General features: G+C 72.4%; 50 protein-coding genes, 2 tRNA genes and 1 pseudogene. 7 read left to right on the forward strand and 46 right to left on the reverse strand.

Annotated features, from left to right (window positions below):
- Nucleotides 1-181: 181 nt before the first annotated feature.
- From era to AC069R_RS29550, 3 genes are all read right to left on the reverse strand, one after another.
- Nucleotides 182-1,135, reverse strand: coding sequence for a GTPase Era (gene era / locus AC069R_RS29540; RefSeq protein ID WP_397986020.1), 954 nt, complete (start codon nt 1,133-1,135; stop codon nt 182-184).
- Between the two features lie 112 nt (nt 1,136-1,247).
- A complete protein-coding gene (locus tag AC069R_RS29545) occupies nt 1,248-1,601 on the reverse strand; it encodes a cytidine deaminase (RefSeq protein WP_478769818.1) in 354 nt (117 codons plus the stop codon).
- Nucleotides 1,602-1,629: 28 nt separating this feature from the next.
- On the reverse strand, nt 1,630-2,451 hold the full coding sequence (locus tag AC069R_RS29550) for a helix-turn-helix transcriptional regulator (RefSeq protein ID WP_478769819.1): 822 nt from the start codon (nt 2,449-2,451) through the stop codon (nt 1,630-1,632).
- Nucleotides 2,452-2,606: 155 nt separating this feature from the next.
- Between AC069R_RS29550 and AC069R_RS29555 the strand changes: the two genes are divergently transcribed.
- Nucleotides 2,607-4,025 (forward strand): MFS transporter, encoded by a 1,419-nt coding sequence (locus AC069R_RS29555; protein WP_478769820.1) that lies wholly within the window; start codon nt 2,607-2,609, stop codon nt 4,023-4,025.
- A 2-nt stretch (nt 4,026-4,027) separates the two neighbouring features.
- Here the strand turns inward: AC069R_RS29555 and AC069R_RS29560 are convergent, their stop codons facing one another.
- The 16 genes from AC069R_RS29560 to hrcA all read right to left on the reverse strand — a co-directional run bounded on the left by AC069R_RS29560 (nt 4,028) and on the right by hrcA (nt 22,184).
- Nucleotides 4,028-5,047: a S66 family peptidase gene (locus tag AC069R_RS29560; RefSeq protein WP_478769821.1), complete on the reverse strand. Its 1,020-nt coding sequence runs from the start codon at nt 5,045-5,047 to the stop codon at nt 4,028-4,030.
- A gap of 68 nt (nt 5,048-5,115) precedes the next feature.
- Nucleotides 5,116-5,475 carry an MmcQ/YjbR family DNA-binding protein gene (locus AC069R_RS29565; protein ID WP_478769822.1) on the reverse strand — a complete coding sequence of 120 codons (360 nt, stop codon included), beginning with the start codon at nt 5,473-5,475 and terminating at the stop codon, nt 5,116-5,118.
- Nucleotides 5,472-6,758, reverse strand: coding sequence for a hemolysin family protein (locus AC069R_RS29570; RefSeq protein WP_478769823.1), 1,287 nt, complete (start codon nt 6,756-6,758; stop codon nt 5,472-5,474). The genes AC069R_RS29565 and AC069R_RS29570 overlap by 4 nt, the downstream gene beginning before the upstream one ends.
- Before the next feature lie 8 nt (nt 6,759-6,766).
- Nucleotides 6,767-7,264, reverse strand: a complete 498-nt coding sequence (gene ybeY, locus AC069R_RS29575) for an rRNA maturation RNase YbeY (protein WP_397986014.1) — start codon at nt 7,262-7,264, stop codon at nt 6,767-6,769.
- A gap of 12 nt (nt 7,265-7,276) precedes the next feature.
- Nucleotides 7,277-9,433, reverse strand: coding sequence for a PhoH family protein (locus AC069R_RS29580; protein WP_478769824.1), 2,157 nt, complete (start codon nt 9,431-9,433; stop codon nt 7,277-7,279).
- A 157-nt stretch (nt 9,434-9,590) separates the two neighbouring features.
- A complete protein-coding gene (locus AC069R_RS29585; RefSeq protein WP_478769825.1) occupies nt 9,591-10,733 on the reverse strand; it encodes a carbohydrate kinase family protein in 1,143 nt (380 codons plus the stop codon).
- 276 nt (nt 10,734-11,009) lie between these two features.
- On the reverse strand, nt 11,010-11,999 hold the full coding sequence (locus tag AC069R_RS29590) for an adenosine deaminase (protein ID WP_478769826.1): 990 nt from the start codon (nt 11,997-11,999) through the stop codon (nt 11,010-11,012).
- A gap of 20 nt (nt 12,000-12,019) precedes the next feature.
- Nucleotides 12,020-12,925, reverse strand: coding sequence for a ribonuclease Z (locus AC069R_RS29595; protein ID WP_397986010.1), 906 nt, complete (start codon nt 12,923-12,925; stop codon nt 12,020-12,022).
- Between the two features lie 6 nt (nt 12,926-12,931).
- Nucleotides 12,932-13,285 (reverse strand): histidine triad nucleotide-binding protein, encoded by a 354-nt coding sequence (locus tag AC069R_RS29600; RefSeq protein ID WP_478769827.1) that lies wholly within the window; start codon nt 13,283-13,285, stop codon nt 12,932-12,934.
- A gap of 130 nt (nt 13,286-13,415) precedes the next feature.
- The gene (locus tag AC069R_RS29605) at nt 13,416-16,625 is read right to left on the reverse strand and encodes a S41 family peptidase (protein ID WP_478769828.1); all 3,210 of its coding nucleotides are present in this window, start codon (nt 16,623-16,625) and stop codon (nt 13,416-13,418) included.
- 45 nt (nt 16,626-16,670) lie between these two features.
- On the reverse strand, nt 16,671-17,195 hold the full coding sequence (locus AC069R_RS29610; RefSeq protein ID WP_478769829.1) for a hypothetical protein: 525 nt from the start codon (nt 17,193-17,195) through the stop codon (nt 16,671-16,673).
- A 135-nt stretch (nt 17,196-17,330) separates the two neighbouring features.
- A complete protein-coding gene (locus tag AC069R_RS29615; RefSeq protein ID WP_478769830.1) occupies nt 17,331-17,723 on the reverse strand; it encodes a VOC family protein in 393 nt (130 codons plus the stop codon).
- Between the two features lie 18 nt (nt 17,724-17,741).
- Nucleotides 17,742-18,488: a 16S rRNA (uracil(1498)-N(3))-methyltransferase gene (locus AC069R_RS29620; RefSeq protein WP_478769831.1), complete on the reverse strand. Its 747-nt coding sequence runs from the start codon at nt 18,486-18,488 to the stop codon at nt 17,742-17,744.
- The gene (locus AC069R_RS29625) at nt 18,485-19,600 is read right to left on the reverse strand and encodes a nitronate monooxygenase (protein WP_478769832.1); all 1,116 of its coding nucleotides are present in this window, start codon (nt 19,598-19,600) and stop codon (nt 18,485-18,487) included. Before AC069R_RS29625 ends, AC069R_RS29620 begins: the two co-directional genes overlap by 4 nt.
- 430 nt (nt 19,601-20,030) lie before the next feature.
- Nucleotides 20,031-21,167, reverse strand: a complete 1,137-nt coding sequence (gene dnaJ, locus AC069R_RS29630; RefSeq protein WP_397986004.1) for a molecular chaperone DnaJ — start codon at nt 21,165-21,167, stop codon at nt 20,031-20,033.
- Entirely contained in the window at nt 21,168-22,184 is a 1,017-nt protein-coding gene (gene hrcA / locus AC069R_RS29635) for a heat-inducible transcriptional repressor HrcA (protein ID WP_111582045.1), read from the reverse strand. It lies immediately after the preceding gene.
- Nucleotides 22,185-22,357: 173 nt separating this feature from the next.
- On the opposite strand from hrcA, the gene AC069R_RS29640 reads away from it, so the two are divergent.
- The gene (locus AC069R_RS29640; protein WP_478769833.1) at nt 22,358-23,080 is read left to right on the forward strand and encodes an MBL fold metallo-hydrolase; all 723 of its coding nucleotides are present in this window, start codon (nt 22,358-22,360) and stop codon (nt 23,078-23,080) included.
- Between the two features lie 68 nt (nt 23,081-23,148).
- Nucleotides 23,149-24,018, forward strand: a complete 870-nt coding sequence (locus tag AC069R_RS29645) for a DUF3097 domain-containing protein (protein WP_478769834.1) — start codon at nt 23,149-23,151, stop codon at nt 24,016-24,018.
- On the opposite strand, the pseudogene AC069R_RS29650 reads toward AC069R_RS29645, so the two are convergent.
- Together AC069R_RS29650 and hemW are read right to left on the reverse strand one after the other, a co-directional pair.
- Nucleotides 23,996-24,573: pseudogene (locus AC069R_RS29650) on the reverse strand (Uma2 family endonuclease). The gene AC069R_RS29645 and the pseudogene AC069R_RS29650 overlap by 23 nt on opposite strands.
- A 100-nt stretch (nt 24,574-24,673) precedes the next feature.
- Nucleotides 24,674-25,906, reverse strand: a complete 1,233-nt coding sequence (gene hemW, locus AC069R_RS29655; protein WP_478769835.1) for a radical SAM family heme chaperone HemW — start codon at nt 25,904-25,906, stop codon at nt 24,674-24,676.
- 113 nt (nt 25,907-26,019) lie between these two features.
- Here hemW and AC069R_RS29660 point away from each other — a divergent pair, with 113 nt between their 5' ends.
- Nucleotides 26,020-26,808: a tetratricopeptide repeat protein gene (locus AC069R_RS29660; protein WP_478769836.1), complete on the forward strand. Its 789-nt coding sequence runs from the start codon at nt 26,020-26,022 to the stop codon at nt 26,806-26,808.
- Between the two features lie 50 nt (nt 26,809-26,858).
- On the opposite strand, the gene AC069R_RS29665 is transcribed toward AC069R_RS29660, so the two are convergent.
- From AC069R_RS29665 to lepA, 3 genes are all read right to left on the reverse strand, one after another.
- On the reverse strand, nt 26,859-28,649 hold the full coding sequence (locus AC069R_RS29665) for a SpoIIE family protein phosphatase (protein WP_478769853.1): 1,791 nt from the start codon (nt 28,647-28,649) through the stop codon (nt 26,859-26,861).
- 149 nt (nt 28,650-28,798) lie between these two features.
- Nucleotides 28,799-30,676: an AMP-dependent synthetase/ligase gene (locus tag AC069R_RS29670; protein ID WP_478769837.1), complete on the reverse strand. Its 1,878-nt coding sequence runs from the start codon at nt 30,674-30,676 to the stop codon at nt 28,799-28,801.
- A gap of 290 nt (nt 30,677-30,966) precedes the next feature.
- Entirely contained in the window at nt 30,967-32,841 is a 1,875-nt protein-coding gene (lepA, locus tag AC069R_RS29675; protein WP_397985998.1) for a translation elongation factor 4, read from the reverse strand.
- Between the two features lie 226 nt (nt 32,842-33,067).
- On the opposite strand from lepA, the gene rpsT reads away from it, so the two are divergent.
- Nucleotides 33,068-33,334: a 30S ribosomal protein S20 gene (rpsT, locus tag AC069R_RS29680; RefSeq protein ID WP_478769838.1), complete on the forward strand. Its 267-nt coding sequence runs from the start codon at nt 33,068-33,070 to the stop codon at nt 33,332-33,334.
- Between the two features lie 305 nt (nt 33,335-33,639).
- Here rpsT and holA read toward each other — a convergent pair whose 3' ends face one another.
- From holA to AC069R_RS29695, 3 genes are all read right to left on the reverse strand, one after another.
- Nucleotides 33,640-34,629, reverse strand: coding sequence for a DNA polymerase III subunit delta (holA, locus tag AC069R_RS29685; protein WP_478769839.1), 990 nt, complete (start codon nt 34,627-34,629; stop codon nt 33,640-33,642).
- Nucleotides 34,630-34,692: 63 nt separating this feature from the next.
- Nucleotides 34,693-34,938 carry a hypothetical protein gene (locus tag AC069R_RS29690; RefSeq protein ID WP_471058786.1) on the reverse strand — a complete coding sequence of 82 codons (246 nt, stop codon included), beginning with the start codon at nt 34,936-34,938 and terminating at the stop codon, nt 34,693-34,695.
- A gap of 41 nt (nt 34,939-34,979) precedes the next feature.
- Nucleotides 34,980-35,870, reverse strand: coding sequence for a YceI family protein (locus tag AC069R_RS29695; protein WP_478769854.1), 891 nt, complete (start codon nt 35,868-35,870; stop codon nt 34,980-34,982).
- A gap of 254 nt (nt 35,871-36,124) precedes the next feature.
- Between AC069R_RS29695 and AC069R_RS29700 the strand changes: the two genes are divergently transcribed.
- Nucleotides 36,125-36,679 carry a DUF3761 domain-containing protein gene (locus AC069R_RS29700; protein WP_478769840.1) on the forward strand — a complete coding sequence of 185 codons (555 nt, stop codon included), beginning with the start codon at nt 36,125-36,127 and terminating at the stop codon, nt 36,677-36,679.
- Here AC069R_RS29700 and AC069R_RS29705 read toward each other — a convergent pair.
- From AC069R_RS29705 to AC069R_RS29770, 14 genes are all read right to left on the reverse strand, one after another.
- Complete coding sequence (locus AC069R_RS29705) at nt 36,676-39,393, reverse strand: ComEC/Rec2 family competence protein (protein WP_478769841.1); 2,718 nt, start codon at nt 39,391-39,393, stop codon at nt 36,676-36,678. The two genes, AC069R_RS29700 and AC069R_RS29705, sit on opposite strands and share 4 nt — an antisense overlap.
- Nucleotides 39,390-40,331, reverse strand: coding sequence for a ComEA family DNA-binding protein (locus tag AC069R_RS29710; protein WP_478769842.1), 942 nt, complete (start codon nt 40,329-40,331; stop codon nt 39,390-39,392). Before AC069R_RS29710 ends, AC069R_RS29705 begins: the two co-directional genes overlap by 4 nt.
- Before the next feature lie 262 nt (nt 40,332-40,593).
- Nucleotides 40,594-41,439 (reverse strand): DegV family protein, encoded by an 846-nt coding sequence (locus AC069R_RS29715; protein ID WP_478769843.1) that lies wholly within the window; start codon nt 41,437-41,439, stop codon nt 40,594-40,596.
- Between the two features lie 103 nt (nt 41,440-41,542).
- The gene (locus tag AC069R_RS29720) at nt 41,543-42,199 is read right to left on the reverse strand and encodes a hypothetical protein (protein WP_478769844.1); all 657 of its coding nucleotides are present in this window, start codon (nt 42,197-42,199) and stop codon (nt 41,543-41,545) included.
- 128 nt (nt 42,200-42,327) lie between these two features.
- The gene (gene leuS / locus AC069R_RS29725) at nt 42,328-45,201 is read right to left on the reverse strand and encodes a leucine--tRNA ligase (protein WP_478769845.1); all 2,874 of its coding nucleotides are present in this window, start codon (nt 45,199-45,201) and stop codon (nt 42,328-42,330) included.
- 249 nt (nt 45,202-45,450) lie between these two features.
- Nucleotides 45,451-45,523 (reverse strand) — tRNA-Ala (locus AC069R_RS29730).
- Nucleotides 45,524-45,648: 125 nt separating this feature from the next.
- Nucleotides 45,649-45,882, reverse strand: a complete 234-nt coding sequence (locus tag AC069R_RS29735) for a hypothetical protein (protein WP_037655034.1) — start codon at nt 45,880-45,882, stop codon at nt 45,649-45,651.
- Between the two features lie 134 nt (nt 45,883-46,016).
- Nucleotides 46,017-46,089: transfer RNA gene (locus AC069R_RS29740), tRNA-Ala, on the reverse strand.
- Nucleotides 46,090-46,185: 96 nt separating this feature from the next.
- Nucleotides 46,186-46,854: a histidine phosphatase family protein gene (locus tag AC069R_RS29745; protein WP_397985988.1), complete on the reverse strand. Its 669-nt coding sequence runs from the start codon at nt 46,852-46,854 to the stop codon at nt 46,186-46,188.
- A complete protein-coding gene (gene rsfS, locus AC069R_RS29750; protein WP_397985987.1) occupies nt 46,854-47,297 on the reverse strand; it encodes a ribosome silencing factor in 444 nt (147 codons plus the stop codon). The genes AC069R_RS29745 and rsfS overlap by 1 nt, the downstream gene beginning before the upstream one ends.
- A gap of 120 nt (nt 47,298-47,417) precedes the next feature.
- Nucleotides 47,418-49,202, reverse strand: a complete 1,785-nt coding sequence (locus AC069R_RS29755; protein ID WP_478769846.1) for an LCP family protein — start codon at nt 49,200-49,202, stop codon at nt 47,418-47,420.
- Between the two features lie 16 nt (nt 49,203-49,218).
- Entirely contained in the window at nt 49,219-49,920 is a 702-nt protein-coding gene (gene nadD / locus AC069R_RS29760) for a nicotinate-nucleotide adenylyltransferase (protein ID WP_478769847.1), read from the reverse strand.
- Between the two features lie 56 nt (nt 49,921-49,976).
- Nucleotides 49,977-50,132: a hypothetical protein gene (locus AC069R_RS29765; RefSeq protein WP_366669998.1), complete on the reverse strand. Its 156-nt coding sequence runs from the start codon at nt 50,130-50,132 to the stop codon at nt 49,977-49,979.
- A 131-nt stretch (nt 50,133-50,263) separates the two neighbouring features.
- The gene (locus AC069R_RS29770) at nt 50,264-50,428 is read right to left on the reverse strand and encodes a hypothetical protein (RefSeq protein ID WP_397985984.1); all 165 of its coding nucleotides are present in this window, start codon (nt 50,426-50,428) and stop codon (nt 50,264-50,266) included.
- A 99-nt stretch (nt 50,429-50,527) separates the two neighbouring features.
- Here AC069R_RS29770 and AC069R_RS29775 point away from each other — a divergent pair, with 99 nt between their 5' ends.
- Nucleotides 50,528-51,607: a M48 family metallopeptidase gene (locus tag AC069R_RS29775; RefSeq protein ID WP_478769848.1), complete on the forward strand. Its 1,080-nt coding sequence runs from the start codon at nt 50,528-50,530 to the stop codon at nt 51,605-51,607.
- Between the two features lie 6 nt (nt 51,608-51,613).
- Here the strand turns inward: AC069R_RS29775 and AC069R_RS29780 are convergent, their stop codons facing one another.
- The 5 genes from AC069R_RS29780 to proB all read right to left on the reverse strand — a co-directional run bounded on the left by AC069R_RS29780 (nt 51,614) and on the right by proB (nt 56,433).
- Nucleotides 51,614-52,678: an SCO2583 family membrane protein gene (locus AC069R_RS29780; protein WP_478769849.1), complete on the reverse strand. Its 1,065-nt coding sequence runs from the start codon at nt 52,676-52,678 to the stop codon at nt 51,614-51,616.
- 80 nt (nt 52,679-52,758) lie between these two features.
- A complete protein-coding gene (locus AC069R_RS29785; protein WP_478769850.1) occupies nt 52,759-53,304 on the reverse strand; it encodes an SCO2584 family spore wall biosynthesis protein in 546 nt (181 codons plus the stop codon).
- An 84-nt stretch (nt 53,305-53,388) separates the two neighbouring features.
- Nucleotides 53,389-54,675 (reverse strand): glutamate-5-semialdehyde dehydrogenase, encoded by a 1,287-nt coding sequence (locus tag AC069R_RS29790; RefSeq protein ID WP_478769851.1) that lies wholly within the window; start codon nt 54,673-54,675, stop codon nt 53,389-53,391.
- 93 nt (nt 54,676-54,768) lie between these two features.
- Nucleotides 54,769-55,194, reverse strand: coding sequence for a hypothetical protein (locus tag AC069R_RS29795; RefSeq protein ID WP_397985979.1), 426 nt, complete (start codon nt 55,192-55,194; stop codon nt 54,769-54,771).
- Nucleotides 55,195-55,326: 132 nt separating this feature from the next.
- Nucleotides 55,327-56,433, reverse strand: a complete 1,107-nt coding sequence (proB, locus tag AC069R_RS29800; protein WP_478769855.1) for a glutamate 5-kinase — start codon at nt 56,431-56,433, stop codon at nt 55,327-55,329.
- Nucleotides 56,434-56,613: the final 180 nt, after the last annotated feature.

The following is a 56,613-nucleotide window of genomic DNA, read 5'->3' on the forward strand; positions in this document are numbered from 1 at the left end:
CGCCTGGCTGCACACCTACAATCACCACCGCGGACACACCGCGCTCGCAGGTAAACCACCCGCCAGCCGCGTCCCCAACCTCACGGGGCAATACAACTAGGGCCGTGTCGTCCGGATCACGCCGGGGTACGACGGCACCCACCCGGCCGGCGGTTCCGGATGGGTGGGTGGGAGAAGAGCGTCAGAAGCCGAGCTTGCGGAGCTGCTTCGGGTCGCGCTGCCAGTCCTTCGCCACCTTGACGTGCAGGTCCAGGAAGACCGGCGTGCCCAGCAGCGCCTCGATCTGCTTGCGGGACTTGATGCCGACCTCCTTGAGCCGCTTGCCCTTCGGGCCGATGATGATGCCCTTCTGGCTGGGCCGCTCGATGTAGACGTTGGCGTGGATGTCGAGCAGCGGACGCTCCGCCGGCCGGTCCTCGCGCGGCAGCATCTCCTCCACGACCACCGCGATGGAGTGCGGCAGCTCGTCCCGCACGCCCTCCAGCGCCGCCTCGCGGATCAGCTCGGCGACCATCACCTGCTCGGGCTCGTCCGTGAGGTCGCCCTCGGGGTAGAGCGCGGGGCCCTCGGGCAGCAGCGGCACCAGCAGGTCGGCCAGCAGCTCCACCTGCTTGTCCCCGACCGCCGACACCGGCACGATCTCCGCCCACTCGAAGCCCAGCTCCTTGCCGAGCTGGTCGATGGCGATCAGCTGCTCGGCGAGGGTCTTGGAGTCCACGAGGTCGGTCTTGGTGACGACGGCGACCTTGGGCGTCTTCTTGATCCCGGCCAGTTCCTTCGCGATGAACCGGTCGCCGGGCCCCAGCTTCTGGTCGGCCGGCAGACAGAAGCCGATCACGTCGACCTCGGCCCACGTCGTGCGCACGACGTCGTTCAGCCGCTCGCCCAGCAGGGTGCGCGGCTTGTGCAGTCCGGGGGTGTCGACCAGGATCAGCTGGGCGTCCGGCCGGTGCACGATGCCCCGCACCGTGTGCCGCGTGGTCTGCGGCCGGTTCGAGGTGATCGCCACCTTCTGCCCGACCAGAGCGTTCGTGAGGGTGGACTTGCCCGCGTTGGGGCGGCCCACGAAGCAGGCGAAGCCGGCGCGGTGGACGGTTTCCGCCGGCTGCTCGGATGACTGGGTGCGAACGCTCATGCCGTTCATTGTCCCTGATCCCGAAGCCCCGCCGTACCGCGAACCGACGGTGACGCACCGTCGCCACCACGTCACGGAAACGTACCCGCGCCACCCCGTCTCCTTGCGGCGGTCAGCCCGCGGTGACGGTCGTACGGACCGTGCCGTCCGCCCCCGCGAGCAGCACCGGCGTGTCCGCGCCCCCGAGGTCGGCCACCGCGGCCAGGTCCTCGGCCGGCACCGACTCCGCCTCGCTCACCACCGCGGCCGCCTCCAGCGACCCCGCCCCGGACGCCACCGCCATGGCCACGGCGGTGCGCAGCGCGCTGAGCTTCAGCGAGGCCAGGTCCACCGTCCCGGCGACATAGGTGCGCCCGGTGTCGTCCCGTACGGCCGCGCCCTCGGGCACCTGGTTGCGGGCCCGCGCGGAACGGGCCAGGGTCACGATCTTGCGGTCCTCGGGGTCAAGCGCGCTGCTCTCCGTCATGCCCCGAGCATACGAAGCCGTGCGGCGCTCACCCCGCGACGGGGTACATCGCGCCCCGCCGGCCCTCCGGGGAGGCCAGCCACTCCAGCTTCTCCGCGGTGTTCGCCTCGTCCAGCGGAGTGTGCAGCACGATCATCAGATCGGGTCGGGCGGGGACCTTCAGCACCGTCGACTCCACCACCAGCAGCCCCGCCAGCGGATGCGCCAGCTCCTTGCGCACCTGCCCCTGGTCCTCGATGTCCCGCTCGGCCCACAGAGCCGTGAACTCCTCGCTGGCGGTGCTCACTTCGGCGAGCACCTCCCGGAAGCCCTCGTCGTCGGGGCGCGCCGCGCACGCGGCCCGGAACTGCGCCACGACCGTGCGCGCGTTGCGCTCCCAGCTGTGGCTGCGCTCGCGGTACAGCGGGTCGGTGAAGAAGTCGATCAGGCAGTTCTGGGTGATGCCGGGGCGCATGCCGAGCACGATCGCGGCCGCGTCGTTGTACTGCACGCAGTTGTAGTAGAGGTCCATGATGTGCGCCGGGTACGGCATCCAGGTGTCGATGAGCCGCCGCAGCCCGTCGCACATGTCCGTCCTGCCGGGCACCACCTGCGGCGCCGGCGGGTTCAGCCCGGCCAGCAGATACAGGTGCCGCCGCTCGGCGTCGCTGAGCCGCAGCACCCGCGCGACCGCGTCCAGCACCTGCGGGGACACGGAGATCTCCCGCCCCTGCTCCAGCCACTGGTACCAGGAGGCGCCCACCCCGGCGAGCACGGCCACCTCCTCCCGGCGCAGTCCGGGCGTACGGCGCCTGCCGCCCCCGGCGGGCAGCCCGGCCTCCTCGGGACTGACCCGAGCGCGCCGGCTCATCAGGAACTCCCGCAGTTCGTCACGCCGATGACTGCGCGTCGCCTCAGCAGCGGGCACGTGCTGTCCTCCCCCGTCGGTCCCTCGTGTCTGGTGGTGCCACCACCACCATAAGTTCCGACTCCCCACCCGTATTCCGTTCGCCCGAAGCTCTTTCCATGGCGATCGACACCACCACCCAGACCTCCCCCGCAGCGGTCACCGCGGCGCCCGGCATCCCCCGGCTGTCGACGCGTGACAAGCTCGTCCTGTTCGTGCTGTGCGCGGCCCAGTTCATGGTCGCGCTGGACTTCTCCGTGCTGAACGTGGCGCTGCCCGCCCTCGGCCGCGACCTCGGCATGAGCCAGTCCGCGCTCCAGTGGGCCGTCACCGCGTTCGCACTGCCCTCCGGCGGCTTCCTGCTGCTGTTCGGCCGCGCCGGCGACCTGTTCGGGCGCCGCAGACTGTTCCTGGCCGGCCTGGCCCTGTTCGGCGCGGCCTCGCTGCTGTCCACCCTCGCCTGGGACCCGGCCTCGTTCCTCGCCGGGCGCGCCCTCCAGGGGCTCGGCGCGGCGGCGATCGTACCGACCGGCATGTCCCTGCTGACCACCACCTTCCCGGAGGGGCCGGCCCGCGACCGCGCCCTCGGCATCTCCGGCACCCTGCTGTCGCTGGGCTTCACCATCGGCATGGTCGCGGGCGGCACCCTCACCGACACCTTCGGCTGGCGCTCCACGATGGCCCTGCTGACCCTGTTCGCGCTGATCGTGCTGCCACTGGCGCCGGGCCTGCTGCCGGAGTCGCGCACCCCGGACCGCCCGCGCCTGGACGTGCCCGGCGCCATCACCGTCACCACCGGACTGCTGTCCCTGATCTACGCCCTGTCCACCGCCGCCGACCACGGCTTCGGCCGCGCCGACGTCATCGCCGCGCTGGCCGCGGGGCTGGTGCTGCTGACCGCGTTCGTGCTGGTGGAGTCCCGCTCGGCGGCGCCCCTGGTCTCCCTGCCGATGCTGCGCCGGCGCACGGTGGCGTGGGGCAACATCGGCGGTCTGGTCACCTTCTCGATGATGTCCACGATCATCTTCGTGCTGACCCTGTACCTCCAGGAGATCCTGGGCCTGTCCGCCTTCGAGACCGGTCTGGTCTTCGGCTTCCAGGGCCTGCTGTCGGTCGTCGCCGGCACCCTCGCCCCGAAGGTCATCGGCCGCCTCGGCGCCCGCCGCACCCTGGTCGGCTCGCTGACCGGCCAGGGCGCGCTCACCGCGAGCCTGCTCCTGCTGGGCACCCACGGCTGGTCGGTGTGGCTCGCCACGGCCGCGGTGGCCCTGGCCAGCATGTGCCATCTGGGCGCGATCATCTCGTACGGCCTGACGGTCACCTCCGGTGTGCCGGACGAGGAGCAGGGGCTGGCCACCGGACTGGTGACCTCCACCCAGCAGGTCGGCATCACGGTCGGCATCCCGCTGCTGGGCGTGCTCGCCACCACCTCCGGCTCCCTGCTGACCGGCGTGCACACGGTGATCGCCCTGGACACGGCGATCGTGCTCGGCGCCGCCCTCCTGATCGGGCTGGGCCTGCGCCGCTCCAGGGCCTGACCTCAGTCCAGCGTCTGGACGATCCCGCTTCGCGCGGCCGTGTGCACCACACGGCCGCGCGCGCCGTTGACCAACGGGAGGTACGGCGCGACATGCCCGCACTCGACATCGGCGAGGATGGGCACGCCCAGCGGCCCGAGGGCGTCGAGGACGGCCGCGTCCTGGGTGAGGGTCGGGGTGCCGGGGGCGCGGGTGCGGCCGACGAGGACGGCGGCGGCGCGGTCGAAGAACCCGGCGAGGCGCATGCCGTGCAGCTGGCGGGCGATGACGAACGCATCGTCCTCGCCGGCCTCGACGTAGACGAGCAGCGGCTCGTCGCCCGCGAAGCGCGTGGTGTCGAGGTAGGGGCTCCCGGCGAGCGGGCCGACGGTCTCGACGCAGCCGCCGATCAGCCGCCCCTCGACGTCCAGGTCGCCCTCGCCGTCGAGCCGCCGCCAGCCGCCCCTTCCGTCCAGGGGCAGTTCTCGCATTGTGGGGTCGCCGGCCCAGTCGGGGCGGCCCCCGGTGTGGTGCCGGCCGGGCGGTGTCTGGGTGAACGGCTCGCCCTGGGGCGCGGCCACGATGTCCAGCCAGGACAGCAGCCCCTCGGGCGTCCGGTACGGGGTCTCCATGAGGCAGTTGCCGTGCACGGTCGCCACTCCGGTCAGCAGGGTCAGCGGGGCGAGCACGGTCGACATGTCCGAGTAGCCGACGAGCCAGGTGGGTTCGGCCCGGCGGATCGCCTCGAAGTCCAGGTGGGGCATCAGGTCGATGGCCGTCTCGCCGCCCCACGGGGGGACGACGGCGCGGATGGCGGGGTCGGTGAGCATCCGGGTCAGCTCGGCGGCGCGTTCGGCGGCCGGGGCGCTGATGTGGGTGGTGCCGTCCATGCACCGGCCGACGACCACCTCGTAGCCGTACGACTCGACCTTCCTGATCGCGGCGTCGAGACGCGGCCGGAGCCTTTCGGCCACTCCGCTGGACGGAGAGGTCACACCGATACGGTCACCGGGGCGCAGGGGGCGCGGGTAGCGGATGGTCATACGCCGCATGGTTTCCGGTAACAAGCGCCCCCGGCAACGGAATTAGGGCCGCCGGTCGGAGCCGGTCCTCAGGGCCGGTCGAGCCGTAGCCGATCGGTCCTCGGCAGCCCCGCGACGACGAGGTCGTACGAGTCCTCGATCAGTTCGCGCACCAGCCGGTCCGGCAGTGGGCCGTCGGCGGTGACGGTGTTCCAGTGCCGCTTGTTCATGTGCCAGCCGGGGACGATCAGGCCCTCGTGGTCGGCGCGCAGCCGTACCGCGTCCTCCGGGTCGCACTTGAGGTTGACCGTCAGGGGCCGCGCGGCCAGGTCCGTCAGGGCGAACATCTTGCCCAGCACCTTGAAGACCGAGGTCCGCGAGTCGAACGGGAAGTCCTCCACGGCCGCGTTGAAGGACAGGCAGAAGGCGCGCAGCTCCTTCGGGGTCACTCGGGCTTCTCCTCGGCCGTGGGTTCGACCAGCACCGTGACGATCTTGTTCCGGCGGCCGGCGGAGGACTCCGCGGTGAGCTTCAGCCGCCGCTCGTCGGGGAGTTCGACCTCGGCGGACGCGCCCGCGATGGGGACGCGGCCGAGGGCCTTGGCGAGCAGTCCGCCGACGGTCTCCACGTCCTCGTCGTCGTACTCCTCCAGGCCGTACAGCTCGCCGAGGTCGGTGATGTCCAGGCGGGCGGTGACCCGGAAGCGGCCCCCGCCCAGGTCCACCACGGGCGGCAGCTCGCGGTCGTACTCGTCGGTGATCTCGCCGACGATCTCCTCCAGGATGTCCTCGATGGTGACGATGCCCGCGGTGCCGCCGTACTCGTCGATGACGACGGCGACGTGGTTGCGCTCCTTCTGCATCTCGCGCAGCAGGTCGCCCGCGTTCTTGGTGTCGGGCACGAAGACCGCCGGGCGCATGGCCGTGGAGACCAGGTCGCTCTCCGCGTCCCGGCTGATGTGCGTCTTGCGGACCAGGTCCTTGAGGTACACGATCCCGACGATGTCGTCCTCGCTCTCCCCGGTGACCGGTATCCGGGAGAACCCGGAGCGCAGGGCGAGGGTGAGGGCCTGCCGGATGGTCTTGAAGCGCTCGATGGTGATCAGGTCGGTGCGCGGCACCATCACCTCGCGCACCAGGGTGTCGCCCAGCTCGAAGACGGAGTGCACCATGCGGCGCTCCTCGTCCTCGATCAGCGACTCCTTCTCGGCGAGGTCGACCAGCGCGCGCAGCTCCGCCTCGGAGGCGAACGGGCCGTGCCGGAAGCCCTTGCCGGGGGTGAGCGCGTTGCCGATGAGGATCAGCAGCGAGGGGATCGGGCCCATGATCCGGGCCAGCGGCACCAGGACGTACGCGGCCACGGTCGCGGTGTTCAGCGGGTGCTGGCGGCCGATGGTGCGCGGGGAGACCCCGACGGCGACGTACGACACCAGGACCATCACCGCGATGGCGACCAGCAGCGCCTGCCAGGTGACCGGGAAGGACTCCAGGCAGGCGTAGGTGACCAGGGCCGCGGCGGCCATCTCGCAGGCGACGCGGACCAGCAGGGCCACATTGAGGTAGCGGGTGGGGTCGGCGGCGATCTGCGCCAGCTTCTCGCCGCCGCGCCGCCCGGACTTCACGGCCTCCTCGGCCCGGAAGCTGGAGACACGGGCGAGGCCCGCCTCCGCGCAGGCGGCGAGCCAAGCGACGACGACCAGCGCGATCGCGCCGATCACGATCTGCGGGGACATCCGGCCGCTTACGAGACGGTCGGCGCCGGAGACGGCCCGGTCAGCCCGCGCTCGGCCCGCCAGCCGTCCACGATGGCGGCCTGCAGCCCGAACATCTCGGCCTTCTCGTCCGGCTCCTCGTGGTCGTAGCCGAGCAGGTGCAGCACGCCGTGGACGGTGAGCAGTTGCAGCTCCTCGTCCATGGAGTGCTGCGTCGGGGCCTCGGCGCCCTGCTTGGCGGCGACCTCCGGGCACAGCACGATGTCGCCGAGCAGGCCCTGCGGGGGCTCGTCGTCGTCCTTGCCCGGCGGACGCAGCTCGTCCATCGGGAAGGACATGACATCGGTGGGTCCGGGCAGGTCCATCCACTGGATGTGCAGCTGCTCCATGGCGTCCTCGTCCACGACGATCACGGAGAGCTCGGAGAGCGGGTGGATGCGCATCCGCGCGAGCGCATAGCGGGCGATGTCGAGGATCGCCTGCTCGTCGACCTCGGTGCCGGATTCGTTGTTGACGTCGATCGACATGCTCGTGCCGGTCTACTTCCCCTTGGTGCCCTTGGCGCCCGGTCGGTGGCCGCCCTGGTGGGAGCCGTTCTCGGTGCCGTTCTTGCTGTCGTACTTCTCGTACGCGTCGACAATACGGCCCACCAGCTTGTGCCGTACGACATCGTGCGACGTCAGCCGGGAGAAGTGCACGTCCTCGACGCCCTCCAGGATCTCCTGGACCTGGCGCAGACCCGACTTCTGCCCGTTCGGCAGGTCGACCTGCGTCACATCGCCCGTGATCACGATCTTCGAGTCGAAGCCGAGCCGGGTGAGGAACATCTTCATCTGCTCGGGGCTCGTGTTCTGGGCCTCGTCCAGGATGATGAACGCGTCGTTGAGCGTGTTGTGCGTCAGCAAGTGGTCCTGGGTGACATAGAGGGAGTCCTCGGCCGCGACCTGGATGCAGACGCATTCCTCCCTCCCCGCGGGCTCGATGCTGTCGATGAAGCGCATCGGGCGTCCCCCGCCTCCGGCAGCCTGGTACCTGTCGCGCTTACGGGCGAGACGGAAGGGCTCGATGTCCTGCGGGAGACGGATGTCGATGACGTGGGCGTCGTGGCGGTACACGACGTCACGGCCGTTCACCCGGCCCGGCTCGCGTCCTTCGGCGGGCCTGCGACGCGTGTACGCGACACCGCCCAGTGACTGGACGAGAGCGATCACATCGTCACGCAGCATGATCGAAGTCGTCGTGTACTGGATCCGGCAGGTCCGGTCCTTCTGCGCGACCGGCCCGCCGTCTGAGTCGAGCAACCCCTGGAGGACGGCTAGCCGTACCCCGGCCGAGTTCTGCAGGTAGACGTCGGGGATGAACTTGGTGTGCGACCGGGAGCCGAGCAGGTCCAGCCGCCGCAGGATCCCCGTGACCGGGCTTTCCAGGGTCACGATGTCTCCCCTGGCCTTGACCCGGTTCAGAACGTAGTCAGGGCCGCCCCGATGCCGCACCGTGACACCGGGAAGCGCCGACTCCAAAGCCACCACCAGCTCCGGGTCCTCCGTCGTGAAGGAAGGCGTCGTCGAACCGGTCAGGCACCCATCGCCCAGCAGCAGGCCCAGAGCGTACGGGTCCATGGGAACCTGGCGTTCCGGGAAGCACACCGGAGCGGTGAGCATCGGCAGCTCGTACCGACGCGCGTGCGCGGCCCGCAGATTACCGATCATCTCGCGGGTCTCCAGCACCCGCCATGGCTTGCCGCGGCGCTTGTCGTCGCGCGTCCTGACCGTCCACAGGTGCTCGCCGCAGCAGAGGGTCCAGGAGCCGTCCTGGGCCGTGACGCGATAGATGTCCTTCTCGCCCTGCGGGTAGACGCCCAGGACCGGCGTCGGCTCGCCGTTGGAACCGATCACCAGGTCGCCGACCCGGAGGTCACCGATGGGACGCCAGCCATCCGGGGTGAGGACGTTGGTGAAGGTCGGCTGCGCCCGCCCGCGCATGTAGGCCAGCGGGGCGACCTCGATGGTTCCGGCGGCCATCAGCTTGGGGATGGAGTCCGGGTCGAGCATGTCGTGCAGCGCGTCGTACAGCGGGCGCAGGTAGGGGTCGATCTTCTCGTAGAGGGTGCCGGGCAGGAAGCCCAGCCGCTCGCCGGCCTCGACCGCGGGGCGGGTCAGGATGATCCGGTTGACCTGCTTGGACTGGAGGGCCTGGACGGCCTTGGCCATGGCCAGGTAGGTCTTGCCGGTGCCGGCGGGGCCGATGCCGAAGACGACCGTGTGCTTGTCGATGGCGTCGACATAGCGCTTCTGGTTGAGGGTCTTGGGGCGGATGGTGCGACCGCGCGAGGACAGGATGTTCTGCGTCAGCACCTCGGCCGGGGTCTCCGAGCCTTCGCCCGTACCGTTGTCGCTCGCCTTGAGCATGGCGATCGAGCGCTCCACTGCGTCCTCCGTCATCGGCTGCCCGGTGCGGAGCACCAGCATCATCTCGTCGAACACGCGTGAGATCAGGGCGACGTCCACCGGATCCCCGACCGTGCTGATCTCATTGCCCCGGACATGGATGTCGGCCGCCGGGAAGGCCCTCTCGATCACGCGCAGGAGGGAGTCGCCGGAACCCAGAACGGTCACCATGGGGTGCTGGGCGGGGACGGTGAGCTGTGCTCTCGCCTGCTCCTGCGCGGGGGTGTGAGCTGTGGGTGTCTGTGTCATGGGCCGGCGCGAAGGCCTTGCGCTTCCTCCTGATCACGACCGCACAACCAAGGGCGGCCTCGTCGCTGTCCAGAGTACGCCGGACGGCTCAGAAGCCTGTAGGACTTTTCCCCCGGCCGGGCGGCGCGCCCCCGCCCGCCCCGGCCCGCCCCGCCCGTCAGCCGGGGCCCCGGAAGCCGATCGTGGGCACGGCCCGGCGCAGCGGCCACGGCCGGTCCAGCTCCTCCGGGACCAGCCGGTCGAGGAAGGCGTACCGCTCCAGCGCCATCGGGTCCTGGGCCGGCAGCGACTGGACCCGCCGCCACCAGGCGCCGATCTCCGACCAGCCCGGCGCCGACAGGGACCCGCCGAACTCCTGCACCGACAGCGCGGCCGTGAGCCCCGCGAAGGCCAGCCGGTCGGCCAGCGGCCAGCCCGCGAGCGACCCGGTCACGAAGCCGGCCACGAAGACGTCCCCCGCGCCCGTGGGGTCCAGCGCCTCCACCGCGATCGCCGGGACCTCCGCCGCCTCGCCGGTACGGCGGTCCACCGCGTACGCGCCCTCCGAGCCCAGCGTCACCACCGCCACCGGCACGTACTCGGTGAGCGCGTGCGCGGCCAGCCGCGGGCAGTCGGCGCCGGTGTACCGCTTCGCCTCCTCCGCGTTGGGCAGGAACGCCTCGCAGTGTTCGAGGTCGGGCAGCCCGGCGAGATCCCAGGCGCCGGTCTCGTCCCAGCCCACGTCGGCGAAGATCCGGGCCCCGCCGCGCGCGGCCTGGGCGATCCAGGGGGCGCGGCGGCCCGGCGTGAGGGAGGCGACGGCGGCCCGTGCGCGCGGCGGGCAGTCGGGGGCCGGTTCCTCGGGCGGCGGCTCGTGCCCGTGCGAGACCATCGTCCGCTCGCCCTCGTACGCCATGGACACGGTCACCGGCGAGTGCCAGCCGGGCACCGTCCGGGAGGGCGTGAGGTCGATCCCCTCGCCCTGTTCGAGGGCGTCCCAGCAGTACTCCCCGTAGTGGTCGTCCCCGAACGCCGCCGCGAGCGAGGTGCGCAGTCCGAGCCGGGCCAGCGCGCTGGCCATGTTGGCGACCCCGCCGGGGCTTGAGCCCATGCCGCGCGCCCAGGACTCGGTGCCGCGCACGGGGGCGGAGTCCAGGCCGGTGAAGATGATGTCGAGGAAGACGGTGCCCGTGAGATAGACGTCCCAGGGCGGGTCGCCGGGGGCGCGCAGCGCGGCGAGCGGATCGACCTGGGCCTGGCGGTGGCCCGCCGGGGTGAGGTGCTCGGGTTCCTCTCCGATGAGGGTGTGCGACGAGGTCACGGTGCGCTCCCTGGTGTGCTGGATCTGGCCAGTGTGCACCACCGCGCGCGCAGCGCACGGGCATACGGGCGGGCCCGCGCGCAGCGAAAGAGCCCCACCCCCGCACACGGCGGGACGGGGCTCTGCCTGGAGCGCCGGGCAGGCCTTGCACCTGCATCTCCCCGCAGGAAGCGGGGCGTCTTTCCTTGGACCACCAACGCACTGTCCGGCTACCGGAGTTCCGGCGTCCTCGACATGATCAATCATAGCCCATGCCGGGGCCGGGTCCGGACACCCTCAGAACACGTACGCGTCCACCTCGGCCAGATACCGGGCGCGGCGCTCCTCGTCGTCCTCCAGGAAGGAGGCGAGGAAGGAGTTGCGGGCCAGTTCGCGCAGCCGTTCCCCGGTCAGCCCCAGACTCTCGCGTACCGCCTGGAAGTTGTCCTCGGCGTAACCGCCGAAGTAGGCCGGGTCGTCGGAGTTGACCGTGCACAGCAGCCCCGCGTCCAGCATGGCCGGCAGCGGGTGGTCGGCCAGGGTGTCCACCGTGCGCAGCCGGACGTTGGACAGCGGGCACAGGGTGAGCGGGATGCGCTCGCGCACCAGCCGCTCCACCAGGGCGGGGTCCTCCATGCAGCGCAGTCCGTGGTCGACGCGCTCGACGCCGAGCAGGTCCAGGGACTCGGTGATGTACTCCGGCGGCCCCTCCTCGCCGGCGTGCGCCACCCGGCGCAGCCCCAGCGCGGCGGCGGTCTCGTACACCTCGCGGAACTTCACCGGCGGGTGCCCGACCTCGGCGGAGTCCAGGCCGATGCCGGTGATCCGGTCGAGGTACGGCCGCGCGGCCTCCAGGGTCTCCAGCGCGAAGTCGGCGGACTCGTCGCGCAGGAAGCACAGGATGAGCCGGGTGGAGACGCCGTGGTTCTCCTCGCTGCGGCCGAGCGCCCGCCACAGCCCCTCCACGACGGTGCCCATGTCCAGGCCCCGCGCCAGGTGGGCCTGCGGGTCGAAGAAGATCTCCGCGTGCCGCACGCCCTGCGCCGCGGCGCGGGTCAGATAGGCGTTGGCCAGGTCCTCGAAGTCCCGCTCGGTCCGCAGGACGGTCATCAGCTCGTAGTACAGGTTCAGAAAGGACTGGAGGTCCTTGAACCGGTACGCCTCGCGCAGCTCGTCCGTGTCGGCGTAGCGCAGCTTCACGCCGTTGCGGGCGGCCAGCTCGAAGGCCAGCTCCGGCTCCAGGGTGCCTTCGATGTGGAGGTGCAGTTCTGCTTTGGGGAGGGGCATCAAAGCATCGTACGGCGCACTTACCGTCGTTTCGGAACCGGCACTCGCTGGAGGTCGTACGCCACGGTCAGCTCACCCGTGAAGCCCGCGGCCCGCGCCTGCCGCTCGAACTCCGCTGGGTCCGGGTACCGCTGGCTGAAGTGGGTGAGCACGAGGTGCCGTACCCCCGCGTCCCGCGCGACCGCTCCGGCCTGCCCGGCCGTCAAGTGGCCGTGCTCCACGGCCAGTTCCTCGTCCTCGTCCAGGAAGGTGGACTCGATGACCAGCAGGTCGCAGCCCTCGGCGAGCGCGTGCACACCCGCGCAGAGCCGGGTGTCCATGACGAACGCGAACCGCTGTCCGCGCCGCACCTCGCTGACCTCCGCCAGCGTCACGTCCCCGAGCCGGCCCTCGCGCTGGAGCACGCCCACGTCCGGCCCCCCGATCCCGTGCGCGGCCAGCCGCTCGGGCAGCATCCGGCGGCCGTCGGGCTCGGTCAGCCGGTACCCGTACGACTCCACCGGGTGCGAGAGCCTGCGGGCCTCCAGGGTGTACGACGGGGTCACCGCGAGGGTGCCGTCGGCGGTCACCGGGACCTCGGTGACGCCGACGGTCTCCCGGTAGGCGGTGGCGTACCGCAGCCGGTCGAAGAAGCGCTGCCCGGAGGCCGGGTAGTGCGCGGTGATCCGGTGCGGCACCCGGTCCAGGTTGATGCGCTGGATGACCCCGGCGAGGCCGAGGCTGTGATCGCCGTGGAAGTGGGTGACGCAGAGCCGGTTCAGGTCGTGCGCGGCGACCCCGGCGCGCAGCATCTGCCGCTGGGTGCCCTCGCCGGGGTCGAACAGGATGCCCTCGCCGTCCCAGCGCAGCAGGTAGCCGTTGTGGTTGCGGTGCCGGGTCGGGACCTGGCTCGCGGTGCCGAGGACGACGAGTTCACGGACGGACATGGCGGGTTATCCAGGCGGCCACTGAAGACCGCGGCCGCCGAGCACGTGCCCGTGGGCGTGCCAGACGGTCTGGCCGGCGCCGGCGCCGGTGTTGAAGACGACGCGGTAGCTGTCGAGCTTTTCCTCCTCGGCCACCGCCCGGGTCTCGCGCAGCACGTCCGCGGCGATCTCGGGGGCGCCGGCGGCGAGCGTGGCGATGTCCCGGTAATGGGCCTTGGGGATCACCAGGACGTGCGTGGGGGCCTGGGGGTTGATGTCCCGGAAGGCGACGGTGGTCTCCGTCTCGCGGACGACGGTGGCCGGGATGTGGCCCGCGACGATTTTGCAGAACAGGCAGTCGTCCTGCGGTTCTCCAGCCATTTCGCGTGCGCTCGCTTTCGCCGGGAGGTCGGGTTCGGGGGGATCATCGTAGTCGGTCGGGTGCGGGTGGTTCGTGGTTGGTCGCGACCCATGCGGCGGGGCCGCGGATCGGCACGGCCCCGCGCCCCTTTCAGGTCGGCAGGGCGGGCGGGGTCTTCGCGGGAGCGGACTCCAGCGACTCCAGTGCCAGCCTGATCGCCTCGTCCAGTTGGGGATCGCGGCCGGCGGCCCAGTCCTGGGGAGTCTGTACGACCTCCACGTCCGGGTCGACGCCGTGGTTCTCCACGGTCCAGCCGGGGCCGTCCAGCCACATGGCGTACTTGGGCTGGGTGACCAGGGTGCCGTCGACCAGCCGGTAGCGGCTGTCGATGCCGATGACGCCGCCCCAGGTGCGGGTGCCGACGACGGGGCCGATGCCGAGGGCCTTGATGGCGGCGTTCACGATGTCGCCGTCGGAGCCGGAGAACTCGTTGGCGACGGCGACGACGGGGCCGCGCGGGGCGTACATGGGGTAGCTGAACGCGCGGCCCCCGCGCGGGAGGTCCCAGCCGACGATGCGGCGGGCCAGTATCTCCACGACGAGCTGGGAGGTGTGGCCGCCGCGGTTCTCCCGGACGTCCACGATCAGGCCCTCGCGGGCGACCTCGACACGCAGGTCGCGGTGGATCTGGGCCCAGCCGGGGGCCTGCATGTCGGGCACGTGGAGGTAGCCGAGACGGCCGCCGGAGCGCTCGTGGACATGGGCGCGGCGGTCCGCGACCCAGGCGTGGTAGCGCAGGGGCTCCTCGTCGGCGAGCGGGATGACGACGACGTGCCGGGGGTCGCCGCCCGCCACGGGCGAGACGGTGAGTTCGACGGGGCGGCCGGCCGTGCCGGTGAGCAGCGGGCCGGGTCCGGTCACCGGGTCGACGGGGTGGCCGGCGACGGCGAGGATCGCGTCCTGGGGGCGGACGGCGACGCCGGGCGCGGCGAGCGGGCTGCGCGCCTCGGGGTCGGAGGTCTCCGAGGGCAGGATGCGGTCGACGCGCCAGCTGCCGTCCTCGTGGCGGGAGATGTCCGCGCCGAGCAGGCCCTGGCGGGGGCCGTCGCCGTAGCCGCCGCGGGGGCTGACATAGGCGTGCGAGGTGCCGAGTTCGCCGTGCACCTCCCACAGCAGGTCCACCAGGTCGTCGTGGGTGGCGAGGCGGTCCAGCAGGGGGCGGTAGCGGTCGAGGACGCCGTCCCAGTCGACGCCGCCGAGGTCGGGGCGCCAGAAGTTGTCCCGCATGAGGCGGCCGGTCTCGTCGTACATCTGCCGCCACTCGGCGGCGGGGTCGACGGTCTGCCGGATGCGGCCGAGGTCGACGGTGATGTGGGAGTCGCTGTCCTCGTCCGTGGAGGCGCGGCGGTCGCTGGGTACGACCTTGAGCTTGCCGTCGGTCCACAGCAGGACCCGCTTGCCGTCGCCGCTGACCTCGAAGTGGTCGGCGTCGGCGGCGAGGTGCTCCAGGCGCTGCTGGGCGAGGTCGTAGCGCTCCAGCTCGGTGTGCGGGTAGGGCTCGTCGGGGGTGGCGCGGGTGGCGCCGAGGACGCCGTGCAGCGGGTGGCGCAGCCAGAGCACGCCGTCCTTGGCGGCGCGCAGATGGCCGTAGCGGGCGGACTCGACCGGGAAGGGCACGATGCGGTCGGCGAGCCCGTCGAGGTCGATCCGGGTGCTGGGCACGCCCTCGCTGTCGGGGGTCTCCCCCTTGTCGGAGGTCTCGAACGGGCGGCCGTGGCGCTGCGGTCCGAACGGGGAGGGGGTGGTCGCGGCGAGGGTGATCAGGTAGGGGCGGGTGCCGCCCACGAAGGCCAGGTCGAAGGCGTGTTCGTCGTAGACCGGGTCGAAGGAGCGGTTGGAGAGGAAGGCGAGGTGCTTGCCGTCGAGGGTGAAGGCGGGCGCGTGGTCCTGGAAGCGCAGCGGGGTGGCCTCGCTGACGGTCAGGTCGGTGGTGTGGGCGAGGCGCAGCTGGCTCAGCGGGCGGGGGCCGGGGTGGGTCCAGGCGAGCCAGGCGGAGTCGGGCGAGAAGGTGAGGTCGCGGACGTCGCCGTCCGCGCTGTGGTCGACCTCGCGGACCTCGCCGGTCTCCCGTTCGACCAGCAGCAGCCGGCCGTCGTGGGCGGCGACGGCGGCGCGGCTGCCGTCGGGGGCCATGGCGAGTTCCAGGACCCGGCCGAGGCGTCCGGCGGCGAGCCGGCGGGGGGTGGCGCCGAGGGCGGGGCCGGTGGCGGGGGCGAACTCCAGGGCGTCCTCGCCCTCGGCGTCGGTGACCCAGACCACCCATTCCTCGCCGTCGGCGCGGAAGGTGCGGGGCAGCCGGGTGCGGACGCCGGGTTCGGCGGCGAGGGCGCGCACCGGACCGGAGCGGTGGGTGACCCAGTGGACGGTGCCGCGCAGGCCGACGGCGCTGCCGCGGGCGGTGTGGTCGGGGGCGGCCGGACCGAACCAGCGGGAGGCGTCCACCTGGAAGTGCTGGAGATCGACGCGGGGGCCGCCGAGGCGGATGTCCAGTGGGCGCGGGGCGGCGCCGTCGAGGTCGTCGAGGAGCCAGAGCCGGCCGGCGCTGGAGTAGACGACGCGGGTGCCGTCGGTGGCGGCGTGCCGGGCGTAGAAGGTGTCGAGGGGGGTGTGCCGGCGCAGGTCCGAGGCGTCGGCGCGGGAGGAGTAGAGGGCGCCGGTGCCCTCGTGGTCGGAGAGGAAGGCCAGGCGGTCGCCGACCCAGAAGGGGTACTCGATGTTGCCGTCGAGTTCTTCGTGCAGCCGGGTGAACTCCCCGTTTCCGTCCCGGTCGATCCACAGCTTGCCGGCGGAGCCGCCGCGGTAGCGCTTCCACCAGGCGGCCTCGCGGCCCATCGGGACGGACAGCAGCACGGTGTGCGGGCCATGGGCGACATCGCCGACGGGGCCGTACGGCAGGGTGGTGGCGGGTCCGCCGTCGAGGGGGACGGCGCGGGCCCAGGTGCGGCGCCGGCTGGGCTGGCCGGTGGTGCTCAGCGCGAGGACGTGGCCCTCGGGGGTCCAGCCGAGCACCCGCGTCTGCCAACTGCCCCAGTAGGTGAGGCGTTTGGCGGGCCCGCCGTCGAGGGGCGCGATGTGCACCTCGGGGGCGCCGTCGCGGGTGGAGGTCCAGGCGAGGGTGGTGTCGTCGGGCGAGATGCGGGGGTGGTTCACCGGGATGTTGTCGGCACTGGCCCGCCAGGCGCGGCCCCCGTCGAGGGGGGCGAGCCACACGTCGTCCTCGGCGGTGAAGGTCACCAAGTCGCCGCGCAGGTGCGGGAATCGGAGGTAGCCGGAGGTTCCTGTCGAAGCGCCCTGAGTCACCCCGTCACCTTACGCAGCGGCCGCCGTCCGCAGGGCCCGTTTCGATCACTTGCCCGCCACGGGCAGGCAGTCGGGGTCGCTCTGGCACCACAGGGTGCGGGTGACGGTGACCGTGACGGCGGGCTGTGCGCCGACGGGCGGGTAGCTGGGCGGGCGGTAGGTGAAGGTGGGCGGCCGGTACGCCGGGGCCGGCGCGGTCGCGCAGTCGCCGAGTCCGCTGACGTGGAACACCTGCCTCCCCTCGACCCTGGCCCGCAGGTCGCCCCGGACGCAGGCTCCGTCCACGGCACGGGTGACCTCGCCGTTCACGGTGATCCGGCCCCGGTCGCCGGTCTCGCCCCGGCAGTCGACGGAGACCACCGCGTCCCGCCCCGGCGCCGCGCTCGCCCCGGCGGGCGGGCGGGAGTCGCCGGTGCAGGTGAGCCAGCCGACGTGTACGTCCGCCTGTTCCAGCCGCGCGGTCGCCGTCGTCCCGGTGGTGTACGCGACCCCGGCCGCCCCGAGCACATCCGACTGGCAGCCCACGGCACCGGCCCCGGCCACGCCGACGATCCCGGCGAGAACGGCCATGCGCGGCCGAATCCACATGAATGCCCCCATGCACGGCAGAGTGCCACCGGGAGAGGGACGGACGGAAGCCCCCGCCCGCGCACTCACCCGTTCGGCGTGCCGGTTCCTTCGAAACGGCGTACCGGGCGGGGTGGTTCAGCCCCGCAGCAGCAGCCACTCCTGGAGTTCCACCAGGTTGCCCTCGGGGTCCTTGAGGTGGGCGACGCGCATGCGGTCGGTCTGGGGGGCGGGGGGCTGGAGGAGGGTGGCGCCACGGGCGGTGATCTCGGCGCAGTAGGCGTCGAGGTCGTCGACGCGCAGGACGACCAGGGAGCGGTGGCCGTCGGCGGGGCCGGCGAGTTCGGGCAGCAGCTCGGCCATCATGGCGCGGTCCTGGAGGGCGATCCCGGCGGACCCGGTGTGGGGGCTGAACTTCTCGTAGGGGCCCTCGCTCGCGCCGGACTGCGGCTTCAGGCCGAGCACGTCGGCGTAGAAGCGGTAGCAGGCGGCGAAGTCGCTCACGAGGAGCCGTACTTGGGCGAGTTCCATGGTGTCCCCGGTCGAGGTTCAGGACCAGCGGCCGGTGCGCCCCAGGAGGAGGGCGGCGGCCGCGGTGCCGGCGGTGGAGGTGCGCAACACGCTGGGCCCGAGGACGTACGCCCGCGCGCCCGCCTCCTCGAACAGCGCCAACTCGTCGCGGGAGACGCCCCCTTCGGGCCCGACGACGAGCACGATATCGCCTTCGGCGGGGAGTTCGGCGGTGGCCAGCGGCTCGCTGGTGTGCCCGAAGTCGGAGTGCAGCACCCCGGCGAAGTCGGCCGCGGCCAGAAGTGCCGCGACCTGCTTGGTGGTTGCCGCCTCGGCGACCTGTGGGAAGCGGACCCGGCGGGACTGCTTGCCGGCCTCGCGCGCGGTGGCCCGCCACTTGCCGAGCGCCTTCAGGCCGCGCTCGCCCCGCCACTGCGTGATGCAGCGCGCGGCCTGCCAGGGCACAATCGCGTCGACCCCGACCTCGGTCATCGTCTCGACGGCCAACTCCCCCCGGTCGCCCTTGGGCAGGGCCTGTACGACCGTGATCCGGGGCCGCGGTTCGGGTTCCTCGGACACCTGAGGCATCCGTACGACGAGGCGGTCCTTGCCCTCGCTGCCGAGCACCTCGCACACCGCGTAGCGCCCGGCGCCGTCGGTGAGGACCACCTCCTCACCGGCCTCCAGACGCTTGACCGAGACGGCGTGCCGGCCCTCGGGCCCGTCCAGGACATAGCGGTCGCCGTCCGCGGCGAAGTCGGGTACGACGAAGACGGGCGCGGTCACCGGGCACCTCCCGCGGCGAACGCCGTTTGGGCGTCGGCGAGTTCGGCGGCGAGCACCTCCACCAGCTGTCCGGCGGGCAGTTCCCTGGCCAGCCGGTGGCCCTGGCCCGCCCACAGCGCCATGCCCTGCGCGTCCCCGGCCTTCGCGGCGGCCTTGCGCAGCGGCGAGGTGAGGTGGTTGACCTCCGGGTAGGCGGCGGGCGCGTACGGGCCGTGCTCGCGCAGGAAGCGGTTGACCAGTCCGCGCGCGGGGCGGCCGGTGAACGCGCGGGTCAGCTCGGTGCGGACGAACAGGGGGTTGGTCAGCGCCTCCTTGTGCACGGCGGGGGCGCCGGACTCGGGGGTGGCGAGGAAGGCGGTGCCCAGCTGGGCCGCGCTCGCGCCGGCCGCGAGGACGGCCGCGATCTGGGCGCCGCGCATGATGCCGCCGGCCGCGACGACGGGGAGGTGCACGGCCTCGCGGATCTGGGTGACCAGGGAGAGCAGGCCGAGGCCGGTGCCGTCGTTCTCCGGGACGTCCCGGTGCGTGCCCTGATGGCCGCCGGCCTCCACGCCCTGCGCGATCACCGCGTCCGCTCCGGCCCGCTCCACCGCGACGGCCTCCTCGGCGGTGGTGGCGGTGACCAGCGTGACGGTCCCGGCCCGCCGCAGCCGCTCCAGCGCGTGGCGGTCCGGCACCCCGAAGTGGAAGGAGACCACCGGCACCGGGTCGTCCAGGAGCACCGCGAGCTTGGCGTCGTAGCCGTCGTCGCGGCCGTGGTCCGGGTCGCCCAGCTCGGTCTCGTACCAGGCGGCCTCGCCCGCGAGCTGATGGGCATAGACCTCGACCGCGCCGGAAAGGGGCGCGGCCTCGGCCGCTCCGGTGGAGCCGGTGCTTGCACCGGGGTACTCGGGCTGCGGCATGAAGACGTTGACGCCGAAGGGCCGGTCGGTGAGGCTCCGCAGCCGCTTGATCTCCTGGTACATGCCGTCGGCCGTCTTGTACCCGGCGGCCAGGAACCCGAGCCCGCCGGCCTCGGAGACGGCGGCGGCGAGCTCCGGCACCGAGACGCCGCCCGCCATGGGGGCCTGCACGATCGGGTGCCGGAGGAGATCGGTCAGTGCGGAGGACATGCCCGCATGGTGTCACGTCCACCGAACAAGTCCGAATCGGCCGTCAGGATCGGCATATTCCACGCCGTGCCCGGTCAGAGGCCGTGCGGGGTGCCCCTGACAGCCCTCGGCCGGAGACCGGGACGGGGGTGCTGCGGCGGCCCCGGCCGGGGACCGTGACGGGTGCTGCGGCAGCCCCGGTCAGAAGCCGGGCCAGGCGCCATGACAGCCCCCGATCGGAAGCCGGGCCAGGCGCCGTGACAGCCCCCGATCGGAAGCCGGGCCAGGCGCCGTGACAGCCCCCGGTCAGAAACCGCGACGGGGGTGGTTGCGGCAGCCCCGGCCGGCAGCCGCGACGGAGATGCCGCGGCAGCCCCGGTCGGGAGCCGGGCCAGGTGCCGTGGCAGCTCCCGGTCGGAGGTCGCCACGGCGGCCTGGCGCGGCCGGAGGCTCAGCGGCCGTTGAACGCGTCCTTCAGCCGCGAGAACAGCCCCTGCTGACCCGGCTGGAACTGCCCCTGCGGGCGCTCCTCGCCGCGCAGCTTGGCCAGCTCGCGCAGCAGCCGCTCCTGCTCGGGGTCGAGCTTCGTCGGCGTCTGCACCTCGACGTGCACGATCAGGTCGCCCCGGCCGCCGCCCCGCAGATGCGTGACGCCCCGGTTGTGCAGCGGGATCGACTGCCCGGACTGGGTGCCGGGCCGGATGTCGATCTCCTCCATGCCGTCCAGCGTCTCCAGCGGCACCTTGGTGCCGAGCGCGGCCGCGGTCATCGGGATCGTCACCGTGCAGTGCAGATCGTCGCCGCGGCGCTGGAAGCGCGGGTGCGGCAGCTCGTGGATCTCCACGTACAGGTCACCGGCCGGACCGCCGCCGGGGCCGACCTCGCCCTCGCCGGCGAGCTGGATCCGGGTGCCGTTGTCGACACCGGCCGGGATCTTCACGGTCAGCGTCCGCCGCGAGCGGACCCGTCCGTCACCGGCGCACTCCGGGCACGGCGTGGGCACCACGGTCCCGAAGCCCTGGCACTGGGGGCACGGCCGCGAGGTCATGACCTGGCCCAGGAAGGACCGGGTGACCTGCGAGACCTCGCCGCGGCCGCGGCACATGTCGCAGGTCTGCGCCGACGTGCCCGGAGCCGCACCCTCGCCGTTGCAGGTGTTGCAGACGACCGCGGTGTCGACCTGGATGTCCTTGGTCGTCCCGAAGGCCGCCTCGTCCAGCTCGACCTCGATCCGGATCATCGCGTCCTGGCCGCGCCGGGTGCGCGAGCGCGGTCCGCGCTGCGACGCCGTGCCGAAGAACGCGTCCATGATGTCGGAGAAGTTGCCGAAGCCACCGGCCCCGAAGCCGCCCGCGCCGGCGCCGCCGGACTGCGAGAGGGGGTCGCCGCCGAGGTCGTAGACCTGCTTCTTCTGCGGGTCCGACAGCACCTCGTAAGCGGCGTTGATCTCCTTGAACCGCTCCTGGGTCTTCGGATCGGGGTTGACGTCCGGGTGCAGCTCGCGCGCGAGCCGACGGAACGCCTTCTTGATCTCATCCTGCGACGCGTCGCGGCGCACGCCGAGAACGGCGTAGTAGTCCGTGGCCACTTACGACTCCGCCAGGATCTGTCCGACGTACCGTGCCACTGCGCGTACCGCTCCCATCGTTCCCGGATAGTCCATGCGGGTCGGTCCGACCACGCCGAGCTTGGCAACCGCCTCGCCGCCCGAACCGTAGCCCACCGACACCACGGAGGTTGAGTTGAGTCCTTCGTGGGCGATCTCGTGCCCGATGCGCACGGTCATGCCCGGATCCTTCGCCTCGCCGAGGAGCTTGAGGAGCACGACCTGCTCCTCCAGGGCCTCCAGGACGGGCCGGATCGTGAGGGGGAAATCATGTCCGAAGCGGGTGAGATTGGCGGTGCCGCCGATCATCAGCCGCTCCTCGTTCTCCTCCACCAGTGTCTCCAGAAGGGTGGAGAGCACCGTGGAGACCGTACCGCGATCCTCGTGTTCGAAGGCGTCCGGCAGGTCCTCGACCAGCTTCGGCACGTCCGCGAACCGGCGGCCGGCGACCCGGCTGTTGAGCCGCGCGCGCAGGTCCGCGAGGGACGCCTCGCCGAACGGCGCCGGGCAGTCGACCATCCGCTGCTCGACCCGGCCGGTGTCCGTGATCAGCACCAGCATCACGCGCGCCGGGGCGAGCGCCAGCAGCTCCACGTGCCGCACGGTGGACCGGGTCAGGGACGGGTACTGCACGACGGCGACCTGCCGGGTCAGCTGCGCGAGCAGCCGCACCGTACGCGCCACGACGTCGTCGAGGTCGACGGCGCCGTCGAGGAAGTTCTGGATCGCGCGGCGCTCGGGCGCGGTCATCGGCTTGACGCCCGCGAGCTTGTCGACGAACAGCCGGTAGCCCTTGTCGGTGGGGATGCGCCCCGCGCTGGTGTGCGGCTGCGCGATGTACCCCTCGTCCTCCAGGGCCGACATGTCATTGCGCACGGTCGCCGGGGACACGCCGAGGTTGTGCCGCTCGGTCAGGGCCTTGGAGCCGACGGGCTCCTCGGTGCCGACATAGTCCTGGACGATGGCGCGCAGTACCTGAAGCCTGCGTTCACTCAGCATTCGCGCGCACCTCCAGCACGTCGTCCCCTCACTTGCGAGGCTGTCCCTCTTGTGTCCGTCTTGGCACTCTTCGCATGCGAGTGCCAGCGTTCCCCGGCCCAGTGTACGGCCGTGGGGTACGCAGCGGGCAAGGTCGGTGCCCGTGCGTCCGCTCCTGCGGCTAGCGTCGCGGTATGACGGTGACTTGGGAAGAGGGTGGCTGGGAGCGGCTGACCGCCGGGGTGGGGCGGTGCCGGCTGCCGGGCTGGGACTGCACGGCGGGGCTGGTCCTGGGCGCGGACACGGCGCTGATGGTGGACGCCGGGTCGAGCCTGGCGGAGGGGGCGCGGCTGCGGTCCGCGGCCGAGGTGCTCGCCGGTGGGCGTGTGACCCATCTCGCGCTGACCCATGTCCATTTCGACCATGTCTTCGGGGCTCCGGCGTTCGCTGGGGCCGAGGTGTACGCGGCGGTGGGGGCGGACGGGGTGGTCCGCCGCGGGCGGGACGAGCTGCGGTACGACGCGGTCCGCCACGGGCTGCCCGCGGACGAGGCCGAGGAGGCGGCGCTGGCGCTGGTGCCGCCGCGGCACCTGGTCTCCGGGGAGCGGACCCTGGAGCTGGGCGGTGGCCGCCAGGCGCTGCTGGCCAATGTGGGCCCCGGCCACACCGCCCATGACCTGGTGGTTCTGGTGCCGGGCGAGCCGGAGGTGATGTTCTGCGGGGACCTGGTGGAGGAGTCCGGGGAGCCCCAGGCGGGCCCGGACGCCGTGCCCTCGCGCTGGCCGGACGCGCTGGACCGGCTGCTGGCGCTGGGCGGCGAGGACGCGCTGTACGTGCCCGGCCACGGGGCGGTGGTCGACGCGGCGTTCGTACGGCGCCAACGGGACGCGCTGGCCGCGCGGTTCGGCGTGAACTGAGCCGCACGCACGCGGACTTACCGGCGTGTCGTGAGCGCGCGCCCGCCGCTTCTCCTATCGTCATCCGAATGCGCCCACCCGTCTCCCACCACCGCCCTTCCAACGGGGGCCCTTCGGGCCCGCGCTCCCGCCAGTACTCCCCCGACCTGCCCCCTCCCTGGAAGAAGCCCCAGCCGGTGCCGGAGGTGCCCGCCGAGCCGGGGCTGGTCGTGGAGGAGCCCGGTACCGGGTTCTGCGGGGCGGTGATCCGCTGCGAGGCGGGCACGGTGACGCTGGAGGACCGCTTCGGCAAGCACCGGGTATTCCCGCTGGAGCCGCGCGGCTTCCTGCTGGAGGGCCGGGCGGTGACGCTCGTACGACCCTCCGCCGGCCCGGCGCGCCCCGCCCGCACCGCCTCCGGCTCCGTCGCCGTCCCCGGCGCCCGCGCCCGTGTGGCCCGCGCCGGGCGCATCTACGTCGAGGGCCGGCACGACGCCGAGCTGGTCGAGAAGGTCTGGGGCGACGACCTGCGCATCGAGGGCGTGGTCGTGGAGTACCTGGAGGGTGTGGACGACCTCCCCGCGATCGTCGCCGACTTCGCCCCCGGTCCGGACGCCCGCCTCGGCGTCCTCGTGGACCACCTGGTGCCGGGCACGAAGGAATTCCGCATCGCCCGGTCGGTGACCAGTGAACACGCGCTGGTCGTGGGGCATCCGTACATCGACATCTGGGAAGCGGTGAAACCGGCGTCGCTGGGGATCGCGGGGTGGCCTCGGGTGCCGCACGGCCAGGACTGGAAGACGGGCGTGTGCCGCGCCCTGGGCTGGCCCTCGGACAACACCGGCGCGGTGTGGCAGGCGATCCTGAAGCGGGTGAACTCCTACAAGGACCTGGAACCGGAGCTGCTGGGCCGGGTGGAGGAGCTGATCGACTTCGTCACGGGTAGCGGTGGGGCCTGACGTTGGGGAGGACCTCGAAATCGCCTGTCTCCAGCTCGACGCCGAGCAGTTCCAGCGGCACCGGGTCACCGAACTTGGTGACTCGCTGTAGTTGGTAGTCGGCGTCTTCCCCGGTGCCGGTGGGCTCGGTGAGCAGAACGCGGTGAGCGACGACGGGGTCGATGATCAGGTAGGCAGGCACCTTGCCTGCCGCGTAGATCGAGCGCTTGACGCCGTAGTCCCGATCGACACTCGCCTTGGAGACGACTTCGACCACCACGGTGACGAGGTGGGACGGCAGGAGACGCCCGGAGGCCGGGCCGGCTCCCCGCTCCAGGATCACAAGATCCGGTACCGGCTCGCTCGCCTCGGTGACGATGTCGACGTCGGTGGTCTGAAGACGCTCCCAACGCTCCCTCGGAATCTGGTCCTGCACATCGGCGACGATCCGGTTGTGCACCAGATCAGGGCTGGACATCATGACGATTTCCCCCCGGAGAAGCTCGGCTTTCACACCCTCCGGGGCTCGAACGCCGAGAAGAACTCTGCCATCCTGCGCTCGTCCACAGCGGTCATCTCCGTGGCCCTCCACATCCGCCGCGTCCTTTTGGCGGCAGCCTACGAATCAGGTTAAGGACCGAACCGGCGTTCCGCACCGATTCACTCGCCGGGGTGATCAGTCCACCAGGTCCCGTACCACCGCGTCCGCCAGCAGCCGGCCCCGCAGGGTGAGGGCGGCGCGGCCCTCGGCATAGGGGGCGGGCTGGAGGAGGCCGTCCGCGAGGGCGCGGCGGGAGGCGGCGAGGCCGGTCTCCTTCAGCAGGGAGAGCGGGACGCCCTCGCGGAGCCGGAGTTCCAGGAGGACGCGCTCGACCCGGCGGTCCTCCGCGGACAGCACCTCGCGGCCCGCGCCCGGCGAGCGGCCCCCGGCCAGGGCGGCAGCGTAGGCGCCGGGGTGTTTCACGTTCCACCAGCGCACGCCGCCCACATGGGAGTGCGCGCCGGGGCCTGCGCCCCACCAGTCCGCGCCCCGCCAGTACAGCTCGTTGTGCAGGCAGCGGCCCGCCTCGGAGGCGGCCCAGTTGGAGACCTCGTACCAGTCGAAGCCGGCGGCGGAGAGGGTCTCCTCGGCGATCAGATAGCGGTCGGCGTGCACGTCGTCGTCGGTCATCGGGACCTCGCCCCGGCGGATCCGGCGGGCGAGCTGCGTGCCCTCCTCCACGATGAGGGCGTACGCGCTGACGTGGTCGGGGCCCGCGCCGATCGCCGCGTCGAGGGAGGCCCGCCAGTCGTCGTCGCTCTCGCCCGGAGTGCCGTAGATCAGGTCGAGGTTCACATGCCCGAAGCCCGCCGCACGGGCCTCCGACACGCACGCCTCGGGGCGGCCGGGGGTGTGGGTGCGGTCGAGGATCTTCAGCACATGCTGCTTCGCGCTCTGCATCCCGAAGGAGATCCGGTTGAAACCGCCCTCGCGGAGGGTGGCGAGGTAGGCCGGGTCGACCGACTCGGGGTTCGCCTCCGTGGTGACCTCGGCGTCCGGGGCGAGCCCGAACTCGTCGCGGATCGCCGCCAGCATCCGTACGAGATCGCCGGCCGCCAGCAGCGTGGGCGTACCGCCGCCGACGAACACCGTGCGCACCGGCCGGGGGTCGTCGCCGAGCACCTTGCGGGCGAGCCGGACCTCGTCGACGAGCGTCTCGGCGTAGTTGTCACGGGAGGCCAGCACCCCGCCGGTGCCGCGCAGCTCGGTCGCGGTGTACGTGTTGAAGTCGCAGTACCCGCAGCGGGTCGCGCAGTACGGGACGTGCAGATAGAAACCGAGCGGACGCTCCCCCGCCCCGTCGAGCGCGTGCGCGGGCAGCACACCGTCATCGGGTACGGGCTCACCGTCGGGGAGTGCGGAAGGCATACGCCTATTGTCCAGCACCGCCGCGCGGTCCGGGGCGACGAGCACGGAGGAGGACCGGGGGCGCGGTGGACGGGCCGCTCCCTATGCTCCGCGCATGAAACTCTTCCGGCCGCGTGGCCGAAACGACGGCGGGCGGGCGGCGGGGCCGTCCCTGGCCCACGGCCCTGTATAAGGCCGGGCGCCTCGCGGAGGCGGAGGCCGAGGCGCGCGCCGTCGCCGCGGCCCGGTCCTTCCCGCGCGAGGAGGCGCCGCTGGCGCTGGGCATCGCCGCGGCGGCGACGAGCGCCCAGGGCCGCCACGCCGAGGCCTTCGCCCTGTACGACGGCCTGCTGCCGGTCTTCGGAAAGGTCTTCGGCGCCGGACATCCGCGGACCCTGACGCTGCGCTCGAACCGCGCCCAGACGCTGTCCGTGCTCTCCCGGCACGCCGAAAGCGAGGCGGAGTGCGCGGCCGTCGCCCGGAGCGCGGACCGCGGCAGGGGGCCGGAGATGCCGCTCATAGCCGCGGCCGCACGAAACGGGCTGGTCTACGCCCTCAACGGGCAGGGCCGCCATCCGGAGGCCGAGGCGCTGGCCCGCGAGGCGCTCCCGGCCGCGGTGGGCCGGCTCGCCCTGGTCCTGCGGCTCGGTCTGGCCCGCAGCCTCAGCGGTCAGGGCCGCCACGAAGAGGCTCTCGCCGAAGCGGAGCGCGCCGGGGAGTCGCGCCGCGGACTGCCCGAGGACCAGCGCCGTCCCGAGACCGGCGCCGTCGAACTGGCCATGGCCACCGCGCTCCTGGGGCTGGGCCGCGCTGCCGAGGCCCGCGCCGGGGCCGCGACCGCCCACGACGCCTGCCTGGCCGCCTTCGGCCCGGACCATCACCGCACCGCCGAGGCGCGGGAGTTGCCCGACCGGACGGCCTGACGGCGCCCCCGGAGCCGCTCCGGACCCGGCGGGCCGGCCCGGACGCCCCCTCACTCCGCCTGGAGCACCAGCAGGGCCAGGTCGTCGTCCGGGGGTGACTCGCTGAAGGTGTGGACCAGGTGGCGGATCCTTTCCGCGATCTCCTCGGCGGTGAGGCCGGCGCAGGAGGCGAGGGCGGTGGCGAGGCCGTCGGCGTCGTCGAACTGGTGGGGGCCCCGGCGCCGTTCGGTCACTCCGTCGGTGACGCACAGCAGGCTCTCGCCGGGCCCGAGGTCCAGGGTCTCGCTGGTGTAGGTCTCGTCCTCGACCACGCCGAGCAGCGTCTGCGGGCGGGCCGCGGTGCGCACGCTCCCGTCGGGGCCGAGGACCAGCGGCAGGGGGTGCCCGGCGGAGGCGAGGGTGCAGCGGACCCCGCCGTCGTACGGGATCAGCTCGCCGTACAGGAGGGAGAGGAAGCGGGTCTGCGGGCCCTCCCCGCGGCCGTCGGCGGCGACCAGGGCGCGCGCCGCGGCGTCGGCGGCCTCCATGGCGTCGTCCAGCAGGAGCTGGTTGAGCCGGTCGAGGACGTCGGCCACCCGGTACCCCTCGCGGGCCAGCAGCCGCAGCCAGGGCCGGGCGAGGCCGATCACGACCGCCGCCTCCGGGCCCTTGCCCTGGACGTCGCCGATCGCGAAGCACCAGCGGCCGTCGCCCGCCGGGAACAGGTCGTAGAAGTCGCCGCTGGGGCCGCTCTGGTCGCAGGGCTCGTAGACCAGCGCGCTGCTCATGCCGGGGATCTCCGCGACCGCGCCGGGCAGCAGTCCGCGCTGGAGGACGGCGCTGATGGTGGCCTGCCGGGCGTACTGCCGGGCCGCGCCGATGGCGAGGGCCACCCGGCGGCCCAGGTCCTCGACCAGGCCGGTGATCTCGTCGGGGAAGCGGGCGAGCCCGCACCGCCCGATGACCAGCGTGCCCAGCGGCCGCCCGCCTGCCACCAGCCGGTACGCCAGCGCCGTACCGTCCGTGCCGTGGGCGCCCAGCGCGTCGCCGGGCCACGGGTAGGGCGCGGGTCCGAAGCCGTCCCCCGGCCGCGGCGGCTCCTTCTCCAGGGCGTGCCGCAGCTCCTCGATGCGGTTCTCGCTGGCGTGCCAGACCCGCGCCGGACCGTCGTACGAACCGCCGCGCGCCGACGCCTCGTCCTCCAGCCAGACCGCGCACCAGTCGGCGAGCCGGGGCACGATCAGCTGGCCGGTGAGGGCCGTCACCAGGTTCTCGTCCAGCTGGCCCGCGAGCAGGTCGGACGCCTCGGCGAGGAAGGACAGCGCGCCCCGGCCGAGCCAGTCCCGGTCGCTCTGGGTGCGCTGCGACTGCGGGGCCAGCGCCTCGGCGACCTCCAGCGCGTCCCGCGCCCCGCCGCCGGCCGGGGGTTCGCTGCCGCCCGGTGGCAGCCTGGCCCACACCGACTTGGCGCCGGTGCGGTAGGTCACCCCCCAGGACTCGGCGAGCGCCCCGACCAGGCGCAGCCCCCGGCCGTACTCCAGGGTGTCGTACGACGGCTCGCCCGCGGTCGCGTCCCGCGGTGGCCGGGCCGGGTGCCGGTCCCCGACCTCGACCAGGAAGGTGCCGCCGTCCTCCAGGCACCAGTCGAGGGATATCTCGGTGCCCGCGTGCACCACGGCGTTGGTGACCAGCTCGCTGACGACCGCCGTGGCGTCGTCGACGAGCCGGGGTGCCACGGGTGCCTCGGCCAGCGCGGCCCGCACCAGGGCCCGCGCGGTGCCCGGCGCGAGCGGGCTGCCGGGCAACGCGGCGTGCCCGCGCGTCCGGCCCGCCGTCTCCCGCTGCATGGGTATGGCCGCCATGTCCATGCGGCCAGGGTGACAGACGGGCGTCGCGCATAAGCGTGAAGTCACCGAAGTGGCCACGCATGGCCGAGAAGCGTGCTAGGACGGCATCGGAAGGGGAACCTTTTCGAGCGCCGGTGGCCAAAAAGCCGCCCTGGGGGCGCGCGCTACTTCTCCCGTGTCCCGGCGTACATCTCGTCGATCAGCCCCTTGTACTCCCGTTCCACCACCGGCCGCTTCAGCTTCAGGCTCGGCGTGATCTCGCCGTGCTCCACGTCGAGATCCCGCGGCAGCAGCCGGAACTTCTTGATCGTCTGCCAGCGCTGGAGCCCGGCGTTGAGCTGCTGGACGTACCCGTCGACCATCTCGACCGTCTGCGGCGCCGCGACGATCTCGGCGTACGACCTGCCGCCGAGGCCGTTCTCCTTCGCCCACTCGGCGAGCGCGATCTCGTCCAGGGCGATGAGCGCGGTGCAGTAGTTCCGGTCGGCGCCGTGCACGAGGATGTTGGAGACGTACGGGCAGACCGCCTTGAACTGGCCCTCCACCTCGGCCGGCGCGACGTACTTGCCGCCGGAGGTCTTGATGAGGTCCTTCTTGCGGTCGGTGATCCGCAGGTACCCGTCGGGCGACAGCTCGCCGATGTCGCCGGTGTGGAACCAGCCGTCGGACTCCAGCACCTCGGCGGTCTTGTCGGGCAGCTTGTGGTAGCCCTGCATGATGCCGGGGCCGCGCAGCAGGATCTCGCCGTCGTCGGCGATGCGCACCTCGGTGCCGGGCAGCGGCTTGCCGACCGTGCCGGTGCGGTAGGCCTCGCCGGGGTTCACGAAGGACGCGGCGGAGGACTCGGTGAGGCCGTAGCCCTCCAGGATGTGGATGCCGGCGCCGGCGAAGAAGTAGCCGATCTCGGGCGCGAGCGCGGCGGAGCCGGAGACGCAGGCGCGCAGCCGGCCGCCGAACGCCTCGCGGATCTTGGCGTAGACGAGGGTGTCGGCGACCTTGTGCCGGGCGGCGAGGCCGAAGGGCACGGAGCGGCTGCCGGTGTGCCGGAAGTTGTCCTGCTCGGTCCTGGCGTACTCGCGGGCGATCTCGGCCGCCCACTGGAAGATCTTGTACTTGGCCGCGCCGCCCTCCCGCGCCTTGGCCGCGACGCCGTTGTAGACCTTCTCGAAGATGCGCGGCACGGCGGCCATGTACGTCGGCCGCACCACCGGCAGGTTCTCGATGATCTTGTCGACGCGGCCGTCCACGGCGGTGACGTGCCCGATCTCGATCTGGCCGGAGGTGAGCACCTTGCCGAAGACGTGCGCGAGCGGCAGCCACAGGTACTGCACGTCGTCCGGGCCGAGCAGCCCGGTCGAGGCGATGGCCTTGGCCATGTACGACCAGTTGTCGTGCGGCAGCCGCACGCCCTTGGGGCGGCCGGTGGTGCCGGAGGTGTAGATGAGGGTGGCGAGCTGGTCCCTGGTGATCGCGCCGACCCGCTCCTTGACCAGCTGCGGGTGCTGCTCCAGGTAGGCGGCGCCGCGCTTCTCCAGCTCGGCGAGGGTGATCACCCAGTCGTCGCCCTCCGGCACGCCGGCCGGGTCGATGACGACGACCTTCGTCAGCTCGGGCAGCTCGGCGCGCTTCTCGGCCGCCTTGGCGACCTGGGACGCGTTCTCGGCGATCAGCACCCGGCTCTCGGAGTCGGCGAGGATGAACGCGGACTCGTCGGCGTTGGTCTGCGGGTAGATCGTGGTGGTCGCGCCGCCGGCGCACAGGATGCCGAGGTCGGCGAGGATCCACTCGACGCGGGTGGAGCAGGCGAGCGCCACGCGCTGCTCGGGCTCGATGCCCAGCTCGGTGAGTCCGGCCGCGATCGCGTACACCCGGTCGGCCGACTGGGCCCAGCTCAGCGACTTCCAGTCGTCCGGGCCCTGCCCGGCGGCGGGAGGCACCGGGTAGCGGTAGGCCTCGGCGTCCGGTGTCGCCGCCACGCGCTCAAGGAAGAGGGCCGCGACGGACGGCGGACGGTTCTCGATCTGGGTCTGTGTGTCGCTCACGACATCCTCCGGGGCCCGCGACAGCGCGGCTGGTACTCGTGCGGCTGGGTTAACTCACGGTGGGGTTCGGGCGTTGTTTAACTCGCGAGTAACTATCGAGCAGGCATCAGAGTAAGGCGCGACCGCCCGCTGCGTAAGGGGCTTCACCCTGTCTCTTTCCCCGCGTCGGCGACACGGAGTGACGGCACGGGCGCGCGAAGGCCCGCCGCGCTTTCGCACGACGGGCCCCCTGGTGTCCGTTTTGCGGACGCAACCGCTTGTTACCTTCGGTTACCGACCGATGCCCCCGGTCACTTCTTGCCCTTGGCCGACCCCGCGCTGTCATCGCTGGAGAGGACCGCGATGAAGGCCTCCTGCGGAACCTCCACCGAACCCACCATCTTCATCCGCTTCTTGCCTTCCTTCTGCTTCTCCAGCAGCTTGCGCTTACGGGAGATGTCGCCGCCGTAGCACTTGGCGAGGACGTCCTTGCGGATGGCGCGGATGGTCTCGCGGGCGATCACCCGCGAGCCGACGGCGGCCTGGACCGGCACCTCGAAGCTCTGCCGCGGGATCAGCTCCCTGAGCTTGGCGACGAGCCGCACGCCGTACGCGTACGCCTGGTCCTTGTGGGTGATCGCGGAGAAGGCGTCCACCTTGTCGCCGTGCAGCAGGATGTCGACCTTGACCAGGCTGCTGGACTGCTCGCCGGTGGGCTCGTAGTCGAGCGAGGCGTAGCCGCGGGTCTTGGACTTCAGCTGGTCGAAGAAGTCGAAGACGATCTCCGCGAGCGGCAGCGTGTAGCGGATCTCGACGCGGTCCTCGGAGAGGTAGTCCATGCCGAGCAGGGTGCCGCGCCGGGTCTGGCACAGCTCCATGATCGCGCCGATGAACTCGGTGGGGGCGAGGATGGTGGCCCGTACGACCGGCTCGTAGACCTCGTCGATCTTCCCTTCGGGGAACTCGCTCGGGTTGGTCACCGTGTGCTCGCTGCCGTCCTCCATGACCACGCGGTAGACCACGTTCGGGGCGGTGGCGATCAGGTCGAGGCCGAACTCGCGCTCCAGGCGCTCGCGGATCACGTCCAGGTGCAGCAGGCCGAGGAAGCCGACGCGGAAGCCGAAGCCGAGGGCGGCGGAGGTCTCCGGCTCGTAGACCAGCGCGGCGTCGTTGAGCTGGAGCTTGTCCAGGGCCTCGCGCAGCTCGGGGTAGTCGGAGCCGTCCAGCGGGTACAGGCCCGAGAACACCATCGGCTTGGGGTCCTTGTAGCCGCCGAGGGCCTCGGTGGCGCCCTTGTGCTGGCTGGTGACGGTGTCACCGACCTTGGACTGGCGGACGTCCTTCACACCGGTGATCAGATAGCCCACCTCGCCGACGCCCAGGCCGTCGGCCGGGAGCATCTCGGGCGAGCTGACACCGATCTCCAGCAGCTCGTGGGTCGCGCCGGTCGACATCATCTTGATGCGCTCGCGCTTGTTGAGCTGGCCGTCGATGACACGCACGTACGTCACGACACCGCGGTAGGAGTCGTAGACCGAGTCGAAGATCATCGCGCGGGCGGGGGCGTCGGCGACACCGACCGGGGCCGGGATCTCCTGGACGACCTTGTCCAGCAGCGCCTCGACGCCGAGACCCGTCTTGGCGGAGACCTTGAGCACGTCCTCCGGCTCGCAGCCGACCAGGTTCGCCAGCTCCTCGGCGAACTTCTCCGGCTGGGCCGCCGGCAGGTCGATCTTGTTGAGCACCGGGATGATCTTGAGGTCGTTCTCCATCGCCAGGTAGAGGTTGGCGAGGGTCTGCGCCTCGATGCCCTGGGCGGCGTCGACGAGGAGGATGGTGCCCTCGCAGGCGGCCAGCGACCGCGAGACCTCGTAGGTGAAGTCGACGTGCCCCGGAGTGTCGATCATGTTGAGGATGTGCGTGGTGCCCTGGTCGGGGCCCTCGGTGGGGGCCCAGGGCAGACGCACCGCCTGGGACTTGATCGTGATGCCGCGCTCGCGCTCGATGTCCATCCGGTCGAGGTACTGAGCGCGCATCTGCCGCTGCTCGACCACGCCGGTCAGCTGGAGCATCCGGTCGGCGAGCGTGGACTTGCCGTGGTCGATGTGCGCGATGATGCAGAAGTTGCGGATCAGCGCCGGGGCGGTACGGCTCGGCTCGGGCACGTGGTTAGGGGTCGCGGGCACGCAGGGTCCTGTCTCTTGAGGCGCCTTATGCCTCGGGTCGGATCGATACGTAGTCTCCATGGTCCCACGCGGAGGGACCGAAGGGCGTTTTGGGCCGCTCGCAGGGCCACTGGTACTGTAGATGGCTGTGCCTCATGCCCTCTCGGCCGAGGCACGATCAGAGAAATTTTGGATCACCGGTACGGGTCCCGTGCGGCCCCGTGCCTGAACCTGAAAAGGCTCCTTCGTGGCGAACATCAAGTCCCAGATCAAGCGGATCAAGACCAACGAGAAGGCGCGGCTGCGCAACAAGGCCGTCAAGTCCTCCCTGAAGACCGCGATCCGCAAGGCCCGTGAGGCCGCTGCCGCGGGTGACACCGCCAAGGCCGTCGAGCTCCAGCGCGCTGCCGCGCGTGCGCTCGACAAGGCCGTCTCCAAGGGCGTCATCCACAAGAACCAGGCCGCCAACAAGAAGTCGGCGCTTGCTTCCAAGGTCGCGTCCCTCCAGGGCTGAACCACCCCTTTGATCTGACCGCCGGAAAGACCCAGAGCGGGCCCTCTCTCATCCGCTCCCGACCGGCAGCCCCGAAGCCTCACGCGGCCTGCGTTCGCCACGCGGGTGAGGCTTCAACATCCTGACCCGAAAACCCCGCCTCATCTGCCCTTCCCCAGGGTGAGGGGCGGGGTTTTCGGCGTGTCGGGGGCCGGTGGGTCCGGCTGGGAGGAACGGGGGGACGGCAGGGATGGCGGGTTCGGCGGAGGGTCGAGGGCGGGCGCGGTGGGGCGGGGTGGAGCCCCTGGGGGCGTTGCCCTCGGTCGCTATCCCCGGCCGCGGGAGCGGGCCGCGTGGGCGATGGTGACCACCGCTTTTTCCAGGGCGTACTCGGGATCGTCGCCCCCGCCCTTCACCCCCGCGTCCGCCTCCGCGATCGCCCGCATCGCCACCGAGACCCCGTCCGGCGTCCACCCCCGCATCTGCTGCCGTACCCGGTCGATCTTCCACGGCGGCATCCCCAGCTCCCGCGCCAGATCCCCCGGCCGCCCGCCCCGCGCCGACGACAGCTTCCCGATCGCCCGCACCCCCTGCGCCAACGCGCTCGTGATCATCACCGGCGCCACCCCCGTCGACAGCGACCACCGCAGCGCCTCCAGCGCCTCCGCCGTACGCCCCTCCACCGCCCGGTCCGCGACCGTGAAACTGGAGGCCTCGGCCCGCCCGGTGTAGTACCGCCCGACGACGGCCTCGTCGATCGTCCCCTCGACATCCGCGGTCAACTGCGCCACCGCCGACGCCAGCTCCCGCAGATCACTCCCGATCGCGTCGCACAGCGCCTGGCACGCCTCGGGCGTAGCGGACCGCCCCGCCGTACGGAACTCCCCCCGCACGAACGCCAGCCGGTCCGCCGGCTTGGTCATCTTCGGGCAGGCCACCTCCCGCGCCCCCGCCTTGCGCGCGGCGTCCAGCAGGCCCTTGCCCTTGGCGCCGCCCGCGTGCAGCAGCACCAGCGTGATCTCCTCGGCGGGCGAGCCGAGGTACCCCTTCACGTCCTTGACGGTGTCGGCCGACAGATCCTGCGCATTGCGTACGACGACGACCTTGCGCTCGGCGAACAGCGACGGGCTGGTCAGCTCGGCGAGCGTGCCGGGCTGCAACTGGTCCGGGGTCAGGTCCCGTACATCCGTGTCGGCGTCGGCGGCGCGCGCGGCGGCGACCACCTCCCGCACGGCGCGGTCCAGCAGCAGGTCCTCCTGGCCCACGGCAAGCGTCACCGGGGCGAGAACGTCGTCATTCGCAGTCTTCCTGGCCATCGCACCAAGCATCCCACGCCCCACCGACAACGCCCCGGCTCACGGCCCGCGACCCCCGGCGGGCTACGGCTCCTCGCGCCACCCGTCCCACTCCCCCGCGAACTCGTCCAGTTCCCGCGGGTCCAGCCGCTCCTCCTCGTCGGCCAGTACGACCAGCCACTGCGCGTCCTCGGCGTCGTCCTCGCCGGCCAGCGCGTCCCGGAGCAGCCGGGGTTCCTCGTCGAGGGCGAACCGCTCCCCGAGCGCCTCCGCCGCCTCCTCGGCCGCGTCCCGGTCGGGCAGCACCAGCACATGTCTCACATCGCTCACGCCGCCATTGTCCGACACGCCCGCGGCAGCGAAGCGCCAGGTCAGCCCTTGGGTCCCTGGGGCACGAGCTGCACGTCCAGGTCGACCCGGATGCTCGGCCCCACCGCCGCGATCCCCCGCGCCAGCATCGACTGCCAGCTGATCGTGAAGTCGTCCCGGTGCAGTTCGGTGGTGGCCCGGCAGGCGGCCCGTGTCTCGCCCTCGATGCCGTTGCCGAGCCCGAGGTACTCCGTGTCGAGCGTCACGGTGCGGGTCACCCCGTGCAGCGACAGCGCGCCGGTGACCGTCCACCGGCTGCCGCCCCGGTGCGTGAGCCGGTCGCTGTAGAACTCCAGGGTCGGAAACCGCCGTACGTCCAGGAAGTCGCCCGAGCACAGATGGTCGTCGCGCATCCGCACCCCGGTGTCGATGGACGCCGCGTCGATCACCACGTGCATCGCCGACCGCTCGATCCGCTCGGCGATCCGCACCGCGCCCGCGAAGGAGTTGAACCGGCCGTGGATCCGGGCCAGCCCGATGTGCCGCGCGGTGAAGCCGATCGAGGAGTGGCCGGGGTCGAGCTGCCACTCGCCGGGCGCGGGCGGCTCCGGTGGCGGGGCGACCTGGAGGGTGACATCGCCCAGCGAGGCGAAGGAGTCCTCGCCGACCAGCACGGTGGCCCGGTAGGGCGTGAACCCCTCGGCCGACACCGCGAGCCGGTACTCCCCCGCCGGCACGGTCGCCAGGAACGACCCGTACGGGTCCGTCCCCCCGGTCACCACCTTGCGCCCCATGGTGTCGCCGACCGTGAACTCGGCCCCGGTGACGGGCTGGTTGACCGGATCGAGCACCCGGCAGCCGATCACCCCCGCACCGGCCGGCATCCGAACCGCCCCCAGTGGGCTCGCCGGTCGCGCCCCATTCGTCCGGTTACCCAGCCAGCGGCCGAACATCCACTGCACCCCTGTACATCTCGACATCTTCTGTTGCCGAAGATCCATTCGATCACTGTTGCGGCTTTCGAGGCAACACGGGCCCACATCAAGGGAATCCAGCGTATGCGCCACAACTGAGCGCATTTGATCGCCCCATGCCCGTTTCGCATCACCCTCGCGGTGTCACGAACAAGAGACTTCCGCACCAAAACTTCACATGAACATCACATCCGGAGTTACGGTCATCCCTCCGACGCACCTTGGGGGGACCCATGAGCAACCCGTACCAGCCGTACGCCATGCCACCGCAGCCACCGCGGCCACCACAGCCACCCCTCCGCACGGCTCCCAAGTGGGCCCGCAAGCGCTACGTGCTGCCCGCCATCGGACTCGCCTTCTGCATCGGCATCGGAGCGGGTGCGAGCGGCCAGGACAGCGGGACCGACGCCAAGCCGACGGCCGCCAAGGTGCAGCCGACCGCCACGGTCACGGCGACCGCCACCGCCACGGAGACGGCGACACCCGAGCCCGCGCCGACGGTCACGGCGACGAAGACCGTCAAGGTGAAGGTGACCGTCACCGCACACCCCCCGGCCGCCGGTTCCGGCAGCAGCGGAGGCTCGTCGGGCGACTCCTCCGGCGGTTCGTCGGGCGGCTCCTCCGGCGGCTCGTCGAGCGGCGGCGACTCCGGCTCCAGTTCCTCGGGAGGCTCTACCAGCGCCGGCAACGGCGCCACCGCCCTGTGCAACGACGGCACCTACTCCTACGCCGCCCACCACCAGGGCGCCTGCTCGCACCACGGTGGCGTGGCCGTCTTCTACCGCTAGCCGGACGGGCCGTCCCGCGACACCCTCACCTCCCTGCCCGCGCCTTCGGCCCCGCCCACCGCGACCGCCCCGTCCCTGTCGGTCCGCAGCACCAGCGCACCGCCGGCCCCCAGCGCGGCCACCGTCGACGGGGCCGGATGCCCGTAAGGGTTCCCGGTGCCGCACGAGATGAGCGCCACGCGGGGAGCCACGAGCCGTATCAACTCCGGGTCCTGGTACGCCGATCCGTGATGGGCCACCTTCAGTACGTCCACCCCGGCCAGCCCCGCCGCCTCCGGAGACCGCAACAGGGCCTGCTGGTCCGGGGGTTCGAGGTCCCCGAGCAGCAGCAACCGCAGCCCGCCCGTGCGCACCAGCAGGGCCACGCTGGCGTCGTTCGGACCGTCGAACTCGGGGGCGGCGACCGGGCCGGGTCCGCTGAACGGACCGCTACCCACCGGCGGGCCGGTACCCGTCGGCGGACCGGTGCCCGCCGGTGGCCACAGCACCCGCCAGGACAGCGGGCCGGTGCGCCGTTCCTCGCCCGCGACGGCACGGGTGACCGGGATGTGCCGCCCGGCCGCCTCCTTCCTGACGAACTCCGCCTCCTGTCCCGGCTCCTCGAACCCCGTCGTCTCGATCGCCGCCACCTCCCGCCCCCGCAACACCCCGGTCAGCCCCGCCACATGGTCGGCGTGGAAATGGGTCAGCACGAGGAGGGGCACGCGGGTGATGCCCAGCTGCCGGAGACAGCGGTCCACCGCCGCCGGATCGGGCCCGGCGTCCACGACCACCCCGGCTGCGGCGCCCGCCGCCAGCACGGTCGCGTCGCCCTGTCCGACATCGCACATCGCGTACCGCCAGCCCGGTGGCGGCCAGCCCGTCACCGCGCGGGTCAGCGGCGCGGGGCGCACCACCGCCAGCAGGAGCAGCGCCCCGAACAGCCCGCACCACCACGGGTGCCGCACCAGCCGCCGCCCGGCCAGGACGACGGCCACCGTGACCGCCGCGAGCAGCAGCGCCCCCGGCCAGCCGCCCGGCCAGTCCACTCCCGCGCCGGGCAGTGCGGCCCCGGCCCTCGCGACCCCGGCGATCCACCGGGCCGGCCAACTCGCGCCCCAGGCGAGCACCTTGGCCAGCGGCATCGCCACCGGTGCGGTCGCCAGCGCGGCGAACCCCAGCACCGTCGCGGGCGCCACCGCCGCCTCGGCCAGCAGATTGCAGGGCACCGCCACCAGGCTCACCCGTGCCGACAGCACCGCCACGACCGGCGCGCACACCGCCTGCGCCGCGGCGGCCGCGCCCAGCGCCTCGGCGAGCCTCGGCGGCACCCCGCGCCGCCGCAGCCCCTCGCTCCAGCCCGGAGCCAGTACCAGCAGGGCGCCGGTGGCCAGCACGGAGAGCAGGAAGCCGTAGCCGCGGGCCAGCCACGGGTCGTACAGCACCAGCAGCAGTACGGCCGTGGCCAGGGCCGGGACCAGGGATCTGCGGCGGCCCGTGGCGAGGGCGAGCAGCGCGATCGCTCCGCAGGCGGCTGCCCGCAGCACGCTGGGATCGGGCCGGCACACGATCACGAAGACCAGCGTGAGCGCCCCCGCGAGCAGGGCGGTCGCCCGGAGGGAGAGCCCCAGGCGCGGGGCCAGGCCCCGGCGCTCGGTCAGCTGGGCCAGCCCTGGCGGGCCGATGAGCAGGGCGAGCAGCACGGTGAGATTGCTGCCGGAGACCGCGAGGGTGTGGGTCAGATCGGTCGCCTTGAAGGCGTCGTCCAGCTCGGGCGTGATCCGGGAGGTGTCCCCGACGACCAGGCCGGGCAGCAACGCCCGTGCGTCTGCGGGCAGTCCATCGGTCGCCGCCCGCAGGCCGTCCCTCAGCCGGCCGGCCCACCGCTGTGCCCCGCTCGGCCCCGCGACGATCCTCGCTCCGGGCAGCCCCCGCACCCTGAGCACGGCCGCCGTCCGGTCACCCCCGGCAAGGGCGGGTGCCAGCCGCCCGGCCAGCCGCAACCGCGTGGACGGCAGCAGCCGAAGCCAGGCGGCTTGTCCGGCGCGTGTCCGGGAGCCCGCGACCGACGCCGCCACCCCGTCCGCCGGCACCCCGGCACGCTCGGCCGCCGTTGCCGGCCCGTCTCCGGCCGCCGGGCGCCCCCGGCCCGGCAGCCCGGAGCCGCCCGGAGTCCCCTGCGCCGGTCCAGCCCCCTCGGGCCCCGCGACATCCCCGTCGACCACCACCAGCACCGGCGCCCGAGTCCGCGTACTCCTCCCGTCGCTCTCCTCGACCTCTCTCACCTCCGCCCGGATCAGCACCGCCACCGGAGCCGTGTGGTCCCCCCGCACACGGGGTCTGCTCAGCCAGGGGTCGCCGGTCAGCTCGATGTCGGCGGTGACGGTGGCGGAGCGGCGGGCCAGTCCGGGGACGGGACCGCGTCGTACGTCCGCGCCGTGCAGCCCGGACGACGTGGCCGACGCGGCGACGCACAGCAGCACCGCGGCGAGCGAGGAGCGGGCCCAGGCCGGTTGCCTGCCCGGCAGCCGCGGGGCCGCCCGGCTCGCGCTCAGCAGGACCATCCCGCCGAGCAGGGAGACGGCCGCGATCCACACGGTCCAGCCCGTCGGCGCGTCCAGGGTCAGCGCCGCCGTGGCCCAGGCCGCGAGTGCGGGCGGGACCATCCGCAGGTCCATGGGGCCCGGCTCGGGCACGGGCTCGGGGCCGGTGTCATGGGCGGACATGGCGCTCATGGCCGTACCAGGTCGCGGAGGTCGGTGAAGCGGCGGTCGCCGATGCCGTTGACCTGGCGGAGTTCGTCCACCGAGCGGAATCCGCCGTGCCGGGTGCGGTAGTCGAGGATGTGCCGGGCCAACACCGGGCCGACGCCCGGCAGTGTGTCGAGCTGGTCCTCGGTGGCCGTGTTGAGGGAGACCGGTGCGGCTGGGCCGGACGGCGCCGCGGTGCCGGCGGGGGCGACGGCGGCCGGCTCGCCGACGAGCACCTGCTCGCCGTCGACCAGGAAGCGGGCCCGGTTGAGACCGTCGGTGTCCACGCCCGGCCGGACCCCGCCCGCCGCCCGCAACGCGTCGGCCACGCGGGAACCCGCGGGAAGGCGATGGATCCCCGGAGCGCGGACCTTGCCGCCGACGTCCACTACGATCTCCCCGCCCGAAGGCGCGGCGCCGGCCCGGTCCGCGCCGGGCGTCTTCGCGTACGTCGGCTGCGCACGCACCACTTGGGGCGCGCTGACCGCCTCGGGCCGGCCCGACCAGAAGTGCTGCACGGCGAACAGCGCGGCCACCACCAGCAGCACCGCGAGCGCCACGGTCCCGCGCCGCTCCACACCGCACCGCGACTGCAACCACACCGGCAGCCGCTCCCGCAGCGCCGTCCCGGCCCGCTCCCGCCAGTCCGACGGCACCGGAGCGATGGCATCGGGAGGCTCCGGCGGCGGCACCGCTCCGGGGGCGTCCGTGTCCGGCGGGGCCTTCCCCGACTCCCGCCGCTGCACGGCCTGTTCGCCGAAGAGGAGTTCCGCCCGGTGCCGCAGATCCTCCGCGGGTGCGTGCGCGCGGTGACGGATACGCCGGTGCTCGCTCGCGCGATGCCGCACGCGGACGTCGGAGGCGGGGCCGCGGCCGGGGCCGCTGGTCGGGGTGACGGTGCGAGGACGTGATCGAAGTGCCATGCGACGAGGATCGGGCATCCCGGCACTTCACGATGATCTTGGTCAAATTCCGGGGAAACCAGGCGGGTTGTGGATAACTCCGCCACTCGTGTGGGTGACCTTCCCCGAGGCCCCGGCCCAATCGCTACCCCGACCGCTCCGAGGCGACACCCTCACCGCGGACGAGCACCACGGACGAGCACCCCTCACCGCAGGACGGGCGCTGATCCACCGGACGGGCGCCCCGCACCGCGCAGACCGTTCGCGAGCGCGGCGACCGTTCTCACCGCGGCGACACCACCGCCCCCAGCAGCCCCGGCCCGGTGTGCGCCCCGATCACCGCTCCCACCTCGCTGACGTGCAACTCCCCCAGTCCCGGCACCCGTTCGCGCAGTCGGTCGGCGAGCGCGGCGGCGCGTTCGGGGGCGGCCAGGTGGTGGACGGCGATGTCGACCTCCGCGTCCCCGGCCCGCTCGGCGGCGAGTTCCTCCAGGCGGGCGATCGCCTTCGAGGCCGTACGGACCTTCTCCAGCAGTCCGATACGGCCGCCATCCAGCCGGAGCAGGGGTTTGACCGCGAGCGCGGAGCCGAGCAGGGCCTGGGCGGCGCCGATGCGGCCGCCGCGGCGCAGATAGTCGAGGGTGTCGACGTAGAAGTAAGCGGAGGTGCCGGCGGCCCGTTTCTCGGCGGCGGTGACGGCCTCGTCCACGGTGCCGCCCGCCTCCGCCGTCCCGGCCGCGGCGAGGGCGCAGAAGCCGAGGGCCATCGCGACCATCCCGGTGTCCACCACCCGCACGGGCACCGGTGCCTCGCGGGCCGCGAGGACGGCCGCGTCGTAGGTGCCGGACAGTTCTCCGGACAGGTGCAGGGAGACGATGCCGCGCGCACCGGACTCGGCGACCCTGCGGTAGGTCTCGGCGAACACCCGGGGGCTGGGGCGCGAGGTGGTGACGGGGCGCCGCTTGGTCAGGGCCTGGGCGAGGGCGCGGGTGGAGATCTCGGTGCCCTCTTCGAGCGCCTGGTCGCCGAGGACGACGGTCAGCGGGACCGCGGTGATGCCGTGCCGCTCCATCGTCCGGTGCGGCAAGTAGGCCGTGGAATCGGTGACGATGGCGACATGGCGGGACATGAGCTGGAGGTTACCTGCCGGGACGCGCGCGCGGCAGCCCGGCCCCTGACGTGTGCCCGGCGGCGGCCCCCTCACGCCCGGAACCTGGGCGATCCGGTGAAGGTCAGGTGGTGCTCTCGGGGCGGGGGGCCTTCTGCCAGGGGTAGGACGGGCGCGGGGTGGGCGGGGTGAGGGAGTGAGGCGCGGGCTCCGGGGCCGGCTCCTCGGTGGTGCCGGGCCGGGTCCAGTGGCGCAGGGCGTCGGCCTCTATGTCGATCTGGGCGCTCAGGGTGCCGAGATCGTCGTCGGCGAAGCGGCGGGCGCGGTCGCGGACGGCCCAGCGCAGGGCGTCGGCGGACTGGGTGATGCGCTCGGTGCGGGCGCGCAGGCCGGGCAGCCGGGACGCGAGCGTGGCGCGGTCGGGCTCGGCCCCCAGGCGCTTGAGGTCGGCGTCCAGCTCGTGTCCATGCGCGCTGAGGCGCTCGAACAGGGCCAGGGACTCCTTCAGCGACTCGTCCTCGGCCGCGCCCGCGTGCAGTGCGTCCTGGGTGGCGCGCATGGAGGTGCGCAGGGTCAGGCGCAGCTGGGCCAGCTCGGCGGCGGGACCGACCTGGGCGAAGGACTTGGCGCGCAGCGTGTGGTCCTCGACGGTGCGCCGGGCCTGGACGATGGTGCGGTCCACGCCGCGCTTGGCGGCGCCCACCACCTTGACCGTGGCGTAGGCGCCCAGGGCGACGAAGGCCAGGAAGAACAGGGCGATGACGATGATCACTGCTTCCACGACGCTCCTCCTCGGGCCGGTGCGCCACGCGTCGCGGCACTCCTCAACGGTAAACGCAGCGGGCAGGCCCGAGGTTCCAGAAAAACCCCGAACCTGCCCGTAGGGGAGTACCCCGAGAGGCGCCGTGATTACGCCGAGACGATGTTCACCAGCTTCGGCGCGCGCACGATCACCTTGCGGATGCTCGCGCCGTCCAGCGCCGCGACGACCTTCTCGTCGGCCAGCGCCACCTTCTCCAGCTCCTCCTCGGAGATGCCCGGCGGCACCTCCAGGCGGGCCTTGACCTTGCCCTTGATCTGGACGACGCAGGTCACCGTCTCGTCCACCACGTAGGCGGGGTCGGCGACCGGGAAGTCCTGGTGGACGACCGAGTCGGTGTGGCCCAGGCGGCGCCACAGCTCCTCGGCGACGTGCGGGGCCAGCGGGGCGATCATCAGCACCAGCGGCTCGGCGACCGTACGCGGCAGGGCGGCGCCGGCCTTGGTCAGGTGGTTGTTCAGCTCGGTGACCTTGGCGATGGCGGTGTTGAAGCGCAGGCCCTCCAGGTCCTGGCGCACCCCGTCGATCGCCTTGTGCAGGGCGCGCAGCGTGTCCTCGTCGGGCGCCGCGTCGACCACGGTGACCTCGCCGGTGTTCTCGTCCACGATGTTGCGCCACAGCCGCTGCAGCAGCCGGAACTGGCCGACGACCGCGCGCGTGTCCCAGGGGCGGGAGACGTCCAGCGGGCCCATGGCCATCTCGTACAGGCGCAGGGTGTCGGCGCCGTACTCGGCGGCGATCTCGTCCGGGGTCACCGCGTTCTTCAGGGACTTGCCCATCTTGCCCAGCAGGCGGCTGACCTTCTCGCCCTGGTAGTAGTACGCGCCGTCGCGCTCCTCCACCTCGGCGGCCGGCACGGCGATGCCGCGGCTGTCGCGGTAGACGTAGGCCTGGATCATGCCCTGGTTGAACAGCTTGTGGAACGGCTCCGCGGAGGAGACGTGCCCCAGGTCGAACAGCACCTTGGACCAGAAGCGGGCGTACAGCAGGTGCAGCACGGCGTGCTCGGCGCCGCCCACGTACAGGTCGACACCGCCGTGCGGGCGGCCCTCGGCCGGGCCCATCCAGTAGCGCTCGATCTCCGGGTCGACCATCTTCCGGTCGTTGTGCGGGTCCAGGTAGCGGAACTCGTACCAGCAGGAACCGGCCCAGTTGGGCATGGTGTTGGTCTCGCGGCGGTACTTCTTCGGCCCGTCGCCCAGGTCCAGGGTGACGTTGACCCACTCCTCGTTGCGCGACAGGGGGGTCTCGGGCTGGGTGTTCGCGTCGTCCGGGTCGAAGGTGCGCGGGCTGTAGTCCTCGACCTCGGGCAGCTCCAGCGGCAGCATCGACTCGGGCAGCGGGTGGGCGATGCCGTCCTCGTCGTAGACGATCGGGAAGGGCTCGCCCCAGTAGCGCTGGCGGCTGAACAGCCAGTCGCGCAGCCGGAAGTTGACGGTGCCCCGGCCGATGCCCTTGCGCTCCAGCCACTCGGTGATGCGCGCCTTGGCCTCGGTGACGCCCAGGCCGTCCAGGGTGACGCCCTCGCCGGCCGAGTTGACGATCTTCGCGTCGTACGAGGAGAACGCGTCGTCCCAGTCGGCGGTGTCGGTGCCCCGGCCGTCGGTCGGCTCGACCACGCAGCGCACCGGCAGCTCGAAGGCGCGCGCGAAGGCGAAGTCACGGCTGTCGTGCGCCGGGACGGCCATGATCGCGCCGGTGCCGTAGCCCATCAGCACGTAGTCGGCGATGAAGACGGGGATCTGCTCGCCGTTGACCGGGTTGGTGGCGTACACGCCGGTGAAGACGCCGGTCTTGTCCTTGGCCTCGGCCTGGCGCTCGACGTCGGACTTGGCGGCGGCCTGCGCGCGGTAGGCGGCGACGGCCTCGGCGGGGGTGGCGTGGCCGCCGGTCCACGCCTGGTGGGTGCCCTCGGGCCAGGCCGCGGGGGTGAACTTGTCGACCAGGGGGTGCTCGGGCGCCAGCACCATGTAGGTCGCGCCGAACAGGGTGTCCGGGCGGGTGGTGAAGACCGTGATCCGCTCGCCGTCCACGGGGAAGTCGACGCGCGCGCCCTCGCTGCGGCCGATCCAGTTGCGCTGCTGGAGCTTGATGGCCTCGGGCCAGTCCAGCTCCTCCAGGTCCTCCAGCAGGCGGTCCGCGTAGGCGGTGATGCGCATGTTCCACTGGCGCAGCTTGGCCTTGAAGACCGGGAAGTTGCCGCGCTCGGAGCGGCCGTCGGCGGTGACCTCCTCGTTGGCCAGCACGGTGCCCAGGCCGGGGCACCAGTTGACCGGCGCGTCGGAGGCGTAGGCCAGGCGGTACTCGCCCAGGACGTCGGCGCGCTCGGCGGCGCTCAGCTCGTTCCAGCCGCGCGTGGTGCCCGGAATCGCGCGCTCACCGGTCTCGAACTGGGCGATCAGCTCGGCGATGGGACGGGCCTTGCGGGCCTCGTCGTCGTACCAGGAGTTGAAGATCTGCAGGAAGATCCACTGGGTCCACTTGTAGTACTCGGGGTCGATCGTGGCGAAGGACCGGCGCTTGTCGTGGCCCAGGCCCAGCCGGCGCAGCTGGGCCTTCATGTTCTCCATGTTGGCCTCGGTGGACACGCGCGGGTGCGTGCCGGTCTGCACCGCGTACTGCTCGGCGGGCAGGCCGAAGGCGTCGAAGCCCAGGGTGTGCAGCACGTTGTGGCCGGTCATGCGCTGGAACCGGGCGTAGACGTCGGTGGCGATGTAGCCCAGCGGGTGGCCGACGTGCAGGCCCGCACCGGAGGGGTACGGGAACATGTCCATGATGAACTTCTTGGGCTTGGCGGCGTCCTCGCCCGCCAGGTCGCCCTGGGGGTTGGCGGCGGCATACGTGCCGTCGGCGTCCCAGAAGTCCTGCCAGCGTGCCTCGATCTCGGCGGCCATGGCGGCCGTGTAGCGGTACGGGGCGGCTTCCGCGCCTGTCGCGGCGGCAGCGGGATTCGTCTCGCTCATGATCCTCAAAGCTCCATCGATCGTCTCTGCCTGCAGAAATGAAAAATCCCCTCACGCAGGAGGGGACGCCGCGCCGATGCCGACCTCACAGAAACACCGGGGTCGGGACTGATCAGCGCGGCCCGCTAAGCAGAAGGCGTACGGCACGCATGGCGCCTAGGGTACCGCAGGCACCGATCGGACGGGGACACAGGGTACGAATAGGCCGAGAGCGGACCATCCTTCCGGATGATCCGCTCTCGACTTCTGTGGAGCTAAGGAGAATTGAACTCCTGACCTCCTGCATGCCATGCAGGCGCTCTACCAACTGAGCTATAGCCCCTTGTTTTGTTTCTCCGCCCGGTTCCCCCGGCGACGTCGTAAACATTACAGGCACTGGGCCGGAGCGCCAAATCGGTTTCCCCTGCGCCCACTTGGTCACGAATGTCCGTTTTTACGATGATCAACTCAGGCGGCGACGAAGGAGTAGAACCTCTTGAGGGTGCAGTGCTCCTCCAGGAGGCGCCCGTAGATCGGCTCGCCCTCCAGCTCCCGGTACGTCTCGATGGGGTCGCCTTTTATGATCAGCGCCCGCGCGCATTCCTCGCACCAGTACTGGTAGTCGGCGTTGACCGGCTCCATGTCGCGCACGATGGGCGTACCGCTGCCGCACCAGTCGCACTTCCGCCTGTGTGCACCCATCGATCAGCTCCCGTCGGACCGCGCCCCCTTCCGGCCGTCCGATTCTGCCATGAGGGGACCGACACGGTCAGCGACGCTTCAGTAGCACAAACAGAAGATCCCGCCCCCTTGACGGGGACGGGATCTTCCTCCTGTGGAGCTAAGGAGAATTGAACTCCTGACCTCCTGCATGCCATGCAGGCGCTCTACCAACTGAGCTATAGCCCCTTGCTGTGTTCTTCCCGCTCGGCGGGGCGAACAAGAAGAACTTTAGCCTGTGACCTGCCGGAAAGTGAAATCCGGGGTGTGGGGCGCCGTCGCCGGTCAGTCGTCGTCGCCGAGGACCGGCTCGGGCAGGGTCCCCGCGTTGTGCTCCAGCAGGCGCCAGCCGCGCGCGCCCTCGCCCAGCACGGACCAGCAGCAGTTGGAGAGGCCGCCGAGGCTCTCCCAGTGCGGGGCCTGGAGGCCGAGCAGTCGGCCGATGGTGGTGCGGATGGTGCCGCCGTGGCTGACGACCACCAGGGTGCCGTCCGCCGGCAGCTTCTCCACATGCCGCAGGACGACGGGCGCGGCCCGGTCGGCGACCTCGGTCTCCAGTTCGCCCCCACCGCGCCGGACCGCCTCGCCGCGCTTCCAGGCGGCGTACTCCTCGCCGTGGCGGGCGATGATCTCCTCGTGCGTCAGCCCCTGCCAGACGCCCGCGTAGGTCTCCCGCAGGCCCTCCTCGCGGGTGACGTCGAGGCCGGTGAGGGCGGCCAGCTCGGCGGCCGTGTCCGCGGCCCGCGCGAGGTCCGAGGAGACGATCGCGTCGGGGCGCAGGGAGGCCAGCAGCCGGGCGGCGCGGCGGGCCTGCCCGACGCCGGTCTCGGTCAGCGGCACATCGGTGCTGCCCTGGAAGCGGCGCTCCACGTTCCACGAGGTCTGGCCGTGCCGCCACAGGATGACGCGGCGGCCCCGGTCCCTGCGGTCGGTCACCTCACCTGTGGCGCTCATCACCACTCCCCGCCCGGCTCACCGCCGGCCTCGGACTCCTGGAGCTTGGCGTGCTCCTCGCCCTTGCCGCGGGTGGCCTTGGCGTCGGCGGGCAGCTCCAGCTCGGGGCAGTCCTTCCACAGCCGCTCCAGGGCGTAGAAGACGCGCTCCTCGCTGTGCTGGACGTGGACCACGATGTCGACGTAGTCGAGCAGGATCCAGCGGGCGTCGCGGTCGCCCTCGCGGCGCACCGGCTTGGCGCCGAGCTCCTTCTGGAGGCGCTCCTCGATCTCGTCCACGATGGCCTTGACCTGGCGGTCGTTCGGCGCGGAGGCGAGCAGGAAGGCGTCCGTGATCGACAGGACGTCGCTGACGTCGTAGGCGATGACGTCGTGGGCGAGCTTGTCCGCGGCCGCCTGGGCGGCGACGTTGATGAGCTCAAGGGAACGATCGGTGGCGGTCACTGCATGGCTTTCCGTCGGCGGGCACTGAACCTCAAGGGTCTCACGGACCGCCGGGGGCACCCCACGCGTTTACCGGGGGGCGCCAGGCCACGGCGACCGGGCGCCCCTGTGCGGACGTGCTCAGGAGCCGGACGGCTTGTAGTCCTTGCCGAGGACCACCGAGACATCGGCGCCCGAGGAGACCGAGCCCTTGGTGACGGAGGTCGCGGGCAGGCCGAGGGTCTTGGCGACCTCGGTGGCGTTCTGCTTGTCCGAGGCGTCCTGGTAGACGACCTTGGAGGTTGCCTGGCTGCCGCCGCTGCCGCCCTCCAGGAAGGTGAAACCGCCGTTCAGGAGCACCACGCGGGCCTGCTCGGTGTCGTCCTTGACCCCGGTGGCGTTCTGCACGGAGACCCGGACCGCGCTGCCGGCGTCGGGGCTCTTGGCGGTGCCGCCGAGGATGTCCTTGACCACACTGTCGCTGGTCCGCGCGGAGAGCGTGCCGTCGGGCTGCACCGGCAGCAGCGCCGTCTTGTAGGCGCCCTCCTTGGCGAGACCGGCGAGCTTGGCCAGGAAGGCGCCGAGGTCCTTGTCGGTGAGCGAGGGGTCGAGGATCTGCGCGAGGCTCTGCACGGTCACCGTGGCGTCCGAGGGGTCCGTCGAGATCTTGCGCAGCACGGCCTGCATGACCTGCCCGAACCGCTCCAGCTGGGCATCCTCCGACTCGCCGGGGGCCCGGTAGGTGGCATAGGCGACGGCCATCTTGCCGCTGAGGGTCTGGTCGCTGCCCTTGCTGACGAGCGGCTCGGCGCCCTTCTTCTTGGCGTCCGGGTCGGGCACGTCGGTGTTGGTGTCCATGTCGATGTTGCCGACGAGATCGACCAGGTTCTGGAGGTAGGGCGTGTCCAGCCGCCAGGTGCCCTGGATGCTGGTGCCGAGGACGGTGTCCAGCTGGTCGCGGGTACCGGAGGAGCCGTCTTCGTCCACGGACTTGGCGAGGGTCGTGGTGGAGCCGTCGTCGTCGGTCAGCGCCAGGGAGTTGGGCAGCAGGACGGTGGTGCCCCGCTTGGTGGTGGTGTTGTCGACCAGCAGCACGGTGGAGGTGCCGCCCTTGCCGGTGTTGTGCAGGTGGACGACGATCACGTCGCGCTTCTGGGCGCCGACCGCCGTGGCCGCGCCGGAGCCTGCTGCGGAGGAGGACAGGAAGGGCAGCTTCCCGGCGTACCAGAGGTAGCCGACGCCGCCGACCGCGACGAGGGCGAGCACGACGCCGAGGGCGACGAGCCGGCTGCGGGCGCGGCGGCGGGCCTCCTCGCGCCGCTCGGTGCGGTTCTCGGTGAACTTCAGCCAGTCGATGACGTCCTCGGAGTCGCCGTCCGGCTCCTCCACGAACGCGAACTGCTCGGTGCGGTAGTCCGGTTGGCCGTCCGTGCGCGCCTCGTCCCCGTCGTCGTCGCTCGCGAGTTCCGCGTAGGGGTTGTGCCGGGGCTCGTCGTAGGGGTTGTGCCGGGGCTCGTCCTGGGGTCCCGCCTGCTGGGGGATGTGCGCGGTCTGCTCGGCGAGGCGCGGCTGCTGCCCGCTGTGCGCGCTCTGCCCGTAGGGGTCGTGCCCGGAATTCCCCCCGTGTCCCGCGTGCGCCGGGGCCTGGGTCCCGTAGGGGTCGTACCCGCCGTAGCCGTCGGTGCCGGGGTAGCCGCCGTCCGCGGGGTACGGCGACGGGGCCTGCGGCTGCTGACCGGTGCCGTACGACCCGTAGGGCTGGGGGGTGCCGGTGCCGTAGGGGTCGTAGCCGTATCCCTGCTGCTGGGCATAGGGGTCGTAGGAGCCGCCCGGAGCCTGCTGCGCCGGAACCTGGCGGTAGACGGGCTGTCCGTACTCGTCGTAACCGACGATCTCGTACGGCCCCGCGTCGTATCGGTCGTTCACCGGTGCCCCTCTCGGCTCACTCGCCGCGGTACAGCTCGCGCTTGTCGATATAGCGCACGACTCCGTCCGGCACCATGTACCAGATGGGGTCGCCCTTGGCGACTCTCGCACGGCAGTCTGTGGAGGAGATGGCGAGCGCCGGGACCTCGACCAGCGAGACGCCGCCCTCGGGCAGTCCGGGGTTGCTGAGGTGGTGGCCGGGCCGGGTGACGCCGATGAAGTGCGCGAGGGAGAACAGCTCCTCGCTGTCGCGCCAGGTCAGCAGCTGGGCGAGGGCGTCGGCACCGGTGATGAAAAACAGGTCGGTGTCCGGGTTGAGGGCGCGCAGGTCGCGCAGGGTGTCCACGGTGTAGGTGGGGCCGCCGCGGTCGATGTCGATGCGGCTGACGGAGAACTGCGGGTTCTCGGCGGTGGCGATGACCGTCATGAGGTAGCGGTCCTCGGCCGGGGAGACCTGGCGGTGGGACTTCTGCCACGGCTGGCCGGTGGGTACGAACACCACCTCGTCCAGCTGGAACTGCGCGGCGACCTCGCTGGCCGCCACGAGGTGCCCGTGGTGGATCGGGTCGAAGGTGCCGCCCATGACGCCCAGGCGCCGCTTGCCTGAGCGGGCGGGGCCGTGGCCCGGCCGGTGCCGGCGGTACTGCGGCTGGTCGACCATGTCGGCGTCGGCGGCGCCATCGTGCGCCGGACCGGTAGGCATGTCCTGCTCTCCCATGCGTGCAGACCCTACCGGCCCGGTTCCCGGCGTCCGGCCGGGGCCGGTCTCCCGGCTCAGCGGTCGCGGTTGAAGCGGGTGGTGATCCACAGCAGGAGCAGCAGGATGACGAAGGCGGCGCCGCCGGTGACGGCGGGGTTCAGGCTGTCGTGGTGACCGCCCTCTTCGGCGGCGAGGGAGATCAGCGGGGCTGCGGCGCTGGTGAGCATCATCTTCGACAGGACCTATCGCGTGTGGGCGGGATAAAGACGTCGGCTCATCGTATGCGGGCCATTCCGCGGCGATCACGCCGACTCCGCCGTTGGGAAGCGGGGGCGGCGGGGCGGGGAACTCCGGCGGCCCGTCAGTCGTCCTTCTGCTTGTAGCCGCGCAGCAGGAACCAGGCGGTCAGCGCGCAGCCCACGATCATCACGACCAGCACGATGCGGAGCAGAGGGCCTCCGCCGTGCTGTTGGGCGGCGCTCGCTGCGGCCTCGGTCAGCCGGGCGGCTGCGGGGTGGTGCTCCATGGCGTGGACTCCTTCGGCTGTCTGCCCGTCCACGGTATCTCCGCCTAGGCTGAACCCCGCCTCGGGGGCCACCGCACTCACACGCACTTGGGGGAAGACATGCACGACGGCGATCGGCGAACCGGGCACGAGCGGGTGCCCAGCAGGCAGCGGACGCGCTTTCCGGGGATCTCCTCGCGGGCGTACGAGCATCCGGCCGACCGGTCCGCCCTGGTGGCGCTGCGCAAGCTCAGCGGCTTCGACCAGGTGTTCAAGGCACTGAGCGGACTGCTGCCGGAGCGGAGCCTGCGGCTGCTGTTCCTCTCCGACTCGGTGCGCGTTTCCGAACGGCAGTTCGGTCATCTGCACGACATGCTGCTGGACGCCTGCTACATCCTGGACCTGGAGAAGGTCCCGCCGATGTACGTCACCCAGGACCCGCAGCCCAACGCGATGTGCATCGGCCTGGACGAGCCGATCATCGTGATCTCCACGGGCCTGGTGGAGCTGCTGGACGAGGAGGAGATGCGGGCGGTCGTCGGCCACGAGGTCGGACACGCGCTGTCCGGGCACTCGGTGTACCGCACCGTCCTGCTGTTCCTGACGAACCTCGCGATCAAGGTCGCCTGGATCCCGCTGGGCAACCTCGCGATCATGGCGATCGTCACGGCGCTGCGGGAGTGGTTCCGCAAGTCCGAGCTGTCCGCGGACCGGGCCGGACTGCTGGTGGGCCAGGACGTACGGGCCTCGATGCGCGGCCTGATGAAGATCGCGGGCGGCAACCATCTGCACGAGATGAACGTGGACGCGTTCCTGGAGCAGGCCGAGGAGTACGACTCCGGCGGCGACCTGCGCGACTCCGTGCTGAAGATCCTGAATGTGCTGCCCCGCTCGCACCCGTTCACCACCGTGCGCGCCGCCGAGCTGAAGAAGTGGGCCGGGTCGCGGGACTACCAGCGGATCCTGGACGGCCACTACCCGCGCCGCGACGACGACAAGGAGGCCAAGGTCAGCGACTCCTTCCGGGAGTCCGCGGCGAGCTACGCGAGCGACGTCAAGGACTCCAAGGACCCGCTGATGAAGCTGGTCAGCGACCTGGCGGGCGGCGCGGGCGACCTGGGCGGCCGGGTCAAGCGCGGCTTCGACGGCTTCAAGAGCCCCCCGCCGGCCAAGGGCGGCCCGGCCACGGCGGCGGAGTAGGCGCCCTCACGTCGTGGGCTGGGCCCCCGTGGACAGCGTGCCGCACAGGGCGGCGGGGCTGTCCGTCCGGTACGGATCGGTGCCCGCGGGGGCGCCCGGCCGCGTGGTCTGGCCCGCCAGGAGGGGGCGCAGGTACGACGTGGCGTCCTCGGCGCAGGACAGCGGGCCGGCCTCGACGTAGGCCGTGGACAGCTGGACCTGGCGGGTGCGCAGGTCGTCGCGGGTGAACCGGAAGGTCAGCGCGCGGCGGACGGTGAACAGGGAGACGGGGGCGCTCGCGGTGCCGGCGGCGCGCAGGGCGTAGACGAAGGTGTGGTCCGCGCTGACCTCCAGGGTGGCCGGGTCCGCCTCGGTGATGCGCAGCGCGCCCCGGACCCGGATCCGGTCGTCGGCGAGCCGGTCGCGGGCCGGGTCGAGGCGCACCACCCAGCCGGTGGGGGCGTGCCGGCCGTCCGCCGCCGGGTGGTCGAAGCTCTGGTCGAACTGGGCGAGCTGGTCGGAGTCCACCAGCGCCCGCGCGGGAGCCGTCGTGCGGCCGGTGAGCACCTCGGGGTAGAGCGAGGAGCGGACGATGTAGTCCTTGGCCGTGGTCAGCGCCGCCATGACCTGGGTGTCGGAGAAGTGCGCGGTGCTCCGCGCGGCCGGCAGCGGCACCCCTTCGGCGCCGATGTCGAACTGCGCGGCGGGGCTGTGCGCGTACAGCGTCTCCGCGTCCGCCCCGCCGGGCACCCGGCCCTGCGGGGCGAGCGGTATGACCGTCATCCGCAGGGGCTCGACGGGCCGGGGGGCCTCGGCGGAGTCGTAGGGGTGGCGCACCCCCATGTAGACGGCGGTGCCGAAGGCCACGGCGATCAGCAGCACCAGGATCATCGCCTGGCGGACGAGCCCCCGGTGCGGCGGGCGGCGGCGCACGGCGGGCGCGTGGTCGGCCATCCGCTCCTCGGCCGAGTACTCCTGGAGGCGGGCAGCGCGCACGAACGACTCGTCGAAGACGACGGATCGGTATTCGTCCTCCGCACCTCCGGGGCCGCCCTCGGGTGTCCCCTCCGGTGGGTCTGAAGGCCCGCCCATACTTTCAGAGTGGGTTTCCGGGGCGCCGGGTAAACGCCCCGCCCGACCACAACTTCTGACAAGTCCTCACCCCGGACCGCTCAGGGCAGGTGGGGCACCGCCGACACCGCGGGGCGGACGGGCGCCGCCGACGGGGCCTGGTTCTGGCCGGTCGTGCTGGACGGCGGCTGGTCGCGGGTGCCCGAGGAGGCGCCCCGGTACACCGCGGCGAAGGCGAGGGCGACCATGCCGATGCCCAGCACCGCGGCGAGCACCCAGGCCACCGGCCGGTGCCAGCGGGCCTGCTTGCCGTGGCCGTCGAAGGGGCCCCCACCGAGGGCGTAGCCGTCGTCCAGGTCATCGAGGTCGTCGTCGTCCGGGTCCTCGCCGAGGTCGGCGCCGCCGTACCCGTCGTCGTACCGCTCGCGGCGGGCGCGGGCGCGGCGGGCCGCCTCGGATGCCTCCGCTCTGGCCTCCGCGGCGGCGAGGAGGCGTTCGACGGCGGTCGGCTCGTGGACCGTGGCCGCCCTCACGAAGTCCTCGTCGAAGACCACGGAGGCGAACTCTTCGTCCGACACCCCGCGGTCGTGGTCGTCGTCGGGCTCCCAGCCGTCAGGGAACGGCGTGCCCCCCACGTCCTCCGGCACGCATCCAGAGTAGACCCGGGGGATCAATTTGGGCAGACGGTATGGAAATTCATCCACCTGTCGAGACGCCCGGCACCGCCGGAGTCAGCGGCGGACGTGCCCGTCGCCGGTGACGATGTACTTGGTGCTGGTCAGCTCCGGCAGGCCCATCGGGCCACGGGCGTGCAGTTTCTGGGTGGAGATGCCGATCTCCGCGCCGAAGCCGAACTGTCCGCCGTCGGTGAACCGGGTGGAGGCGTTCACGGCGACCGTGGTCGAGTCGACCAGCTGGGTGAACCGGCGGGCGGCCTGCTGCGAGGTGGTGACGATCGCCTCGGTGTGCCCGGAGGTCCACAGCCGGATGTGCTCGACGGCCTTGTCGAGGGAGTCCACGACGGCGGCGGCGATGTCGTACGACAGGTACTCGGTCTCCCAGTCCTCCGGGGTCGCCTCGACCACGGTGGCCCTGGAGCCCTTGGCGTGGGCCATGACCCGCTCGTCGGCGTGCACGGTGACGCCGGCCTCGGCGAGGGCGTCCAGGGCGCGCGGCAGGAACTCGGCGGCGATGTCCTGGTGGACCAGCAGCGTCTCGGCCGCGTTGCACACGCTGACCCGCTGGGCCTTGGAGTTGACGAGGATGTCGATCGCCATGTCGATGTCGGCCTGCGCGTCGACGTAGACGTGGCAGTTGCCGGTGCCGGTCTCGATGACGGGGACGGTGGACTCGTTGACCACGGTCCGGATCAGGGAGGCGCCGCCGCGCGGGATGAGGACGTCGACCAGGCCGCGGGCGCGCATCAGCTCGCGCACGGACTCGCGGCCCTCCCCCGGCACCAGCTGTACGGCGTCGGCGGGCAGCCCGGCGCCGCCGACCGCGTCCCGGATCACCCGGACGAGGGCGGTGTTGGAGGCATAGGCGGAGGCGGAGCCGCGCAGCAGGACGGCGTTGCCGGACTTCAGGCAGAGGGCGGCGGCGTCCACGGTGACATTGGGCCGGGCCTCGTAGACGATGCCGACGACGCCGAGCGGGACGCGGACCTGGCGCAGGTCGATGCCGTTGGGCAGGGTGGAGCCGCGGACCACCTCGCCGACCGGGTCGGGCAGCCCCGCCACGTCGCGGACGTCGGCGGCGATGGCCCGGACCCGCTCCGGGGTGAGGGTGAGCCGGTCCACGATGGCCTCGCTGGTGCCGTTCTCGCGGGCCCTGGCCACGTCCTCGGCGTTGGCCTCGATGATCTCCCCGGTGCGTACCTCCAGGGCGTCGGCGATCGCCAGCAGCGCGTCGTCCTTCGCGGCGCGCGGCAGTGGCGCGAGGTCGGCGGCGGCGGCCCTGGCCCGGTAGGCGGCCCGGTTGACCGGGGACATCGAGTCGTACGGCGAGAGCGTGGTCATGGGGGAAGGGTAGTGCGCGGCGCGCAGGGCTTCCGCGCACGTTTCACACCCCGAGACGGAAACTCCGGTAAGGGATCAGGCTCCGGTAGGGGATCAGAAGGGGTGGACCCCTACGGGGGTCGCGGGCGGCGGCCCGTACCCCTCCGCGACGCGCTGGTGGTACGTCTCGCGGTCGATGACCTCCAGGCCGACGATCTCCCACGGGGGCAGCCCGGCGCTGAGCCGGTGCTCGCCCCACAGGCGCAGGGCGACGGCGGCCGCGTCATGCAGGTCGCGGGCCTCTTCCCAGTACCGGATCTCGGCGTGGTCGCTCGCGTATCTGCTGGTCAGCAGGAAGGGGTGGTCGTGAGCCAGCTGTTCCAGGGACCGGCGCAGCTCCGTGAGGGGGACGCTCTTGCCGGCCACGCTGAGCGTGACGTGCCACAGCCGGGGCAGGTCCCTGGGTTCCGCGTAGGTGTCCCCGGCCGCGACGCTCGTCAGGGCACCTCGGGTGGTACCCCCAGGGCGCACTCGTCTCACGACGGCCTCCTTCACCCAAGTGCTCGGAAACATGTCTCGCACACAAAGTTGAGCAGGCCGTAAGGCTTCGCGGGGCGGTTTTACGGAACGTCCCCCACCGGAGGCCGTCGTGTGCGCCCCGCTGTACGAGTGTCACCCGTGCAGGAGCACCAGGTCGTCCCTGTGTACGACCTCGCGTTCGTACGCCGGGCCCAGTTCGCGCGCCAGTTCGTGGGTCGAGCGCCCGATCAGCCGGGGGATCTCCTTGGCGTCGAAGCTGACGAGCCCCCGCGCCACCGCGCGACCGGCGGCGTCCCGCAGCTCCACGGGGTCGCCCGCGCTGAACTCGCCCTCGACGGCGGCGATCCCGGCGGGCAGCAGCGACTTGCGGCCCCGGACGACCGCCTCCACGGCGCCGTCGTCCAGGGTGAGCGCGCCCTGCGGGGTGGAGGCGTGCTGGAGCCAGAGCAGCCGGTCGGCGGAGCGCTTGCCGGTGGGGTGGAAGTACGTGCCGGTGTCGCCGCCGGCGAGGGCGTCCGCCGCGTGCACGGTGGAGGTCAGCACCACCGGGATGCCGGCGGCGGCGGCGATCCGGGCGGCCTCCACCTTGGTCACCATGCCGCCGGTGCCGACGCCCGCCTTGCCCGCGCTGCCGATCTCGACGCCCGCGAGGTCCGCGGGGCCCCGGACCTCCGCTATCCGGGAGGTGCCGGGCCTGCTGGGGTCCCCGTCGTAGACGCCGTCGACGTCGGAGAGGAGGACGAGCAGGTCGGCGTGGACGAGGTGGGCGACGAGGGCGGCGAGCCGGTCGTTGTCGCCGAAGCGGATCTCGTCGGTGGCGACGGTGTCGTTCTCGTTGACGACCGGCAGGGCGCCCATCGCGAGCAGCTTGTCCAGGGTGCGCGAGGCGTTGCGGTGGTGGGCGCGGCGGCTCATGTCGTCGCTGGTGAGCAGGACTTGGCCGACGCGGATGCCGTAGCGGGCGAAGGAGGCGGTGTAGCGGGCCACCAGCAGCCCCTGTCCGACACTGGCGGCGGCCTGCTGCCGGGCGAGGTCGCGGGGCCGGCGGCGCAGCCCGAGCGGCGCGAGCCCGGCGGCGATGGCTCCGGAGGAGACGAGGACGACCTCCCGGTCGCCGGTGCCCCGGCTCTTGGCCAGCACGTCCACCAGGGCGTCCACGCGGTCGGCGTCCAGGCCGCCCGCCGCGCTGGTCAGGGAGGAGGACCCCACCTTGACGACGATCCTGCGGGCCGCGCCCACGGCCTGCCTCGCGCTTGCCACCTTGCCCGCCGTCCCTTTCGCCCGTGTACCGGCCTCGTGCTGCGCAATGTACGCGACCGGGGGCCCGCGGCGCGCTCCGGTTTCGCCGTCCGGACGCCGGACCGGGGTCCGGACGGCGACGGGGAACCGCCGGGAAACGGGTTCCGCGCGGCCCTTCGC

This window comes from Streptomyces sp. NPDC043952, from assembly GCF_056435325.1.

Bases quoted from the DNA above. Each gene is read 5' to 3' on its own strand.
- AC069R_RS29640 (WP_478769833.1), top strand. From the start codon at position 22,358: ATGACGGTGACTTGGGAAGAGGGTGGCTGGGAGCGGCTGACCGCCGGG.
- AC069R_RS29705 (WP_478769841.1), bottom strand. From the start codon at position 39,393: ATGAGCGCCATGTCCGCCCATGACACCGGCCCCGAGCCCGTGCCCGAG.
- AC069R_RS29770 (WP_397985984.1), bottom strand. From the start codon at position 50,428: ATGGAGCACCACCCCGCAGCCGCCCGGCTGACCGAGGCCGCAGCGAGC.
- AC069R_RS29545 (WP_478769818.1), bottom strand. From the start codon at position 1,601: ATGACGGAGAGCAGCGCGCTTGACCCCGAGGACCGCAAGATCGTGACC.
- AC069R_RS29790 (WP_478769851.1), bottom strand. From the start codon at position 54,675: ATGACCACGCTCTCGCCGTACGACTCGATGTCCCCGGTCAACCGGGCC.
- nadD (WP_478769847.1), bottom strand. From the start codon at position 49,920: ATGGGAGAGCAGGACATGCCTACCGGTCCGGCGCACGATGGCGCCGCC.
- AC069R_RS29665 (WP_478769853.1), bottom strand. From the start codon at position 28,649: ATGGCGGCCATACCCATGCAGCGGGAGACGGCGGGCCGGACGCGCGGG.
- AC069R_RS29610 (WP_478769829.1), bottom strand. From the start codon at position 17,195: ATGGCCGTTCTCGCCGGGATCGTCGGCGTGGCCGGGGCCGGTGCCGTG.
- ybeY (WP_397986014.1), bottom strand. From the start codon at position 7,264: ATGTCGATCGACGTCAACAACGAATCCGGCACCGAGGTCGACGAGCAG.
- AC069R_RS29560 (WP_478769821.1), bottom strand. From the start codon at position 5,047: ATGACCATCCGCTACCCGCGCCCCCTGCGCCCCGGTGACCGTATCGGT.
- AC069R_RS29550 (WP_478769819.1), bottom strand. From the start codon at position 2,451: ATGAGCCGGCGCGCTCGGGTCAGTCCCGAGGAGGCCGGGCTGCCCGCC.
- holA (WP_478769839.1), bottom strand. From the start codon at position 34,629: ATGGCCAGGAAGACTGCGAATGACGACGTTCTCGCCCCGGTGACGCTT.
- AC069R_RS29645 (WP_478769834.1), top strand. From the start codon at position 23,149: ATGCGCCCACCCGTCTCCCACCACCGCCCTTCCAACGGGGGCCCTTCG.
- AC069R_RS29715 (WP_478769843.1), bottom strand. From the start codon at position 41,439: ATGTCCCGCCATGTCGCCATCGTCACCGATTCCACGGCCTACTTGCCG.
- AC069R_RS29600 (WP_478769827.1), bottom strand. From the start codon at position 13,285: ATGGCTGGAGAACCGCAGGACGACTGCCTGTTCTGCAAAATCGTCGCG.
- hrcA (WP_111582045.1), bottom strand. From the start codon at position 22,184: ATGCTGAGTGAACGCAGGCTTCAGGTACTGCGCGCCATCGTCCAGGAC.
- AC069R_RS29745 (WP_397985988.1), bottom strand. From the start codon at position 46,854: ATGAGCGCCACAGGTGAGGTGACCGACCGCAGGGACCGGGGCCGCCGC.
- AC069R_RS29595 (WP_397986010.1), bottom strand. From the start codon at position 12,925: ATGTCCGTCCGTGAACTCGTCGTCCTCGGCACCGCGAGCCAGGTCCCG.
- AC069R_RS29780 (WP_478769849.1), bottom strand. From the start codon at position 52,678: ATGGGCGGGCCTTCAGACCCACCGGAGGGGACACCCGAGGGCGGCCCC.
- AC069R_RS29590 (WP_478769826.1), bottom strand. From the start codon at position 11,999: ATGCCCCTCCCCAAAGCAGAACTGCACCTCCACATCGAAGGCACCCTG.
- hemW (WP_478769835.1), bottom strand. From the start codon at position 25,906: ATGCCTTCCGCACTCCCCGACGGTGAGCCCGTACCCGATGACGGTGTG.
- AC069R_RS29735 (WP_037655034.1), bottom strand. From the start codon at position 45,882: ATGGGTGCACACAGGCGGAAGTGCGACTGGTGCGGCAGCGGTACGCCC.
- AC069R_RS29775 (WP_478769848.1), top strand. From the start codon at position 50,528: ATGCACGACGGCGATCGGCGAACCGGGCACGAGCGGGTGCCCAGCAGG.
- era (WP_397986020.1), bottom strand. From the start codon at position 1,135: ATGAGCGTTCGCACCCAGTCATCCGAGCAGCCGGCGGAAACCGTCCAC.
- AC069R_RS29710 (WP_478769842.1), bottom strand. From the start codon at position 40,331: ATGGCACTTCGATCACGTCCTCGCACCGTCACCCCGACCAGCGGCCCC.
- AC069R_RS29765 (WP_366669998.1), bottom strand. From the start codon at position 50,132: ATGATGCTCACCAGCGCCGCAGCCCCGCTGATCTCCCTCGCCGCCGAA.
- AC069R_RS29570 (WP_478769823.1), bottom strand. From the start codon at position 6,758: ATGTCCCCGCAGATCGTGATCGGCGCGATCGCGCTGGTCGTCGTCGCT.
- AC069R_RS29625 (WP_478769832.1), bottom strand. From the start codon at position 19,600: ATGTCCTCCGCACTGACCGATCTCCTCCGGCACCCGATCGTGCAGGCC.
- AC069R_RS29695 (WP_478769854.1), bottom strand. From the start codon at position 35,870: ATGTTCGGCCGCTGGCTGGGTAACCGGACGAATGGGGCGCGACCGGCG.
- leuS (WP_478769845.1), bottom strand. From the start codon at position 45,201: ATGAGCGAGACGAATCCCGCTGCCGCCGCGACAGGCGCGGAAGCCGCC.
- AC069R_RS29700 (WP_478769840.1), top strand. From the start codon at position 36,125: ATGAGCAACCCGTACCAGCCGTACGCCATGCCACCGCAGCCACCGCGG.
- AC069R_RS29615 (WP_478769830.1), bottom strand. From the start codon at position 17,723: ATGGAACTCGCCCAAGTACGGCTCCTCGTGAGCGACTTCGCCGCCTGC.
- AC069R_RS29555 (WP_478769820.1), top strand. From the start codon at position 2,607: ATGGCGATCGACACCACCACCCAGACCTCCCCCGCAGCGGTCACCGCG.
- AC069R_RS29580 (WP_478769824.1), bottom strand. From the start codon at position 9,433: ATGACACAGACACCCACAGCTCACACCCCCGCGCAGGAGCAGGCGAGA.